This is a genomic window from Chryseobacterium pennae (assembly GCF_003385515.1).
GTDB lineage: Bacteria > Bacteroidota > Bacteroidia > Flavobacteriales > Weeksellaceae > Chryseobacterium > Chryseobacterium pennae.
This window is the reverse complement of record NZ_QNVT01000002.1, coordinates 1-57671: the sequence shown is the minus strand read 5'-3', so window position 1 is coordinate 57671 and position 57671 is coordinate 1. Positions and strand designations below refer to the sequence as shown.

49 protein-coding genes and 1 pseudogene (1 of these 50 running past the window's edge) are annotated in these 57671 nt (G+C 36.9%); 39 read left to right on the top strand and 11 right to left on the bottom strand.

Translation table 11 applies throughout. The features are described 5' to 3' along the window. The 14 genes from DRF65_RS02790 to DRF65_RS02725 form a co-directional block, all read left to right on the top strand. Positions 1 to 451, top strand: the 3' portion of a protein-coding gene (locus DRF65_RS02790; protein WP_115968739.1) for a polysaccharide deacetylase family protein. The gene continues 326 nt to the left of window position 1, outside the view; 451 of the gene's 777 nt are visible here — the last part of the coding sequence; its start codon lies off the left edge, out of view; its stop codon occupies positions 449 to 451. Continuing rightward, positions 448 to 1545 carry a glycosyltransferase family 4 protein gene (locus DRF65_RS02785; protein ID WP_115968738.1) on the top strand — a complete coding sequence of 366 codons (1098 nt, stop codon included), beginning with the start codon at positions 448 to 450 and terminating at the stop codon, positions 1543 to 1545. The genes DRF65_RS02790 and DRF65_RS02785 overlap by 4 nt, the downstream gene beginning before the upstream one ends. A 249-nt stretch (positions 1546 to 1794) precedes the next feature. Then, complete coding sequence (gene hisG / locus DRF65_RS02780) at positions 1795 to 2652, top strand: ATP phosphoribosyltransferase (protein ID WP_115968737.1); 858 nt, start codon at positions 1795 to 1797, stop codon at positions 2650 to 2652. 159 nt (positions 2653 to 2811) lie between these two features. Continuing rightward, positions 2812 to 4086, top strand: a complete 1275-nt coding sequence (gene hisD, locus DRF65_RS02775) for a histidinol dehydrogenase (protein WP_115968736.1) — start codon at positions 2812 to 2814, stop codon at positions 4084 to 4086. 4 nt (positions 4087 to 4090) lie between these two features. Further along, entirely contained in the window at positions 4091 to 5116 is a 1026-nt protein-coding gene (hisC, locus tag DRF65_RS02770; RefSeq protein ID WP_115968735.1) for a histidinol-phosphate transaminase, read from the top strand. A gap of 2 nt (positions 5117 to 5118) precedes the next feature. Further along, positions 5119 to 6213: a bifunctional histidinol-phosphatase/imidazoleglycerol-phosphate dehydratase HisB gene (gene hisB / locus DRF65_RS02765; RefSeq protein WP_115968734.1), complete on the top strand. Its 1095-nt coding sequence runs from the start codon at positions 5119 to 5121 to the stop codon at positions 6211 to 6213. Between the two features lie 65 nt (positions 6214 to 6278). After that, positions 6279 to 6860 (top strand): imidazole glycerol phosphate synthase subunit HisH, encoded by a 582-nt coding sequence (gene hisH, locus DRF65_RS02760; RefSeq protein ID WP_115968733.1) that lies wholly within the window; start codon positions 6279 to 6281, stop codon positions 6858 to 6860. After that, positions 6860 to 7582, top strand: a complete 723-nt coding sequence (gene hisA / locus DRF65_RS02755) for a 1-(5-phosphoribosyl)-5-[(5-phosphoribosylamino)methylideneamino]imidazole-4-carboxamide isomerase (protein ID WP_115968732.1) — start codon at positions 6860 to 6862, stop codon at positions 7580 to 7582. The genes hisH and hisA overlap by 1 nt, the downstream gene beginning before the upstream one ends. Beyond that, positions 7575 to 8327 carry an imidazole glycerol phosphate synthase subunit HisF gene (hisF, locus tag DRF65_RS02750; RefSeq protein WP_115968731.1) on the top strand — a complete coding sequence of 251 codons (753 nt, stop codon included), beginning with the start codon at positions 7575 to 7577 and terminating at the stop codon, positions 8325 to 8327. The genes hisA and hisF overlap by 8 nt, the downstream gene beginning before the upstream one ends. Continuing rightward, complete coding sequence (gene hisIE / locus DRF65_RS02745; protein WP_115968730.1) at positions 8324 to 8911, top strand: bifunctional phosphoribosyl-AMP cyclohydrolase/phosphoribosyl-ATP diphosphatase HisIE; 588 nt, start codon at positions 8324 to 8326, stop codon at positions 8909 to 8911. Before hisF ends, hisIE begins: the two co-directional genes overlap by 4 nt. 219 nt (positions 8912 to 9130) lie before the next feature. Further along, on the top strand, positions 9131 to 10750 hold the full coding sequence (locus DRF65_RS02740) for a T9SS type A sorting domain-containing protein (RefSeq protein WP_115968729.1): 1620 nt from the start codon (positions 9131 to 9133) through the stop codon (positions 10748 to 10750). A 13-nt stretch (positions 10751 to 10763) separates the two neighbouring features. Continuing rightward, a complete protein-coding gene (locus DRF65_RS02735; RefSeq protein ID WP_123947262.1) occupies positions 10764 to 14024 on the top strand; it encodes a hypothetical protein in 3261 nt (1086 codons plus the stop codon). Positions 14025 to 14029: 5 nt separating this feature from the next. Further along, the gene (locus DRF65_RS02730) at positions 14030 to 17413 is read left to right on the top strand and encodes a DUF6443 domain-containing protein (RefSeq protein ID WP_115968727.1); all 3384 of its coding nucleotides are present in this window, start codon (positions 14030 to 14032) and stop codon (positions 17411 to 17413) included. A 3-nt stretch (positions 17414 to 17416) separates the two neighbouring features. Next, positions 17417 to 17821 carry a hypothetical protein gene (locus DRF65_RS02725; protein WP_115968726.1) on the top strand — a complete coding sequence of 135 codons (405 nt, stop codon included), beginning with the start codon at positions 17417 to 17419 and terminating at the stop codon, positions 17819 to 17821. A gap of 164 nt (positions 17822 to 17985) precedes the next feature. Here the strand turns inward: DRF65_RS02725 and DRF65_RS02720 are convergent, their stop codons facing one another. Further along, a complete protein-coding gene (locus DRF65_RS02720) occupies positions 17986 to 18978 on the bottom strand; it encodes an RHS repeat protein (protein ID WP_123947261.1) in 993 nt (330 codons plus the stop codon). A 125-nt stretch (positions 18979 to 19103) separates the two neighbouring features. Continuing rightward, positions 19104 to 21380: a catalase/peroxidase HPI gene (gene katG, locus DRF65_RS02715; protein WP_115968724.1), complete on the bottom strand. Its 2277-nt coding sequence runs from the start codon at positions 21378 to 21380 to the stop codon at positions 19104 to 19106. A 470-nt stretch (positions 21381 to 21850) separates the two neighbouring features. On the opposite strand from katG, the gene DRF65_RS02710 reads away from it, so the two are divergent. Both DRF65_RS02710 and DRF65_RS02705 read left to right on the top strand, forming a co-directional pair. Further along, positions 21851 to 22318, top strand: coding sequence for a heme-binding domain-containing protein (locus DRF65_RS02710; RefSeq protein ID WP_115968723.1), 468 nt, complete (start codon positions 21851 to 21853; stop codon positions 22316 to 22318). 5 nt (positions 22319 to 22323) lie between these two features. Further along, on the top strand, positions 22324 to 22734 hold the full coding sequence (locus DRF65_RS02705) for a thiol-disulfide oxidoreductase DCC family protein (protein WP_115969156.1): 411 nt from the start codon (positions 22324 to 22326) through the stop codon (positions 22732 to 22734). A 126-nt stretch (positions 22735 to 22860) separates the two neighbouring features. Here DRF65_RS02705 and DRF65_RS02700 read toward each other — a convergent pair whose 3' ends face one another. Next, a complete protein-coding gene (locus DRF65_RS02700; RefSeq protein WP_115968722.1) occupies positions 22861 to 24300 on the bottom strand; it encodes an alpha-amylase in 1440 nt (479 codons plus the stop codon). Between the two features lie 187 nt (positions 24301 to 24487). Here DRF65_RS02700 and DRF65_RS02695 point away from each other — a divergent pair, with 187 nt between their 5' ends. Together DRF65_RS02695 and murA are read left to right on the top strand one after the other, a co-directional pair. Then, positions 24488 to 25195 (top strand): DUF4290 domain-containing protein, encoded by a 708-nt coding sequence (locus DRF65_RS02695; RefSeq protein ID WP_115968721.1) that lies wholly within the window; start codon positions 24488 to 24490, stop codon positions 25193 to 25195. Beyond that, complete coding sequence (gene murA, locus DRF65_RS02690) at positions 25195 to 26502, top strand: UDP-N-acetylglucosamine 1-carboxyvinyltransferase (protein WP_115968720.1); 1308 nt, start codon at positions 25195 to 25197, stop codon at positions 26500 to 26502. Before DRF65_RS02695 ends, murA begins: the two co-directional genes overlap by 1 nt. 277 nt (positions 26503 to 26779) lie before the next feature. Here murA and DRF65_RS02685 read toward each other — a convergent pair whose 3' ends face one another. Together DRF65_RS02685 and DRF65_RS02680 are read right to left on the bottom strand one after the other, a co-directional pair. Then, positions 26780 to 27091, bottom strand: a complete 312-nt coding sequence (locus DRF65_RS02685) for an NIL domain-containing protein (protein WP_115968719.1) — start codon at positions 27089 to 27091, stop codon at positions 26780 to 26782. A gap of 290 nt (positions 27092 to 27381) precedes the next feature. After that, complete coding sequence (locus DRF65_RS02680) at positions 27382 to 28038, bottom strand: YiiX/YebB-like N1pC/P60 family cysteine hydrolase (RefSeq protein WP_115968718.1); 657 nt, start codon at positions 28036 to 28038, stop codon at positions 27382 to 27384. Positions 28039 to 28152: 114 nt separating this feature from the next. Between DRF65_RS02680 and DRF65_RS02675 the strand changes: the two genes are divergently transcribed. Further along, positions 28153 to 28851: a response regulator transcription factor gene (locus DRF65_RS02675; RefSeq protein WP_115968717.1), complete on the top strand. Its 699-nt coding sequence runs from the start codon at positions 28153 to 28155 to the stop codon at positions 28849 to 28851. 10 nt (positions 28852 to 28861) lie between these two features. Continuing rightward, positions 28862 to 30229 carry a sensor histidine kinase gene (locus DRF65_RS02670; protein ID WP_115968716.1) on the top strand — a complete coding sequence of 456 codons (1368 nt, stop codon included), beginning with the start codon at positions 28862 to 28864 and terminating at the stop codon, positions 30227 to 30229. 245 nt (positions 30230 to 30474) lie between these two features. Here DRF65_RS02670 and DRF65_RS02665 read toward each other — a convergent pair whose 3' ends face one another. Continuing rightward, a complete protein-coding gene (locus DRF65_RS02665) occupies positions 30475 to 31320 on the bottom strand; it encodes an EamA family transporter (RefSeq protein ID WP_115968715.1) in 846 nt (281 codons plus the stop codon). Between the two features lie 440 nt (positions 31321 to 31760). Here DRF65_RS02665 and DRF65_RS02660 point away from each other — a divergent pair, with 440 nt between their 5' ends. The 4 genes from DRF65_RS02660 to DRF65_RS02645 are packed head-to-tail and all read left to right on the top strand — an operon-like array spanning position 31761 to position 37728. Then, positions 31761 to 32240 (top strand): MgtC/SapB family protein, encoded by a 480-nt coding sequence (locus tag DRF65_RS02660; RefSeq protein ID WP_115968714.1) that lies wholly within the window; start codon positions 31761 to 31763, stop codon positions 32238 to 32240. 4 nt (positions 32241 to 32244) lie between these two features. After that, the gene (locus tag DRF65_RS02655) at positions 32245 to 33342 is read left to right on the top strand and encodes an efflux RND transporter periplasmic adaptor subunit (protein WP_115968713.1); all 1098 of its coding nucleotides are present in this window, start codon (positions 32245 to 32247) and stop codon (positions 33340 to 33342) included. Between the two features lie 41 nt (positions 33343 to 33383). Then, the gene (locus DRF65_RS02650) at positions 33384 to 36479 is read left to right on the top strand and encodes an efflux RND transporter permease subunit (RefSeq protein WP_115968712.1); all 3096 of its coding nucleotides are present in this window, start codon (positions 33384 to 33386) and stop codon (positions 36477 to 36479) included. Then, complete coding sequence (locus tag DRF65_RS02645; RefSeq protein ID WP_115968710.1) at positions 36469 to 37728, top strand: TolC family protein; 1260 nt, start codon at positions 36469 to 36471, stop codon at positions 37726 to 37728. The genes DRF65_RS02650 and DRF65_RS02645 overlap by 11 nt, the downstream gene beginning before the upstream one ends. A 218-nt stretch (positions 37729 to 37946) precedes the next feature. On the opposite strand, the gene DRF65_RS02640 is transcribed toward DRF65_RS02645, so the two are convergent. Then, positions 37947 to 38402 (bottom strand): DUF1801 domain-containing protein, encoded by a 456-nt coding sequence (locus tag DRF65_RS02640; RefSeq protein ID WP_115968709.1) that lies wholly within the window; start codon positions 38400 to 38402, stop codon positions 37947 to 37949. A gap of 217 nt (positions 38403 to 38619) precedes the next feature. Beyond that, complete coding sequence (locus DRF65_RS02635; RefSeq protein ID WP_165852160.1) at positions 38620 to 40413, bottom strand: T9SS type A sorting domain-containing protein; 1794 nt, start codon at positions 40411 to 40413, stop codon at positions 38620 to 38622. A 213-nt stretch (positions 40414 to 40626) separates the two neighbouring features. On the opposite strand from DRF65_RS02635, the gene DRF65_RS02630 reads away from it, so the two are divergent. From DRF65_RS02630 to proC, 5 genes are all read left to right on the top strand, one after another. After that, on the top strand, positions 40627 to 41832 hold the full coding sequence (locus DRF65_RS02630; protein ID WP_115968705.1) for a pyridoxal phosphate-dependent aminotransferase: 1206 nt from the start codon (positions 40627 to 40629) through the stop codon (positions 41830 to 41832). A gap of 9 nt (positions 41833 to 41841) precedes the next feature. After that, positions 41842 to 42327, top strand: coding sequence for a hypothetical protein (locus DRF65_RS02625; protein ID WP_115968704.1), 486 nt, complete (start codon positions 41842 to 41844; stop codon positions 42325 to 42327). 3 nt (positions 42328 to 42330) lie between these two features. Next, positions 42331 to 43344, top strand: coding sequence for a UDP-N-acetylmuramate dehydrogenase (murB, locus tag DRF65_RS02620; protein ID WP_115968702.1), 1014 nt, complete (start codon positions 42331 to 42333; stop codon positions 43342 to 43344). Positions 43345 to 43645: 301 nt separating this feature from the next. Then, positions 43646 to 45592, top strand: coding sequence for a T9SS type A sorting domain-containing protein (locus tag DRF65_RS02615; protein ID WP_115968700.1), 1947 nt, complete (start codon positions 43646 to 43648; stop codon positions 45590 to 45592). Between the two features lie 122 nt (positions 45593 to 45714). Next, positions 45715 to 46518 carry a pyrroline-5-carboxylate reductase gene (gene proC, locus DRF65_RS02610; protein ID WP_115968698.1) on the top strand — a complete coding sequence of 268 codons (804 nt, stop codon included), beginning with the start codon at positions 45715 to 45717 and terminating at the stop codon, positions 46516 to 46518. Here proC and DRF65_RS02605 read toward each other — a convergent pair. Then, positions 46508 to 46921, bottom strand: coding sequence for a VanZ family protein (locus tag DRF65_RS02605; RefSeq protein ID WP_115968696.1), 414 nt, complete (start codon positions 46919 to 46921; stop codon positions 46508 to 46510). The two genes, proC and DRF65_RS02605, sit on opposite strands and share 11 nt — an antisense overlap. Positions 46922 to 46976: 55 nt before the next feature. Between DRF65_RS02605 and lnt the strand changes: the two genes are divergently transcribed. Next, positions 46977 to 48611, top strand: coding sequence for an apolipoprotein N-acyltransferase (gene lnt, locus DRF65_RS02600; RefSeq protein ID WP_115968694.1), 1635 nt, complete (start codon positions 46977 to 46979; stop codon positions 48609 to 48611). Positions 48612 to 48917: 306 nt separating this feature from the next. Here lnt and DRF65_RS02595 read toward each other — a convergent pair whose 3' ends face one another. Beyond that, on the bottom strand, positions 48918 to 50630 hold the full coding sequence (locus DRF65_RS02595) for a T9SS type A sorting domain-containing protein (protein WP_228438477.1): 1713 nt from the start codon (positions 50628 to 50630) through the stop codon (positions 48918 to 48920). 244 nt (positions 50631 to 50874) lie between these two features. On the opposite strand from DRF65_RS02595, the gene rpmB reads away from it, so the two are divergent. The 6 genes from rpmB (at position 50875) to DRF65_RS02565 (ending at position 53342) form a co-directional block, all read left to right on the top strand. Next, positions 50875 to 51117 (top strand): 50S ribosomal protein L28, encoded by a 243-nt coding sequence (gene rpmB, locus DRF65_RS02590; protein ID WP_002976757.1) that lies wholly within the window; start codon positions 50875 to 50877, stop codon positions 51115 to 51117. A 6-nt stretch (positions 51118 to 51123) separates the two neighbouring features. Next, positions 51124 to 51306: a 50S ribosomal protein L33 gene (gene rpmG / locus DRF65_RS02585; RefSeq protein WP_027373683.1), complete on the top strand. Its 183-nt coding sequence runs from the start codon at positions 51124 to 51126 to the stop codon at positions 51304 to 51306. 20 nt (positions 51307 to 51326) lie between these two features. Beyond that, positions 51327 to 51479: a DUF4295 domain-containing protein gene (locus tag DRF65_RS02580; protein WP_115968692.1), complete on the top strand. Its 153-nt coding sequence runs from the start codon at positions 51327 to 51329 to the stop codon at positions 51477 to 51479. Positions 51480 to 51568: 89 nt separating this feature from the next. Then, entirely contained in the window at positions 51569 to 52039 is a 471-nt protein-coding gene (locus DRF65_RS02575) for a RidA family protein (protein ID WP_115968691.1), read from the top strand. Between the two features lie 15 nt (positions 52040 to 52054). Continuing rightward, positions 52055 to 53008: a signal recognition particle-docking protein FtsY gene (ftsY, locus tag DRF65_RS02570; RefSeq protein ID WP_115968689.1), complete on the top strand. Its 954-nt coding sequence runs from the start codon at positions 52055 to 52057 to the stop codon at positions 53006 to 53008. A gap of 73 nt (positions 53009 to 53081) precedes the next feature. Then, a complete protein-coding gene (locus DRF65_RS02565; protein ID WP_115968688.1) occupies positions 53082 to 53342 on the top strand; it encodes a GlsB/YeaQ/YmgE family stress response membrane protein in 261 nt (86 codons plus the stop codon). Between the two features lie 73 nt (positions 53343 to 53415). Here the strand turns inward: DRF65_RS02565 and sppA are convergent, their stop codons facing one another. Continuing rightward, the gene (gene sppA, locus DRF65_RS02560) at positions 53416 to 55173 is read right to left on the bottom strand and encodes a signal peptide peptidase SppA (protein WP_115968686.1); all 1758 of its coding nucleotides are present in this window, start codon (positions 55171 to 55173) and stop codon (positions 53416 to 53418) included. A gap of 21 nt (positions 55174 to 55194) precedes the next feature. Between sppA and folK the strand changes: the two genes are divergently transcribed. From folK to DRF65_RS02545, 3 genes and pseudogenes are all read left to right on the top strand, one after another. Continuing rightward, positions 55195 to 55611: a 2-amino-4-hydroxy-6-hydroxymethyldihydropteridine diphosphokinase gene (gene folK, locus DRF65_RS02555; protein WP_115968685.1), complete on the top strand. Its 417-nt coding sequence runs from the start codon at positions 55195 to 55197 to the stop codon at positions 55609 to 55611. Between the two features lie 17 nt (positions 55612 to 55628). Continuing rightward, positions 55629 to 56753 (top strand): OmpA family protein, encoded by a 1125-nt coding sequence (locus DRF65_RS02550; RefSeq protein WP_115968683.1) that lies wholly within the window; start codon positions 55629 to 55631, stop codon positions 56751 to 56753. Between the two features lie 45 nt (positions 56754 to 56798). Next, positions 56799 to 57671 (top strand): annotated as a pseudogene (locus DRF65_RS02545) (OmpA family protein); the annotation flags it as partial.

The following is a 57671-nucleotide window of genomic DNA, read 5'->3' as shown; positions in this document are numbered from 1 at the left end:
GCCGAGAATGATGCCGGTAGATGAAAAAGAAGTGGAGAAGGCAGGATATTCATACAATTCATCCGTTAATCCTACGTTTTTACCCGGAAGGTATAATAATCTTAAAGTATCAAGAACTTACTTCAAAGAAGGAAATGTAATGCAGGTTCCTGCATCTGTATCGCCTAATTTCAGAATTCCTTTATTCTGGCTAAGCTTTCACAACTTTCCTTTAGCTTTCTATAAAAAGTTAGCTGCTGATGTTTTGAAAAAAGATAACTATCTGAATATTTACTTCCATCCGTGGGAGTTTTCATCTATTAAGGATGAAGCATTTAAACTGCCTGGCTTTACCGTGAAAAATTCCGGACAGGATATGGTGGAAAGATTTGATACCTTTGTAGCATGGCTTAAAGAAAAAGGCCATACTTTTGGTACTTTTCAGGAATTTCAAAAACAGATACACGCATGAAAATTGCTTTTGACGCAAAACGTTTTTTCCATAACACCTCCGGACTGGGCAATTATTCAAGAGATCTGGTAAGGATTCTTTCACAATATGAGCCGGATAATGAATATCTGTTGCTCAACAAAAATAAATCTGAACGGGGAAAGGATATTCTTGGCCGCCCTAATGTTAAGTTTGTGGAAACCTCAAAAGGAAACTTTTCACGTCAGCTTAAAATGGGAAAAGATGCCCAGAAACTAGGAGCAGATATTTACCATGGTCTATCCGGTGAATTACCTTTGAAATGGGATCAGAAACCTATTAAAAAAATCGTTACCATCCATGATCTGATCTTTGTGAGATATCCGCAGTATTACTCCTTTTTTGACCGTAAAATCCACTTTTGGAAGTTTAAAAAGGCTGCTGAAATGGCAGATAAGATCATTGCAATTTCAGAACAGACCAAAAGAGATATTATTGAGTTTTTAAAAGTTCCTGAAAGCAAGATTGAAGTCATTTATCAGGGCTGTCATAAAGCGTTTAAAGAACAACAGTCTTCCGAACAGATTCAAGCAGCCAAAGATAAATTTAATCTTCCGGAAAGGTTTATTCTGAATGTAGGAACCATTGAAGACCGCAAGAACCTTCTGAATGTTGTAAAAGCGATCAGAGATACAGAAATTCCCTTGGTAGTCGTAGGAAAGAAGACCAAATATTATCAGAAAATAGAAAGCTTTCTGAAGAAAAACAAAATGGAAAAGCAAGTGCATTTTCTGGAAGGAGTTTCTATGGATGAATTGGCTGTAATCTACAAACTTGCTAATATTTTTGTATATCCAAGTTTCTTTGAAGGCTTCGGAATTCCTGTGATAGAGGCGCTTTTTTCAAAAACAGTAGTGGTAACAAGCAATACAAGCTGTCTTCCGGAAGCAGGGGGGAAAGATTCCGTCTATATTGATCCTAAAAATGATCTTGATATCAAGGCCAAGATAAAATTTTTGTGGGAAAATGAATCCGAAAGAAAACGCCGTGAGGAAAAGGGTTTTGAGTTTGTTCAGAAGTTCAATGATGAGCCCATTGCAAAAGCTCTGATGAATCTTTATCAAAAAATTATCTGAAAAAACTTTGCATTTTAAAAATAAATCCTACATTTGCATCATAATTCAATACAATGAAACCAATAATTTTAGCATTACATCATTATTATCATCATCTCTGTTAGGCGGAATTGATTGATATATGTTTGTGCTAAAATCAAAAATATTAAAAAAACCGTCTGAGTAAGTAGACGGTTTTTTTGTTTCCTGAATTCTCTTCAGAAATTTCAACAGATCAGCTTTTATTTACTCGGACTCAAAAAAGACGAAATGAGTAAATTAAAAATTGCGATTCAGAAAAGTGGCCGTTTATATGAAGAATCCCTGCAGCTTCTCAAAGACTGTGGAATTTTTGTCAACAACGGAAAAGATCAGCTTAAAGTTTCAGTAGAGAGCTTCCCGATGGAAATCATGTATCTCCGGAATTCAGATATTCCTCAATACCTGGAAGATGGAGTGGTGGATGTTGCCATCGTGGGCGAAAATCTTTTAATTGAAAAACAGAAAAAGATTCAGATTGTTGAGAAACTGGGTTTTTCAAAATGCCGTGTTTCCATTGCGGTTCCCAAAGAAATTGAAACTGATGATCCGGCTTACTTTCAAGGCAGAAAAATAGCCACTTCTTATCCTAACACCCTTAAGAACTTTTTAGAAACAAAAGGAATCACATCAGATATTCACGTGATTTCCGGTTCTGTAGAAATTGCTCCAAACATTGGGCTTGCAGACGGAATCTGTGATATTGTAAGCTCCGGAAGTACCTTATTCAAAAACGGATTGAGGGAAACCGTTACTTTATTGAAATCAGAAGCTGTTTTGGCTCAAACACCACAGCTGTCATCCGAAAAAGCTGCTATTCTCAATAAATTTCTTTTCAGAATTCAAGCCGTTTTAAAAGCAAAGAATTCAAAATACATCCTGATGAATGTTCCCAATGATAAGATCCAAAAGGTAGCAGATGTACTTCCGGTACTGAAAAGCCCTACTGTAATTCCATTGGCTGAAGAAGGCTGGAGCAGTATTCATTCTGTGATTGATCAGGAAAGATTCTGGGAAGTTATTGATGAACTGAAAGAAAACGGTGCTCAGGATATTCTCATCATTCCTATTGATAAAATGGTCATGTAAAGCACAAAGTAATGAACTGTTAAGAAAAGAAGAGAAAAGAAAAATTAAGATAAGTTAAGTTTGAAAATACCTTCAATTATCGTTTTAATCATTCTTAGCTCCTTAAAAAATCTTAAGTCAAAAAATAACAATCAATTTATACTAAGAAAAATAATACAGATGAAAATATATCGATATCCAACAAAAGAAACATGGGCAGATCTGGTACAGCGCCCCGTTTTTGAACGGGAAGAAATTAGCGGATTGATCTCAGAAATTTTTAATGAGGTTGAAAACAACGGAGATAAAGCTCTTATTGCATTTAATAAGAAATTTGATAAAGCAGAAACAAAAAGTATCTCTGTTCCTGAAAATGAGATTGATAATGCAGAAAATGAATTAAGCAACGAGTTGAAACTGGCTATTCAGGAGGCCAAAGAAAACATCTATAAATTTCACGTTTCACAAAATACTGAGGTTCAGAAGATTGAAACTACAAAAGGAGTGGTGTGCTGGAGAGAGAACCGGGCTGTAGAAAAGGTGGGGATTTATATTCCGGGAGGTACAGCACCCTTATTCTCAACCGTTTTGATGCTTGCAGTACCTGCTAATATTGCCGGGTGTAAAGAAATCATTCTTTGTACGCCACCAGATCAAAACGGAGCTGTTAATCCTGCTATTTTGTATGCTGCCAAAGTGTGCGGAATTTCAAAGATCTTTAAAACAGGAGGTGCTCAGGCAATTGCAGCAATGGCTTTGGGTACAGAAAGTATTCCAAAAGTATATAAAATTTTTGGTCCGGGAAATCAGTTTGTAGTAGCAGCAAAAGAATATGCCCAACGGTTTGGAGTAGCCATCGATATGCCAGCAGGGCCAAGTGAGGTGCTCGTGATAGCTGATGAGCAAGCCATCCCGGAATTCTGTGCAGCAGATTTGCTTTCACAGGCAGAACACGGTAGTGATAGTCAGGTTATCTTCCTTACGACAGACCTTAAAGTTTTTAATGAGACGGTTGGGTCCGTTGAACAGCAAATTAGGGACTTACCTAGAAATGAAATGGCAGGAAATGCACTTGAAAACAGCAGTTTTATAGTATTAAACAGTCTTGAAGATGCCATTGAGTTCAGCAATTTATATGCTCCGGAACACCTTATTCTGGCGATCAGGGAATTTGAAAAATATATTCCTTATATTCAGAATGCGGGATCTGTATTCCTTGGAAATTATTCCTGCGAAAGTGCCGGAGATTATGCCAGCGGAACCAATCACACCCTTCCAACCAATGCCTATGCAAAGAACTATAGTGGAGTATCTCTGGACAGCTTTGTAAAGAAAATTACCTTTCAGTATTTATCCAGGGAAGGTCTTCAGAATTTAGGAAAAGCAATAGAAGTAATGGCCGAGGCAGAAGGCCTTTTTGCCCACAAAAATGCAGTATCAATAAGATTAAAATAATAACATGAGCACAATAAGTATCAATACACTGGTAAGAGAAAATATTTTAAAACTAAAACCGTATATAAGTTTCAGAGATCATAATGAATTTAATACCCCAACATTTTTAGATGCTAATGAAAGCCCTTTCGGGGAATGGAACCGTTATCCGGATTCTACCCAGAAAAAGCTTAAAAACAGCTTAGCAGAACTTAAAACTCTTTCTCCTAGGCAGATCGCTATAGGAAACGGAAGTGACGAGCTGATTGATCTGATTATTAAAATTTTTTGTGAGCCTAAAAAAGATGCTATTCTGATGATGAATCCATCGTTTGCAATGTATGGTTTTTATGCCACTATTAATGAAAACAGGGTTTTACAACTGAATCTGGATGAGAACTTTGAGATTGTAAAAGATGACTTTTTAAAAATAGTACAACAAGAAGCTATCAAAGTTTTCTTTTTATGCTCGCCTAATAATCCAACCGGTAACAGTACTGAAGATATTGAATTTTACCTTCAGAATTTTAATGGTATTGTCGTTGTAGATGAAGCTTATATTGAGTTTTCCGGTAAAAAGTCAAGTTTGGAACTGTTGGGTCAGTATCCTAATCTTATTGTTCTTCAGACCTTTTCTAAAGCCTGGGGTATTGCAGGAGCAAGAGTAGGGGTTGCCTATGCTTCGGAAGAGATCATTCAGTTGGTCAATACAGTAAAAGCGCCTTACAATGTTAATGCATTGAGCCAGGAACTGATCCTGAAAGCACTTGAAAATGAAAATCAGTTAAAAGAAAATGTCCGTGATATTATCACAGAACGTGAATGGTTGCAGGATCAGTTTAACAATATTGAATGTATTACCAGAGTATTTCCAACAGATGCTAATTTCTTTCTGATCAAATTAAAAGATATAGAAAATGTTTATACACAAATGCTGGAGCAGGAAATATTGACCAGTAGGAGAGATCCTGCAATTCCCGGCTGTATCAGGATTAATATAGGCAACCGTCTGGAAAATGAAAAATTGATTAACCTTTTAAAAAACATATAAGGATGAAAAAAGTATTGTTTATCGATCGGGATGGTACCCTGATTATAGAACCCCCCATTGATTTTCAGGTTGATTCATTGGAAAAACTGGAATTCTATCCCGGTGTTTTCCGGAACCTTGCAAAAATTGCCAATGAACTGGATTATGAATTGGTGATGGTGACCAATCAGGACGGGCTGGGTACAGAAAGTTTTCCTCTGGATACCTTTACTCAGCCTCATGAAAAAATGATGAAGGCTTTTAAGAATGAAGGAATTATTTTCAGTGATATTCTTATTGATAAAAGTTTTGAACACGAAAATCTGCCCACCCGCAAACCAGGAACAGGAATGCTTGGAAAATACATCTATGGTGATTACGATCTGAAAAATTCCTATGTAATTGGTGATCGAATAACGGATATTCAACTTGCTAATAATTTGGGTTCTAAATCTATTTTCTTAAACCAAAACTTTAATAATGAAGCAGATTTGGTGACAACAGAATGGAGTGAGATTTACCAGTTCTTAAAGTCTGGAATGAGAAGAGCCAAAGTCTATAGAAAGACCAATGAAACGGAAATAGAAATTGAAGTGAATATCGACGGAAATGGAAAATCTGAAATTTCAACAGGGCTTCATTTCTTTGATCACATGCTGGACCAGATCGCAAGGCATGGTAATATGGATCTTCGCATCCAAGTAAACGGAGATCTTCAGGTGGATGAGCATCACACGGTTGAAGATACGGGAATAGTGCTGGGAGAAGCCATTTTAAAAGCCTTAGGAAAGAAAAAAGGAATCGAAAGATATGGTTTTCTGCTCCCTATGGATGATTGTCTTTCGCAGGTAGCTATTGATTTTGGGGGTAGGCCATGGCTGGTATGGGATGCTGAATTTAAAAGAGAAAAAATAGGGGATGTTCCCACAGAAATGTTCTTTCACTTTTTTAAATCTTTTACAGATTCTTCAAGAACCAATTTAAATATTAAAGCAGAAGGAGAGAATGAGCACCACAAGATAGAATCAATTTTCAAAGCTTTTGCTAAAGCTGTGAAAATGGCAGTCAACCAATCTGATAGTAACTATAATTTACCTTCAACCAAAGGAAGTTTATAAATACATAAAAGATTGAATTTAATTTAAAATCTACTGTCAATGTTAGTAAACTATTGTAAAAACTTATGATCGCAATAATAAAATATAACGGAGGCAATGTAAGCTCCGTACAGAATGCTTTAAACAGGCTAAATATCAGCTCAGTCATTACAGATGATCATGAGCAGATCATGAAGGCAGATAAGGTGATTTTTCCTGGTGTAGGCGAGGCTTCATCTACCATGAAACTTTTGAAAGAAAAAGGACTTGATAAGCTTATTCCTATATTGAAACAGCCTGTTTTGGGAATATGCCTGGGAATGCAGCTGATGTGTAAAGGAAATGAAGAAGGAAATACCGAAGGAATGGGGATTTTCGATATCAAAGTAAAAAGGTTTCCTCCTTTGGAACTTGTTCCTCATATGGGCTGGAATACTGTTTCGGGAGGTAATTCTTCATTATTTTCAGGAATTACCCCGGAAAATAATGTTTATTTTGTTCACAGCTACTACTGCGAGTTATCAGAATTCACCACTTCTGTGTGTGATTATATCCTTCCATTCAGTGCTTCTTTACAGAAAGATAATTTTTATGCAACACAGTTTCACCCTGAAAAATCAGGAAGCGTAGGCAGCCGGATACTCAACAACTTTATAAATTTATTATGATGAAAATTATTCCGGCTATCGATATTATTGATGGAAAATGCGTGCGTCTGTCCAAAGGAGATTACAGCACAAAGAAAATATACAATGAGAACCCTGTAGAAGTGGCCAGGGAATTTGAAGACTTTGGGATTCAGTTTCTTCATCTGGTGGATCTTGATGGGGCGAAGTCTAAACATATTGTAAATCAGAAAGTACTGGAAGAGATCGCAAAATGTACTTCGTTGCAGATTGATTTTGGAGGTGGATTAAAAAGCTTACAGGACATTGAAACAGCCTTTGATTCCGGTGCCAAACAAATCACATTAGGAAGTATTGCCGTACAGGATCCTGAGTTTTGTCTTACGATCATTGAAAAATATGGTCCTGAAAAAATTATTCTGGGCGCCGATTGTGATAACAGGAAAATCAAGACCTCCGGTTGGCAGGAAGAAAGCGATGAAGATATTATAGATTTTATTCTCGATTATCAGAAAAAGGGAATGCAAAGCACAATATGCACCGATATTTCAAAGGATGGAATGCTGGAAGGGCCTTCAACAGGTCTCTATATTGAAATTTTATATAAAACCTCATTACAGCTGATTGCCAGTGGTGGTATTTCGGGGATTAAAGATGTCTATAAAATGAAAGATATCGGATGTGCAGGAACCATTATCGGTAAGGCTATTTATGAAGGAAAAATAAGTCTCCAACAACTTCAAAATTTTATTGAAAATGCTTAAAAAAAGAATTATTCCATGTCTGGATATTAAAGATGGAAGTACAGTGAAGGGAATCAATTTTGAGGATCTTAAAAATGCCGGAGATCCGGTGGAACTTGCCAAAAAATATGAACTGGAAGGGGCTGATGAGCTTGTTTTTCTTGATATTACGGCGACCATTGAAAACAGAAAAACATTTGTGGAATTGGTAGGAAAGATCGCCAAAGAGCTGAGTATTCCCTTTACCGTTGGGGGTGGAATTGCCTCTGTGGAAGATGTAAGAAAGCTTTTGGAGGCCGGAGCAGATAAGATCAGTATCAATTCCTCTGCGGTAAAAGATCCAAAACTGATTGCTGAGCTGGCTAATGAATTTGGAAGCCAGTGTGTAGTAGTTGCAATCGATACTAAAAGAGTCAACCAAACAGATCTTGTTCACATTAAAGGCGGAAGAGAAGCTACAGAACTGGGCACTGTAGAATGGGCCAAGAGAGCAGAAGCATTAGGGGCCGGTGAAATTCTTTTAACCTCTATGGATGGTGACGGAACTAAAAATGGTTTTGATCTTAGCATCACAAAGCAGGTTTCAGAACAGATAACAATCCCTGTAATAGCTTCCGGTGGTGCGGGAACAGTCAATGACTTTGTTAAAGTTTTTAATGAAACTAAGGCTACGGGAGCATTGGCAGCCAGTATATTCCACTTTAATGAAATAGGGATTCAGGAGTTAAAACAACAGTTAAAAATTCAAAAAATAAAAGTACGATGAATATTAATTTTAAAAAAGATAATGGCCTTGTTCCGGTAGTAGTCCAGGATGACCGGACACTGCAGGTGCTGATGTTGGGATATATGAATGAGGAGGCTTTTGAGAAAACAAAAAAAGAAAAAGTGGTTACATTCTTCAGCCGTTCCAAAAACAGACTGTGGACAAAAGGAGAGGAGTCCGGTAATTTTTTAACAGTGAAGAGTATAGCTATAGATTGTGATCAGGATACGATACTGATTAAAGCCGTTCCCACTAATGTGGTATGCCACACAGGAAATTTCAGTTGTTTTGGTGATAAGGATGCAAAAGGTTTTTTATACGAGTTGGAAGAGACGATATCTCAAAGGATTGACGGTAAAGTTGATGGATCTTATACCTATTCACTTTATCAGAGAGGAATGAATAAAATGGCTCAAAAAGTAGGTGAAGAAGCGGTAGAGCTAGTTATTGAAGCTAAGGATGATAATGAATTGCTCTTTAAAAATGAAGCAGCTGATCTTTTATATCATTTACTGATTTTATTAAAAGCAAAAGGATTTTCCCTGGAAGAAATTGAAGAAGTTCTTCAAGGCAGGAATCAATAAAACCTTCAGAATTTCTGAAGGTTTTTTTATGAAAATAAAACACGACAGGTTCTGTCGTCGTGCTGTGGTAGATTTGTATAATTAGAATAAAGTATGAAAATTAACCTGATATTATAAATACTTTGTATTAAATCATGTCAACGTGATATTTTTGTGTTAAAAAAAGTTAAATTTGCGAAAATTTGAAAACTAATCATTAAACTCAAAAACAACACGGGAATGAAAAAGATTTATCTCAGTGCATGTACTGTATGCACAATTCTTGGCGTATCTGCCCAGAATGTTCTCTGGCAAAAAGATGTCAAGTCCTCTACTCAGGATTTCCTTAGCCAGGTCACTACCACTATTGATCAGCAGTATCTTATCACAGGAAGCTCTATACAAAGCGACAAACAGCAAACTTCAGGAAGTAAACAGAACAACGGCTATGATTTTCATCTGGTTAAACTCAATCAGCAAGGAGATAAAGCCTGGGAAAAGTATTTCTCAGGAAACAATCACGATTATTTATCTGCAGCAGTCAGCACTCAGGAGGGAGGATTTCTTTTAGCAGGAACCTCATACTCCGGAAAAGGACTGGATAAGAAAGAAGATTCCAAAGGCGGTTCAGATATCTGGCTGATCCGAATCAATGAATCCGGAGATGAATTATGGCAGAAAACGCTCGGTACTGCTTCCGATGAAGAAGCTAAAGCAGTCATTCAAAGTGCAGATTTAGGCTTTTTCGTTGCCGGAAACGTACAAAACTCTTCCCAAGGGTATGGCTCCAAAGATGTCTGGATCACCAGACTCGACAAAGGCGGAAAAGAACTCTCTCAATTGATAGTAGGTGGAAAAGGTTTGGATGAAGTAGAGAAAATGATTCCTACAAAAGATGGTGGAGCCTTATTGGGAATTTATTCAAGGAGCTCCGAGGTGAAAAATTTCGGGGTAAAAAATCCTGAGAGTCAATCTTCAGGTGAAAGATCTGTCAGTTCAACAGCCATTAGCCAGACGCCAAAAGTCAGCAGCAACTTTGGTGAAGGCGACTACTGGATCATCAAACTGGATAAAAACGGAAAAGTAGAATGGGAAAAGAACTATGGTGGAAAAGGAGATGACCATATCAGAACCCTGTCTTTAACCTCAAATGGCTATATCATTGGTGGGGAATCCAGATCCGAAAGATCAGGAAACAAGACTGTTGGAATTGAAGAAGGAACCGATCTGTGGCTGATTTCTTTAAATGAAAAAGGTGATGAACAGTGGCAGAAATCCTACAATTTCAAAAACCGTGATATTCTGATGGGAGCAAGCGTAATCCATTCAGGAGACGACAAATCCTCGAAAGGAATTCTGTTAGGTGGTTACACCCAGGCAGAAGGAAGAATAGAAAAAGATGATGAGACCTTCTGGATGATCTACCTGGATGGTAATGGAAACGAACAGTGGCGAAAACATGTAAGCGGAGAATCCAGACAGAAAGAAGAGAGACTTTCAGATTTGAAACTCAACAGAGACGGTTCTATTATTTTAGCAGGAACCAGTGCCAAAGAATTAGGGAAAGAAAACTGGAAGATTGTAAAACTTGGTGATAAACAGGTAAATGACCTGATTGAAAAGTATGATATCAAGATCTATCCCAATCCTGTATCTGATTATGCTTATATAGAAATAGGTTTTGATTTTAAAGAGGCTGATATTGTGCTCTATGATATGAGCGGAAGACAGCTTCAAAATTTGAAAACAAAGAACAATGTGACTAAGATTAATACCCAGGCTTTGGTGCAGGGAGCTTATCTGGTTACCATAAAAACGGATACTAATAAAACAGCGAATGCAAAGCTGATTAAGAAATAAAAAACTAAAAATCATGAAGAAAATATATGTGTCAATAAGCATGCTTCTGGTATTTCAATTATACAGTGGGCAGGCATCACCCGAGCCCAATAACAATTACGGACTCCCTAGAATAGTGGCTCCATCACAGGAGACATTTGCCAGCAGCAGGATCAGCTTTGAACAGTCTTCCAATGGTGATTTTACCCATCAGGTTCCTGTTTATACCCAGCTCCGTACTCCCATATCCTTAAACTACTCCAGTGGAGTGAGGGCAGATGATATCGGAACCAGTACAGGAATGTCGTGGATGCTGACAGCTCCAGGCGTTATATCAAGGGTTGTAAAAGATGAAACAGACGAAAACAACACAAACTGGAAACCTGAAACGGTAAATGAAACTGCCAATCTCGCCCAAATAAGAGAAGCCGCAAGAACAGGCAACGAAATGGATACCGAATACGATTGGTTTAACTTTTCAATTGCCAATGGGTTGTCCGGAAGTTTCTATATTAACAATACCTTACAGGTTTTTACCGAATCCAAGGATAAAGTCAAAATTGAGATCACTGATCTGAATCTACCTGTTTTTGGTTACGGAAAACTGTTCCGTTTTAAACTGACGGACAAAACCGGAACGGAGTATTATTTCGGGGGAGCGGTAGAAAATATTGAAAGGTCTACCACCCAGAGTGCAGGACCTGACCGTAAGGCCATCACGGGCTGGTATTTATATAAAATCATCGGCCCTGACAAACGGGAAACCAATTTTACCTACATTACAGAACCCCTTACTTATTATTCCTCTTTGAATGCGGGTTTTAGTTTACTTGGCAAATGCCCGAGTGCCTCATCCGGCTCTCAGTATACATATAATGATATCGTTAAAAGCAAAGTTATCCAGCAGTCCTACAAGCCGAGACTTACCCTTATCTCAGAAGATGACAAGAATGTTTCTTTCATTTATGGAAAAGCGAGAAATGATTTGTTTAACAGCAATGCTGAAAACAATCTTCTGACTTCCATTGAGGTAAAAAACGGGAATTTGCTTATTGAAAAATTTAACCTTGAATATCAGGATGTCACATCGTCCGCAGCAGCTACTTATTACGGGATTCCTTCCAACGAAACATCTACACGAAACAGACATTTTTTAAAATCATTAAAAAACGTGACCAGGAATACCAGTACGGATTTCAGCTATTACAGCCCTGAAAAACTTCCTGCAAGGTTTAGCCTGGATACGGATTATTTTGGATATCCCAATAATAAGAGTAATTCTTCTCCTTTTCCTGCTCCTCGTCCTACCAACAATTTTGGTATTTTTCAAAGTTTTGGTGCTTATATGCCTTTAACGATCCTTTCTGCTAATAAAGAGGTAGAGCCATCATGGGCTTCCATTGGTAACTTAAAACAGATTACCCATCCTACCAAAGGGATTTCTGAGATTTTTTATGATCCCAATTCAAGCGCTGGAGCCACCACGAAAGAAGTGATGGAATTAGGAGGTGTGGAAGCCCTGTATACTCCCTGTGATCCATCACATAATTTTCCTACCGGGACATTTACTTTTGTTTCTAACGGAACGGATATTCATTACTTTGCAGCGGCAGGTCCTTATCCGGCACAAGGATGTTACGAGCCGGAGCCTAAGCTAGTCAAACATACTTTGACTATTACGGATGAAACAACAGGAACGAATGTACGTACTGCTGCCGGCAATGGTACTAAAGAATTAGATTCTGACGCCCCAGGTTCTTCTGCTATAGCTACTGTAGCCGGACATACTTATAAAGCGACATATACGGTTAAAGGAGTCGCCGCCTCATCTGGCGTTGCTTCAATTTACTATAATGCCCATAACGTTACCACCTATGAACCGGTATATTTTGGAGGAAGCAGGGTTTCGTCTATTAAAGAATCTGATATAGAGGGAGATAGCTATACCCGGAAGTTTTATTATAATTCCCTGGCTAATATTAGCAGTCCCAAAACTTCAGTGGCAGACTTTAACCTGAACTATATAGGTGCAAAGGCGGGCGAAACTTCAATACCTTGTACGTCAGGATCCAATAATTTTCCATCCGTAGAAATAGTGAATATTTATACAGGCAGTCAGAATAATTTACTCCCAAATTTCAACCATAGAAAAAATAAGGTTACCTATACTGATATTACAGAAGTTATAGAAAACAAAAGTGCCATAGAGAGAAAGTTTAGCTATATTCCCAATGCAGAGTACAATATTGGAAGATGGCCAGCTATTTATAATATCCCAGGTACTAATTCCGGAGAAGAAAAATCTTATTTACTGCTGGAGGAGAACAGGTATCAATATGAAAATGTGGCTTTTAAGAAGCAGCTTGTTAAGACGTACAAATATGAATACAGCCAGCTGAAAAGCCTTAAAAGCTATGTCTTTAAAGAAAATTTCACCTATAATCCGAATCCTAATGAAGACCAACTACTCAATATATCGTACGGTTCTTATGAAAATTATTACGGGTTTTATAATCCCACGGAAGTAAAAACTACGGAATCTCTGCCTGACGGTTCTGCCATGACCAGCACCAGCTTCAGTAGTTACGGGAATCCTAATCATCACCAGGTAACCTCTTCAAAAACGGTCTATGCTGATGGCTCTGCTCATGAAACCACGTACCAGTATGCCCATGAAAAAGGAAACCAGAAGTTGATCAATGCTAATATGATAGGTGTTCCGCTGGAAACTGCTGTAACTAAAATACAAAATGGGAATAGTCCTTCCGGAAAAATCATCTCCAAAATGGAAACCCGTTATGATGATTCTGCAACTTTATTTCCTACATCTGTCATTTCTACCGGACTTCAGGGTAATACAACTACCGAAGTTATATATGATCAATATGATTCCAAAGGGAATATCCAGCAGTATACTACAAAAGATGGTATTCCTACTGTTATTATCTGGGGATATAATAAGACTCAGCCCATTGCGGAGATAAAAGGTGCAAAATTAACAGATATACTACAGTCACTTATTAATTTGATTGTCAATGCTTCCAATACAGATGAGCTGGCCGAAATCAATAATGATGAAACAGTACTCTTAAAAGCATTGAGAAGTTTTAGAGAGAGGCTTCCAGAATATCAGATCTCTACATATACTTATGACCCGCTTGTAGGAATTAGAAGCATTACTCCGCCGTCGGGGATTACAGAATTCTATTATTATGATTCTGCTAACCGCCTTGACAAGGTAATAGATGCCAATGGAAAGATCCTGAAGGAAATGAAATACAACTATAAAAACTAAAACCGATGAAAAAAATAATAATCCCCATAAGCATGCTGCTGATTACCCATTCAGTGTATGCCCAGCTTACCCCGCTCCCTAATACGGAGAATTACATACAGACCAAAACCTATCTGGATTATAATGGATCTGTTCCTACAAAATCTTCTGAAACAGTAGGATATTTCGATGGCTTGGGAAGAGCCAAGCAGGTAGTGAATGTAAAAGCTTCCCCATTAGGAAGAGATGTAGTCACTCACATCGAATATGATCAGTTTGGAAGACAGACAAAAGATTACCTTCCTGTCCCACAATCAGGAACTCAGAATGGTGCCATTATTACCAATCCTTTATCCAATGCAACCCAACCTGGGATTTATGGGTCAGAAAAGATCTATTCAGAAAAGATGCTGGAAAAATCACCTTTGGACAGAATCATGCAGCAGATTCAGCCCGGTAACGACTGGGCCAATAAACCTGTAGGATTTTCATACGAAGCCAATATGGCTAATGAAGTATATCAGTATACCACGAAAACAACCTGGGAGAACGGAGCTACCAAAAGCGAGCTTATTCTGGCTTCAGCTACTTCCTTCTATGCTCCCGGAACCTTGTATAAAAATGGAGTCACTGATGAAGACGGGAACCTGACGGTGGAATTCAAAAATGGAAGGGGTCAGACCCTGATGGTGAGAAAGATCATTACCAATGCATATATAGACACTTATTATGTGTATAATGAATATGACCAGTTGGCTTTTGTTATTTCCCCCAATGTGGCAAACCAACCAATTACGGAAACATTACTGAATGATCTCTGCTACCAATACCGCTATGATGGCAGAAACCGTCTGGTTGAAAAGAAATTACCCGGCAAAGGCTGGGAATTGATGGTGTATGATAAAGCAGACAGGTTGATTTTGACACAGGACGCTGTAATGGGATCCAAAGGTAAATGGCTTCTCACCAAGTATGATATTTTTGGAAGAGTGATCTATACAGGAGTACTAGTATCAACAGCCAAAAGAGCAGTATTACAGGATCTTATTAAAGACCTGGTCATTACCGAACCTCGCAGTACCCAGGGATTTATCAGAAATGGGATGACGATTTACTATGTCAATAATTATTTCATGGTGGATACAGAAAGTATTCTAAGTGTCAATTATTACGATACTTATCCTGAATATACCTTTAATCCGCCATTTCCTTCCACCATTCAGGGAGTACCTACTTTAACTGAGAATCTTCACGAAGGAAGAAGTACCAAAGGGCTTCCTGTGATGAGCCTGGTAAAGAATATAGAAAATGACAACTGGACCAAAAACTACACCTATTATGACACCAAAGCAAGAGCTATTGGAACTTATTCTATCAATCATTTAGGGGGTTATACCCAAACAGAATCCAAGCTGGATTTTGCCGGAGTAGCTCAAAATGTTGTTACCAGACATAAAAGATTAGCAACCGATACAGAAACAGTGATCACAGAAAACTTTGAGTATGATCACCAGAACAGGCTGCTTGTCCACAAACATCAGGTAGGTGGAAATCCTGTGGAAATCCTCACCCAGAATACATACAATGAACTTTCCCAGCTTGAATCTAAAAAGGTGGGTGGAATTTCTGTAGGAACTTCACTCCAGCAGATTGATTATAAATACAATATCAGAGGCTGGATGACTAAAATTAATGATCCTGCTAACCTGAATGGGAAACTGTTTGGGTATGAAATAAAATACACTAATCCAGTTAATCCACTCTATGCCACTGCAAGATACAACGGTAATATCGCAGAAATAGACTGGAATACCTCCAACGATAATGTATTGAGAAGATATACCTATGATTACTATGCAGATAATAAACTGAAGTTCGGACATTATTCCGAACCCTGGGCAACAGCACCTCAAAACAGTTTTTACAGTGAGTATATTATTTATGACCTGAACGGAAATATCAGCCAGTTATACCGTAATGCTAAGAACTCCACTACTGGAGTGGCAATGCAGATTGATGATCTTACCTATAGTTATGCCGGAAACAGGCTTTTGAATGTAAAGGATAATGCTCAAAATAATTTAGGATATGTAGGAGGAGGCAATACCATCTCCTATGATGATAATGGGAATATGACAAGCCATATTGATAAGGATATCACTACAATTAACTATAATTACCTGAACTTACCGACCGAAGTAAATTATATTGACCCCAATACCAAACTACAATTCTTATTTAGAGCAGACGGTACAAAACTGAAAAAGACTTACAATTACTTTAATTTACGAGCAGGGAAAGTTATTACTGCCAATACAGAATATTTGGATGGATTTCAATATACAGAAGCAAGCTTGAAATTTGTTCCTACTTCAGAAGGTTATTTTAATTTTGAAAATAATAAGTATATTTACAATTACGCAGATCATTTAGGAAATGTACGATTGAGTTATTTCAAAAATGGTACGGGAATAGAAGTTCTTGAGGAGAATAATTATTATCCTTTTGGGTTGAAACACGAAGGGTATAATATATTAGGAGGTAATCCAAACTATAATTACAAGTACAATGGTAAGGAGCTGCAGGAGACCGGGATGTATGATTATGGGGCTAGAATGTATATGCCTGATATTGGAAGATGGGGCGTGGTGGATCCGCTGGCGGAGAAAATGACGAGACATAGTCCTTATAATTATGCTTTTAACAATCCAATCAGATTCATTGATCCAGATGGAAGACAAAATAAAGATGTAATTATTACTGGAGGTGCAGCAGATGCTGCGTTAAAAGAATTGCAAAAATCGGTTTCTTCTGAACTTACTCTAAGTAAAGATAGTAATGGTAAAGTTTCCTATAAACAAAATAATCTCAGTAAAAAACTATCTGGAGATGCTCAGCAATTAGCTAATGCAATTGATGACCATTCTGTGAAAGTAAACGTAAAGGCTGAAAATACAAATACAACTGAAGCAGGACTTTTATATGTTGGAGGTACTTTTTCTGGAAATAAGACGAGTTATCAATTAAGTAAAGACGGTAATTCTATTAGTGCTATAACAGAAACAAAACAAGAGGTAAATCCTACTGTTTTAGGGGCGATGAGTGATTATTTTGGAAAACCTGGCGCAGATATGCTACATGAAGTAACCGAATCATATCAAGGAGCTTTAATTTCCAGAAAATTTGGAATAAATGCAGGGGTTGCTACTCAAGCTGAAAATGATAATCCTTTTAGTATATATAATGCAGCTCATAATTCTGCAACTCCGCAAACAGATGCATATGATGTTAGATATTTTGATAAAAACGGAAAAGCCTCTAATATTTTATACAAAAGCGGTAAGGCTGAATTTTTTGTGACTGACCCAAGTGGTGTTAAGAAACCTAAAGTTGTTCAAACCTATCCTTAATTTATGAAAAAGATAATATTTACTTTAGCATCATTATTCATTATATATTCTTGTGGAATAAAGCCAAAGATTAGTGAAGGGTATAATTATAAAGTTATTAAAATTGACTCTATTGAAAATACATATTTGATATATGCAGAAAAAATAGATGCCAGTATAAAAAATACTGCAATAATAAAAATTGTATCAGCAAAGACTAAAACAAACTGTAAAAGAAAAGATTTGATTATTGTAGATAAGAATTATAAATTCAATCTTATTTCTCTGTATCCTAAAAATTTGGTATCACACAATCTTAGAGGTATTACTTATAATGGTACATTAATTCCTTTTGACAGAGAGTATAATGTTAAAAAAGATTTATTTATAACTGATAATATAAATGGGCTTTGTTATAAAGAAAAATAAAAATTCGCTCATTTGAGTCAAGTTTTCATTTACATAATGTTTTGTAATTTAGTTCGTTTTAGGAAAGCCCTGCTCCCGCAAGATTTTATCGTGTGGCAGATAAAAATAAAACCACCGCAAAATTGCGGTGGTTTTTATATTTCATTAAGGACATTTAATTTCCCTTAGTAATAGACAATTTTTCTATCTGTTACTGAAATTTTATCACCGTTCAATGTAAAGCGCTTCATCTGAATCCAATTATGCTGTGAATCGTATGTATATTCATATTTAACAGATACTCTCTCATCTATTTTTCCATTTTCAATGACTGTTAGTTCTGTAATATTTCCATATTCATCAAATGTTTTCTTTAACTCAGAAAAAATACTTTCTTTATCATTCACAACCTGCTGATAGATCGCATTTCCTTTCTTATCATACTTCCATTTCCGAACTATTGGATAAAGTCCGGTTTCTTCCTGCATAATCAGGTTATTGTTACTGTCATAGCTGTAAGTAGTTTCAGTTTCCCCTTCAGGCAGGTTATTAGATGTCTTTTCACTTATCAGATTTCCGTTCTTATATTGTTTGATCCATTGGGTAGTCTGTTTAGGTTTTGACTTTTCATAAGACGAATAACTCAAAACAGCATCATTCATTTCTTTGATATCGTTAATATATTCCCGTCTTCTAATGGTATCTTCGTTATTTTTAGTCTTTGAGAATTCAATTTTTTTATCACTAATAACGATTCCTTTTTTGTTAAGGGTCAACCTATTTACTGACTTTTTCTTATCACTTTCTTCAAACCCTACTGTTTTAACGGCATTTCCCATTGCATCATAATAATATTGGTATCTTCTCCCAAATTCATTGTTTTGAAGATAAGCGGTTTCTTCCGTCAAATTTCCGTTCTCATCAAATTTATAAATAGTTTTTGTCACCGAATGTTCCATATCAGCATGGAGAATAGACTGTTGGTATCCTGTAACCTCAATCGATTTCACCCTGCCCTGTATCTGCAGTGTTTTATAGTTTTTCTGAAGTATCGGAACCTTTACTTTAGAAGCAGACACCATTGGAAGATCCTCTTGTTCTTTAGCCTGATTTTGATTCTTTTTTTGACAGGAAATCAGCATGAGTACAGATAATGATAGTAGTAAAATTTGTTTCATTGAATTTTTAGTTTTTCTCAGGAACGAAGTATTATTGCCAGTTTCCACAAATTTCGGTATTTCTTTGGTAATAAAAAAGACAGCCATTACTGCTGTCTTTTACTATTTTTATTTAAAATGCTTATTTAAGCCAGATCAAACCTATCCAGATTCATCACCTTCGTCCAGGCAGAAATAAAATCATTGATAAATTTACCTTGTGCATCAGCACTTCCATACACTTCTGAAATCGCTCTTAGTTCAGAGTTCGATCCGAAAACAAGATCGGCACGGGTAGCCGTCCATTTTGGCTGACCTGTTTTACGGTCTGTTCCCATATATACTTCTTTATCGTCTGACATTGCTTTCCACTGCGTTCCCATATCCAGAAGATTCACAAAGAAATCATTGGTAAGAACTCCCGGACGGCTGGTAAATACACCATTTTTTGAACCGTCAAAATTAGTATCCAAAGCTCGCATTCCTCCCACCAATACGGTTAATTCCGGAGCAGTAAGCGTTAACAACTGAGCTTTATCAATTAATAAGGATTCTGTAGAAACCGTGAATTTTGTTTTCAGATAATTACGGAATCCATCCGCTGCAGGTTCAAGATATCCCATAGATTCTATATCAGTCTGCGCTTGAGAAGCATCCATTCTTCCTGGTGCAAAAGGAACTTTCACATCGTGTCCTGCGTTTTTTGCAGCAGCTTCAACAGCTCCACTTCCTCCTAAAACAATTAAATCCGCTAAAGATATTTTCTTACTTCCATTTTGAGCATTAAATTCATTTTGAATTCCTTCCAATACTCCCAATACCTTTTGTAATTGAGCCGGATTATTGACTGCCCAGTTTCTTTGAGGCTCTAATCTTACTCTTGCACCATTCGCTCCTCCCCTCTTATCACTTCCTCTGAAAGTAGAAGCAGAAGCCCAAGCTGTTGAAACTAATTCAGAAATACTCAATCCTGAATTCAGAACTTTTGCTTTAAGAGATTCTACATCAGCATCATTTACCAATTCATGATCTACTTCCGGAATAGGATCCTGCCAGATCAGTTCTTCCTGAGGAACATCCGGTCCCAGATAACGGGCACGTGGTCCCATATCTCTGTGCGTTAATTTAAACCACGCCCTTGCAAATGCATCTGCAAATGCATCTGGATTTTCATAAAAATGTCTTGAAATTTTTTCGTAAACAGGATCTAATCTTAAAGAAAGATCCGTGGTAAGCATTGTTGGTCTATGCTTTTTGTTAGGATCAAATGCATCAGGAATAATCTCTGCACCAGCCTTCGCTACCCATTGGTGAGCTCCAGCAGGGCTTTTGGTCAGTTCCCATTCATTTTCAAATAAGTTTTTAAAGAAATAATTACTCCATTGAGTCGGAGTCTCAGTCCAGGTCACTTCCAGACCACTGGAAATAGCATCTCTTCCGCTTCCTGATTTATAACTGCTTGACCATCCTAATCCCTGCTGTTCAATCCCTGCTCCTTCCGGTTCTTTACCCACATGATCTGCAGGGCCCGCACCGTGAGTTTTTCCAAAAGTATGTCCACCTGCAATTAAAGCAACTGTTTCCTCATCATCCATTGCCATACGTCCAAAAGTATCTCTGATATCTTTAGCCGCTGCAATCGGATCAGGATTTCCGTCCGGACCTTCAGGATTTACATAGATTAATCCCATTTGTACTGCTGCCAGTGGATTTTCAAGGTTTCTGGAGTGAATATCTCCATCTGCATTATCATCGGTAGGAAGAACCGCTACATGTCCTTCTACAGCTCCTTCGGATCCGTGAGCATAACGGATGTCACCACCCAGCCATGTCTTTTCTGATCCCCAATATACATCTGCATCCGGTTCCCATACATCTGCTCTTCCTCCTGCAAAACCAAAAGTTTTGAATCCCATAGATTCAAGGGCAACATTTCCTGTAAGAATTAAAAGGTCTGCCCAAGATATATTTCTCCCATATTTCTGTTTGATGGGCCATAATAGTCTTCTTGCCTTATCAAGGCTTACGTTATCCGGCCAGCTGTTCAGTGGGGCAAAACGCTGTTGTCCTGCTCCGGCTCCACCTCTTCCATCTCCTACACGGTATGTTCCGGCACTGTGCCAGGCCATACGGATGAATAACGGTCCGTAGTGACCAAAATCTGCAGGCCACCAATCCTGGGAGTCAGTCATTAAAGTGTGAAGATCTCTTTTCACAGCCTCAAGGTCAAGACTTTTAAATGCTTCTGCGTAATCAAAGTCCTGATCCATAGGATTAGACAGTGATGAGTGTGAGCGCAGAAGATCTACTCTTAACTGATCCGGCCACCAATCTTTGTTTTGAGTTCCCTCACCTGCTACATTCTGCTTCATTGTTCCGTTATGAAACGGGCATTTACTGATGTCATTCAAATCTTTTTCCATTGTCGTTTATTTATTTTTTTATATTGATTAATACAGTTTAAGTAACTTCATTGTTGTAAGGTCATGACAAACTTACAACGTTCATTCAATAAATACAATCTATTAATAATTATCTCAATGATAGTTAAAAACTATAAAGAAACATTCCCGACAGCATCCGAGCTAAAGACACAATTGTGGTATTAAGTTAGTCATTTTTTAAATCCATTCAACTCCTTCTACTCTATTTAGAATAACTCAATGTAAGGAGGAGGAGATGGAAGCGGGAGGCTGGAAGATGGAAGTTTATTGCAGACGGGAAAACAATTTAGGACAATTGTATCGCTTACAATATTCCCTCATCTCATATAAAAAAAGAATATTTCCTCTCCGTTCTCTAGTGCCTCCAGCTTCCTTCTCCCTGCTTCCAGCCTCAAAACATTCCCATTAAAAAAATTACCTATCTTTATAATCCACAAACATAAATCCCTATGAAAAAAGTAGCAGTCATTCTCCTTGTCGCCTTTATTTTCATTCAGTTTTTTCCTATTGATAAAACCAATCCGCGTCCTACACCCGGCATGGACTTTTTGAAAATAAAAAATACTCCTGAAAAAGTAGCTAAGATTATCAGGACATCATGCTATGACTGTCATTCCAATGAAACTAAATATCCGTGGTATGCTGATATTTCACCCACTTCATGGTTTGTGAAAAATCATATTAATGAAGGCAGAAAACATCTTAATTTTTCTACCTTTGCAGTATATGAACCTCAAAGACAGCTTCGTAAACTGGAGGAATGTATAGAGATGGTTGAGAAAAAAGAAATGCCGCTTGAATCCTATTATCTAGGACATCAGGATGCAAAACTGACCGATGAACAGCGGGCAGAACTTATTCAATATTTCAAACAGGCCAAAGAAGACACAGAAAGAAGGATCATGTTTAATAAATAAAAGTGGTGGAAAACTGGGAAGGCAAACATATTGTATTTTTTGACGGAGATTGTGGAGTCTGCAATTTCTGGGTACAGTGGATTCTGGAAAGAGATAAAAAAGACCAATTTATGTTTGCCTCACTTCAATCCGAATTCGGACAACAGTTTTTATCTGAAAGAGGTCTGGATACAAAGGTTTTCAACACATTATACCTTTGGAAACCCAAACAATATTACTTCATAAAATCGAGAGCCATCCTTCAAATTGCCAATATATTAGGCGGAATTTACAAACTTTCAGCTATTGGTAAAATCTTACCTGCCTTTCTGAGCGATAAAGCTTATGATGTGGTTTCAAGAAACAGAATGAAACTGGCTAATCAGAAATGTTACCTTCCGGATCAGCATCAGAAGAAAAAGTTTATTCAGGTGTAATTTCCCACAGATTTTACGGATTTACACAGCTACTTGGGTTATAAAAATCTGCGTTATCGGCAAAATCTGCGAGAAATATATGTATTATTATTTATTAAAATATAAGTTTCGATCGCCCCTCATTACTCATAAATTAAGCGACCACACAGAGTAACTATTCGGCGGACATTGAATTTTCACCCGCTTATCTCCCTGCGTTGTCGGATACCAGCTTGAATTTCCAGTAAAATCTTTGATCTGCTGATTACTCCAATTCGTATCGATCCATCTTTCCTGCCAGCTTGATGAGGTATTGATATAAACCACCAGTCCCGGATTTCCGTTGTAACCGTTACGTCTTGCAATATATTCATCATTGTCCGTGTATAAAATAGAAGTGGTTCCTGTAGCTTTATTATTGTGAATCCAGATCAGACTATTCAGTCTTTCCTTATTCAGCCATTCTTCATAGTCTCTGTAAAAAATGGTCGGATAGCCTTCATGGGTTAAAATGTAAGCATAGGCCGGCATTTTATTGTAAATAATATCGGTATCATGATTGGCAACAAAAGTTACTGCTTTGTACGGATTTCTTTTCCACATCATATCATCGTTCAATACATTCAGATTTCCGTTGTCAAAGGCTTCATCCATTTTATAATAGGCAGCAAAATCAAATACGGAACTGTTCGCATTATTCGCCCACCATTCTAACGTATTTACATTGGAATCCCATAATTCGCCTACAGAGAAACCTCCTACTTTAGAATTCCAGGTATTCACTACCCAGGGACCGAATCCTTTTACATAATCGAATCTCCAGCCATCAAATTTCATTACATTTTTATAATATTTTGCAACAGAATCATCTCTTCCCCACAACCAGTCCTGTACATGTGGATTGGCATGACAAAGGTCCGGGAATCCGCCAAAAGCCCCTTCATCATTATTTCCGTAAGCATTTTTATAAAAGTCATTGTAATTTCTTTGAAACTTTCCGGAAGCAACTCCTGAGAAATTAGTCCAGGTATTGGTCCCGGTAAACGGATTGGCTTCAGATTGCCCGCCACTGTTATGATTGATCACAATATCAGCATAAACCTGCATATTTTCTGCATGAGCTTTTGTAATCAATGCTTCAAGTTCCGTTCTTGATCCGAACCGGGTTTCTGTACTTCCGTTCTGATTAAAATTTCCAAAATCATAATAGTCAGTAGGATCATACCCCATAGAATAGGCACCGTTTTGAGCTTTTGAAGCCGGAGGAAGCCATACGGCACCAATTCCGGCATCAGACCATGCCGTTAATTTGTCTTTAACCGTATTCCACCAATTTCCACCATCAGGAACATCCCAATAGAACCCCTGCATCAGTACACTGCCTCCCGGGCCTGCTACAAACTTTGCCTGTGCCGATCCGGATACAGCTCCTGTACTGAAAGGTCTTCCATCATGGTGGGTGACATTTACTATTTTATTATGTACTTCTTCCTTCTTCAGGGAGTCTGTACTTAATTCATCGTTATTCTGGCATGAGCCAACAAGCGCTAAAGCCAATAGAGAAAGAAGAAATTGTGTTTTTTTCATTGGAATATTTAATTATCAAACTATTAACTAATTTACATTTTTATTAAAAACAAATTCAAAATAAGGAGAAATATTTTTATTTTAAATAATAATTCAAAGAGAATCATCTTTAAAATTTTCATTAAAAAATCATAAATTTTCAAGATTCTCGAAACAATTTTTCTTTTAATCCATATATTTGCATACTATGGAATACAATACCCAAAAAACTCAGCTTCATATGCCGGAATATGGCAGAATTATACAACAGTTGGTTGAGCGCTGCAAAGAACTTCCTACCAAAGAGGAAAGGAACGAAATGGCTATGGCAATCATCGATTTTATGGGTCAGAGAAACCCACAACTGCGTGACGAGGAAAATTATAAACATAAACTTTGGGACCATCTTTTTATTCTTGCTAATCATGATCTGGATGTAGAATCCCCTTATCCGTTCCCTACTATGGAACAATTGGCAGAAAAACCTAAAAGAATGGAATATCCAAAACTTCAAGGTGACTTTAAGTTTTACGGAAAAAGTATTCTTCAATTGATAGAAAAAGCAATAGAACTGGAACAGGGTGATGAAAAAGAAGCCCTTATTGAAGTAATTGCCAACAATATGAAGAAGTCTTATAATGTCTATAATAAAGAACATGTGACGGATGATGTAATTTTCCGCCACCTGAAAGAACTGTCTGAAAACAGGTTGGATCTTACCGGAATAGATTCTCTTGAAAAAAGTAAAATCTACTACACCAGTAATAACAACAACCGAAATAATAACAATAACAACCGAAACAGCAACAACAACAACAACAACAACAACAACAGCAACAGCAACAATAATAAAAATAATAATAATAACCAGCCTAATAAAAGGAGGCATAATAACAATTATAAAAACAGAAAATAATGAGTGGAACATTTCAGATAAGAGGAGGGAAAAGACTGCAGGGTGAAATAACTCCACAAGGAGCCAAAAATGAGGCTCTACAAATTCTGTGTGCAGTACTGCTGACTGACGAGGAAGTAAGGATTAAAAATATTCCGGATATCCACGATGTCAACAGACTGATTGAAATTCTGGGAGACTTCGGTGTAAAGGTTATTAAAAACGGACATGGAGATTACACCTTCAAAGCTGATAAAGTAAACTTCGACTATATAAAGTCCAATGAATTTAAAAAAGACGGCGCCAAATTACGTGGATCCATCATGCTGATGGGACCGATGCTTGCCCGTTACGGAGAAGCTTATATGCCAACTCCGGGAGGAGACAAGATCGGAAGAAGAAGATTGGATACTCACTTCCAGGGGCTGGTTGAACTTGGGGCTGAATTTCATTATGATGAGGAGGAATATTTCTATTCTTTAAAAGCGAAAGAGCTTAGAGGGAAATTCATCTTATTAGAAGAGGCTTCTGTAACCGGTACTGCTAATATTGTGATGGCTGCCGCTTTAGCAAAAGGAAAAACAAGAATTTATAACGCTGCCTGCGAACCTTATCTTCAGCAATTATGTAAAATGCTGAACAGGATGGGAGCTAATATTTCAGGGATCGGTTCTAACCTTCTTACCATTGAAGGGGTAGAATATTTAAAGGGTACCGAACATACGATGCTTCCGGACATGGTAGAAATCGGATCATGGATTGGCCTTGCTGCCATGACTAAATCTGAAATCACCATCAAAAATGTAAACTGGAATCAATTGGGAGTGATTCCTAATACATTCAGAAAACTGGGAATTCAGCTTGAGCAAAGTGGTGATGATATTTACATTCCTGCTCAGGAGCATTATAAAATTCAAAAATTTATTGACGGATCTATCCTTACGATCTCTGATGCACCATGGCCGGGATTCACTCCTGACTTACTCTCTATTATTCTGGTAGTAGCAACTCAGGCAAAAGGAAGTATTCTGGTTCATCAGAAAATGTTTGAATCCAGATTATTCTTTGTGGATAAATTAATCGACATGGGAGCTCAGATCATTTTATGTGATCCGCACAGAGCAACTGTAATCGGATTAAACCAGGAAGCTCCGTTAAGAGGAACAACCATGGTTTCCCCGGATATCAGAGCCGGAAATGCCCTTCTTATTGCAGCCCTTTCTGCAGAAGGAAAATCTATTATCCACAACATCGAGCAAATCGACAGAGGATATGAGAACATCGATGGAAGACTGAAAGCAATTGGTGCTGATATCGAGAGAATCTAAACTTATTTTTATTACTATAGAGCGTTCAGAGAGATCTGAACGCTTTTTTTAATCACCCCGTCAAAAATTCAAAGAATTTTTGGCACCCCGGGAATGTTCACACCTTCAATTGGAACTATTGTCAAAATTGAAAGGATTCTCTAAAATCTACTGACTTTTATTTTATTTTTTTCATGGTAAAATATCTGCATAATCTATTTGGCTGCAAGATCATAAAAAGAAAAAGTGCCCGGTAAAAACCTGACACTTTGAGTAATTAAAACTATATGAATCTCCCCTAAGAATACTTCCGGCAGAGATACTCCACCGTCGTATTCAAAAGTTTATTTTTATTCAGATAGACTTCCAGTTTCTGATAATCCTCTGAATTGACATTAATATATAATTGTACCGAACCAAAACTATTTCCGTTCACATATTCCACATTTGCTGACAACACTCTATGACAGATCCCCATTTGATTATAGATGGTATTCATTAAATGCTCAAATTTCATTTTGCCATTCAACTCAATTTCCAATAATAATTCTTTTTTAGGCAGGTTCAGTTTATTTTGAAAAACCTGCAGACTAGGGTTAGGTGTAATCATTGCTAAATATTTTTTAATTAAACATTCTCAGATCATATTTTGTTCTGCATTTAAATCTGTCACAAAAGTATAAAAAAATATTAGTCTACCAAATAAGTAGACTAATATTTTTTTAAATTTAACATTTAATAAAATAAGTCAGGAAGTTTGAAGCTGGAGGATGGAAGTCACTGTATTTAAAAAATCAATACAAGTAAATCTATTCATTTTAAAGTCAATTTGTTAGTTTTGAATTTCATAAAATATTTGTTCAATAATAACTTCCAACCTCCCTCTTCCTGCTTCCAGCTTCAAAGATCTCCAACTCTTTCTAACTTTTCTGATCCGGCCAATCCATTGGGATTACAACCAGGCTCTCCTTCAGGAACCTTCAGTTTTTTCTTAGTGTAAAATTCTTCCCAGAATGTATTGATTTTTCCTGTCTTCGGATCCATGAACGTCATAGGTTCTAATTTAAAAATATGATCATCCCGAAAAGCTCTTTCTATAAAATCTGAACAGTAATAAGAATTTTCATCCAAAATATAATTGAAATTATAAGGCTTCCCCAGCATAGAATGTGCATGCTCAATAGCCACAGAAATTGATTTCTGATATTCAGCCTTGAGACGGTATACCACAATATTTTGCTGATCTTTTTTCTGATCCTTCACAAAATCATTTAAACTTTGCTTTTGTGAACCGCCTTTTGGAGCTGCATGCAGAACAAACAATTTCTTTCCTTCTTTTTCGAGAATGCCGATATGATCAAAGGAAGCTATCTTCTGCTTTTGGGTAACATTATTAATGGCCCCTGAAAGCCCGCTTTCTTTTGCTGTTACAAAAAGCAAATCTCCGTTTTGAAGCTGGCTTGTTCCGGGATAGGAATTACATTGCACTAACAGCAAGATTAAAAGAGATAGAAGTCCGCCAGCAATTCCTTTTTTTATTTTTTTATTGAAAATCATTTTAATTTCCGGTATTCTGATTGTTATTTACGTCAAAATTACAAAATAGAAATCATTACATTTGTGGAACAGACCGAGTAACTTTCATAGTAACCAAACCCTTTTGCTACTTTTATGCCTCATATTTTACTTGTTGAAGATGATAAAAGACTTTCCCGCCTTATTGGAAGAGGACTTCTTGAAGAGGATATGGATGTAAGCTTTGCCTATGATGGTGAAAAGGCTACAGAACTGGCTTCTACTCAGGATTTCAATCTCATCATTACGGATATTATTGTGCCTTTGAAAAATGGTCTGGATTTTTGCAAGGAAATAAAAAATCTAAAACCACAGATTCCAGTCATTATGCTGACTGCATTGGGAACTACAGATGATAAGCTGGAAGGTTTTGATTCCGGGGCAGATGATTACCTTACCAAACCTTTTGAAATGCGCGAACTGATTGCAAGAGTTAAAGTTTTAATGAAAAGATTCTCGATGCACACTCCCACAGAACAGCTTTTAAGGTATGAAAATATTGAAATGGATCTCAAATTGAAGTCCATAAGCAGAAACGGCATCGCTATCAAACTTACCCCTAAAGAATTTAACCTTATGAAATACATGCTGGAAAATCCGGAAAGGGTCCTTTCCCGCTCAGAGATCGCTGAAAATGTATGGGAAACTCATTTTGATACAGGAACCAATTTTATTGATGTCTACATCAACTATATCCGGAAAAAAATTGACAGGGATTTTGAACATAAACTGATTCATACCAAAGCAGGTATGGGCTTTATTTTAAAAAAAGGATACGAAGAACACCAGCAATAAGAGCTAAGAAATGAAAATCAGGACCCGGCTTACCCTACTCTTTACCATTGTCACAGCCATGCTGATGATATTTTATGGTATTGCAGTATATTATTCTTCTAGTGAAGCCAGAGAAATTTCATTTTATGCCCAGCTCAACAACGAAGCAGTGGCAAAAGCCAATCTTTTCTTTCAAAGTACATTGAGCGAAAAGGAAATGCACCGGGTTTACAAGAATAACACAAAAACTATTAATGAAGTTCAGGTGGCTATCTATGATCCGGAATTCAATCTGGTATATCATGATGATTCAAAGGTAGATTTTGTTAAGGAGGATCCAAAAATGCTTTCCAATATTTTTAAAAAGAAGGAAATCAGTTTTTTCATTGGTGATCTTCAAGCCATAGGAACAGTTTACTCTCATAATGGAAAGGAATATCTGGTAACTGCTGCCGGGTACGATCAATATGGTTACAAATCTATCAATCATCTTCTTACCATCAGTATCATTGCTTTTATCAGTATTTTAATTTTGGTGTATCTGGCAGGAATATTTCTTTCAAAAAAAGCGCTGAATCCCCTCAGTGAAATGGTGAGCCAGATTAAAAATATTACCGCAGGCAAATTACAGCTTCGATTAAAAACTACTAGTGAAAAAGACGAACTGAATGAACTTGCTCAAAATTTTAACGGAATGCTTGAACGCCTGGAAAATTCGTTTGATGCTCAAAAACATTTTGTTTCCAATATTTCACATGAACTTCGTACTCCTCTATCCGCAATTATTACAGAATTGGAGTTCTCTTCTGAAAAGGAACAAACCCGGGAGGAATATCAGCAAACTATTCAATATGCACTGGATGATGCCCGTAATATGGTGAAGTTATCCAACAGCCTGATGGATCTTGCCAAAGCAAGCTATGATCCTAATGAAATCAGTTTTTCAGAAGTCCGATTGGATGAAATTTTACTGGAATCTTATTCGAAAATAATAAAGGAAAATCAAGAATACAAAGTTTCTTTGAATATTAACAGTACAATAGAAGAACATCAACTTGTTATACAGGGAAATGAATATTTATTGCAGGTTGCCTTTAATAACCTTATCGATAATGCCTGTAAATATTCTCCGGTTCATACCTGTATGATTGATGTTAAACCAAACAATGAAAAGCTTATCATCAGTTTTATCAATACAGGAATTGCCATTTTACAGAAAGACTTACTTCATATTTTTGAACCTTTTTACAGAAGTGATACCTCCAGACATGAAAAAGGATACGGAATCGGGCTTTTCTTAACGGAGAAAATTATTCATCTGCACCATGCAATCATCAAAGTAGCCTCTGAAAATAATGAAACTGTTTTTACAGTGATATTTGATATTGAAACGGTTTAGATTTTTTACGTGGCAAATATTCTTTAACCACAAATCGAAGATTCGACGAAGTCAAAAGACACAAAAATTATAAACACTTAAGGGATTTTAAGTGACAAGCGGCATATATAATAAGTACACATAAGTTTATAAAATCTCTGATTTTCTTTTTATACCAACCTTGAAATGAAGCACACTGCTTCATTCAAGTTTACTTGAAACTTAACTTTCCTTAAAGCCCTAAGGCTTCTTAATGGTTTAAAAAATTATTCATGAGAAATTTTGCTGAAGATAGTAGTTCCAATACTTGCTGCAATTACACATCCAATAGAAATCCATTGTAAAAAAGAGAGTTCTTCTGCAAGAAATACTAATCCGGAAAGAGCTGCAAATGCGGGTTCCAGGCTCATCAGAATACTGAAAGTTTTTGCCGGAAGCTTTTTTAAAGCCATCATCTCCAGAGAAAACGGTAAGGCACTCGACAGAATTGCGACTCCCAATCCTTTTACAAAAATAGTTGGTGTAATATTGAAAACAGCCCCATCCCAAATCGTAAATGGAATAATTACCAAACTGGCAAATAACATCCCGGTGGTTACGGCATCTTTTCCATCCATTATTTTAGAAACTTTTCCGCCCATTACAATATAGAGCGCCCAGAATATCCCTGCCAGAAAAGCTAATCCAAGACCTAGTAAATCAATATGATCGCTCTTCCATGGCACAATAAGCAATATTCCCACACAGGCCAATAGCGCCCAAACTACATCCAATAGTTTACGGGATAATGCCAACGCAAGAAATAAAGGTCCGGCAAACTCAACAGTTACAGCCAGACCCAAAGGAATCCTCTGGATAGCAATATAAAAAATAAGATTCATGGCTGCCAATCCCACTCCATACATTGCACAATACTTCCATTTTTGTGGGGTAAACTGTAAAAATTTGGGACGATTGATAATGGTAAGTATAATAGCAGAAAGTACAATCCTTAAAGTAACGGTTCCAATAGCTCCGATTGCCGGGAAAAGCTGCTTGGCAATTGATGCTCCACCCTGTACACAGATAATGGCTAGCAATGTAGCAGGAATCGCTAAGTTTGAATTTTTCATTTCTAAAATTTATAATTTATTAAAGACAACCATGGTTTGAAACCGGAAGATAAAGCAAGCTTTATTCTGTAATAATTAATATTATTATACCACAAAGCTAGATTTTTGCCAAATGTATTGAAATTTCAGCTTAAAAAATGGTTACAGATTATGACTTTAATTCTCATCTGTAACCATTAATAAATCTATGCATAGTATCAAATCATACTATCAAGTATATATTTTTTTACTAAAAAGTCTCATCACCATTTTTTCTAATACAATTCTAATAGCATTCTAAAGCTTTTCTAACGGCTAAAAAAAACCAGCCTTACTACTTTTGCACTGTAAAAAATAAAGCACATGGACGCAGATCCCTACAGTAATTATCAATCTTAAAAGCTTTAGTTGTACTCACTTTTCCCGTACAGCTTTCAAGCTTTATAAAAAAAGGAAAAGTTATGAATACATTTGAATTTACCCTTCGCTTATTAACTGCATTCTGTTTAGGCGCCGGCATAGGCTTCGAAAGACAGTGGCGTAAAAAAAATGCAGGCCTTCGCACCAATACTTTAGTTTGTATAGGCTCCGCAGCATTCGTCTTAATCGCCATCAGAATCGGAGGTGATGCAGCCGGAAGAATCACCTCTTATATTGTTAGCGGGATCGGATTCCTTGGTGGCGGTGTTATTATGAAAGACGGCCTTACCGTTCGGGGGTTAAATACTGCCGCTACTTTATGGTGTTCCGCTGCAATAGGAGCATTATGTGCGCTGGGATACCCTAAAGAAGCACTCATTACCGTCTTTTTCATTGTTTCCACAAATATATTTCTACGACCCACTTTATCTACTCAAAAGGAAGCCAGAAGTAAGAAACTGGCTATTAAGAAAAAGAGCAGTACAAAACCCAAAATCAGCAACAGTACCCAATTTTATTAAGATCATGAAAAGAATCACCTTAAGCGTTATTACCCTTTTTGCAGTCTCCTGCAAGGACAATGCACCTCAACAAGCCTCAGAACAGGAAATCACTCTGAAAGACAATCAGGTTACCATTCCTGAAAACAACCCTGTTTTAAAGAAAATTAAAACCATCACCGTCAGTGATCAGGAATACAATCATGACATTACTTCTGTAGGAACCATAGAAGCTATTCCTAACAATTACGCCGAAATAGCCAGTCCTTTTTCAGGAAGAATTACAAAGGCATTTGTCAATATTGGACAAAAGGTAAATGCCGGAAGCCCTCTTTTTGAAGTCCTTTCCTCTGGCTATCTGGATATACAGAAAGAATATTCCGATGCTTTGAATGAAGCTGGGTTGGCCGAAAAAAAATACAAACGTCAGCAGGATCTTGTAAAACATGGTGTGGGAATACAAAAGGAACTTGAAGAATCTGAAACTGAGTTTAGGAATAAAAAGATCTCCTTATCAAATGCATCTACTGCATTAAAGATTTACAACAGCCAAGGTAAGGGTTCCGGAGGTTTAATTGTAAGAGCCCCTATTGCCGGAGAAGTTATTTCCAACAAAATAGTCACCGGACAGTATCTCCGTGAAGATGCAGACCCTGTAATGGTTGTTGCTGAACTTTCCAAAGTCTGGATCTCCGGAGAAGTGAAAGAAAAAGATCTTCGGTTCATTAAAAACGGAGATCAGGTAGCTGTAAAAGTCAATACTTATCCGGACAGGGCCATTACCGGAAAAGTATATCATATCAATGATTGGGTAGATGAAGCAACAAGAAGTATTAAGGTTTTAATACAATGTGATAATCCTGACAGAACATTAAAACCCGGCATGTTTGCTACCATTACCTACTCCACCGATTCTGAAAACACAATTATTATCCCAACCTCTTCGCTGATGCAAAAAGACGACAATCAATATGTCTGGATTAAAAGAGGAAAAAACCAATTTGTGAAACGCAATGTAACCACTGCTGAAGCTTCTGAAAAAACAGTAAAGATTACTTCAGGACTTACATCCGGAGATGAGATCATGACGACAGGAGGAATTTATCTGCTGGATGTAAAATAAATGTAAAATGAGGAAACTGAAGTTTCCCATAAAGTTAGATTATGAAAAAGTTATTAACAGTTTCCATACAGAAAAAATGGCTTATACTGGCCCTCTTTATATTATTAGGATTTTTTGGATACTATTCCTGGACTAAACTTTCCGTTGAAGCTTATCCGGACATTGCAGATACCACTTCACAGGTTGTCACCCAGGTACAGGGACTCGCAGCTGAAGAAGTAGAACAGCAAATCACTATTCCGCTGGAAAGAGCCCTTAACGGAATTCCGGGAATGCATGTTATGCGAAGCAAAAGTACTTTTGGACTTTCCATGATTACCATTGTATTCGATGACGGAATTGATGATTATTGGGCAAGACAGCGTATTCAGGAAAGGCTGGCTGAGGTTTCACTGCCTTATGGTGCCCAGCCGGGATTGGATCCACTGACTTCGCCTGTGGGAGAAATCTATCGCTATGTTATTGAAAGTGATAATCACAGTTTAAGAGAACTTACTGATCTTCAGAATTTCGTAATCATTCCGAGAATAAAACAGGTTTCAGGAATTGCGGATGTAACCAATTTTGGAGGAATAACCACTCAGTTTCAGATAGAATTAGATCCCAACAAACTGGAGCAATATGGTCTTTCTCTTTCGGAAATCATTGAAACCATCAGTAAAAATAATGCCAGTGCAGGGGGAAGTATGCTTCCCCGTGGAGATCTGGCCTATGTAGTCCGTGGGATCGGATTGATTAAAAATCTTGATGACCTTGGAAAGACCGTTGTAAAAACAGAAAAAGGAGTTCCTGTCTTTTTAAATGATATCGGAACATTAAAATACGGAAATCTGGAACGCAAAGGAATTCTCGGTTTTACCGACCGAAACAGAAACTACAATGAAAGTGTAGGTGGAATCGTCTTGTTATTGAAAGGACAAAATCCGTCACAGGTGTTAACAGGTGTCCACGAAGCAGTGGATGAACTCAACAAAAATATTCTTCCGGCTGGAGTAAAAATCCATACCTATCTGGATAGAACGGACCTGGTAAAGACTACTCTTACTACAGTTTCCCATACTTTAACGGAAGGAATTGTATTGGTGATTATTATATTAATTGTATTCCTTGGAAGCTGGCGGGGTGCTCTTCTTACAGCGATTACCATTCCTTTTTCACTTCTTATTGCTTTTATTTTAATGCATTTCACCAATATTCCTGCCAATCTTCTATCATTAGGAGCCATAGATTTCGGAATTATTGTAGATGGTTCCATCGTAATGCTGGAAGCTATTTTAAGACAAAGAGAAGACCATCCAGAAAAGGAACTGGACGAAAAAACAATCATTCAAAAGGCCTCTGAAATTGCGAAACCGATATTCTTTTCAGGAATTATCATCATTACGGCTTATCTGCCTTTATTCGCTTTTGAAAGAGTGGAAAAAAAACTATTTACTCCCATGGCATTTACTGTAGGATATGCATTATTAGGTGCATTAGCCGTTGCTTTATTACTGATTCCCGGATTGGCTTATATGATTTACAGAAAGCCCCGAAAGCTCTATCATAACCGATGGCTTGAAAAAGTAAGTAACGCTTATGGAAAAGGAATAGATAAAATCATGTCTGCTCCGAAAAAGATCTTTATTCCTGCAGGAATCGTATTGCTTGGTGCCGGAATTCTCTCCTACAGCGTAGGGAAAGATTTCTTACCTGAACTTGATGAAGGTTCTATCTGGCTTCAGGTACAGCTTCCACCTGGAATTTCCTTGAAAAAAGCTCAAGAAATGAGTGATTCTCTCCGTCTGAGAACAATGAAACACTCAGAAGTTACTTACATTATGGTTCAGGCAGGCCGTAATGATGATGGCACAGATCCATGGACAGCTTCTCACTTTGAAGTATCTGTAGGAATAAAACCCTACAAGGAATGGACATCAGGAAAAACAAAAGCAGACCTCATCAGAGAACTGGCAGAAGATTATAAAGAAATGCCGGGCTTTACCGTAGGTTTTTCCCAACCAATGATTGATGGTGTTATGGATAAAATATCAGGAGCGCACAGTGAACTGGTGGTAAAAATATATGGTGATGACTTCGCTGGAACCCGACAGGTGGCAGAAAATATTCTTTCCCTCTTAAAAACCGTTCCCGGCTCCGCAGATCTTGCCATTGATCAGGAACCTCCTCTTCCTCAATTGCAGATTGTGGCTGACAGAAATAAAATTGCCCAATATGGTTTGAATGTTTCTGATGTTACTGATCTTATTGAAACAGCCCTTGGAGGAAAAGCCGTCTCCCAAATTTTCATTGGCAACAAAGTATATGATATATCCTGCCGCTATGTGGAAAACAGCCGTAATACTCCTGAAAAAATCGGAAATCTGATGCTGGCTTCTTCATCAGGAGCAAAAATTCCGCTTTCACAGATTGCCTCGGTAAAACTGAGTACCGGAGAAAGTACCATTACAAGAGAAATGAACAAAAGACATCTTACTGTAAAACTGAACCTTCGGGGACGTGATCTTACTTCATTTCTCAACGAAGCACAAAAGAGCATTGAAAAGAACATTCGCTACGATCATGAAAAATATCAGATCAAATGGGGTGGGCAGTTTGAAAACAAAAACAGAGCCTATTCAAGGCTGGCGGTTATTGTACCATTAGCATTAGCAGTGATGTTCCTATTGTTGTATGGTGCATTTGGAACATTCAGACAGGCATTGATCTTAATGAGTATTATTCCGCTTGCTTTATTTGGAGGAATGCTTGCCTTGAATATCAGGGGAATGTCACTCAACGTTTCTTCTGCTGTAGGTTTCATTGCTTTATTCGGAGTGGCTATTCAGAATGGAGTGATTATGGTTTCTCATATCAATACCCTAAGAAAAAGTGGAATTCCGCTTAAAGCATCCGTTATTCAGGGAGCGAAGGACCGTTTCAGGCCTGTACTGATGACCGCTTCCGTAGCCATCATAGGATTATTACCCGCTTCTCTGGCAACAGGAATCGGATCAGATGTACAAAGACCTTTGGCTACTGTGATTGTATATGGATTAATGTTTTCCACATTCCTTACCCTATTTGTACTTCCTGCCATTTATTATTTAGCTGAATATCGCTTTGACAAACAAAATACAACCTCTCATGAAATTTAATTTTTTAATCATATTATTCTGTACCGTTACCGGCATATTCATCAAGGCCCAAACAGAACAAGAGCCTATCTATTTTAATGAATATCTGAAATATGTAAAGGATAAAAACCTTGGCCTAGCCGCACAGAAATATAATGTCAGCATGGCTGAAGCCTCTATCCTCACCGCAGGAATTTTCCCGGACCCTCAGATTGAAATGGAAACCTCCAACAATGGGGTATCTAAAGATATGGGATATACCGTAGGAGGAGCTGTCAGCTGGACCCTTGAACTGGGTGGCAAAAGAAAAGCCAGAATAGAAATGGCAAAGAATGAAGCTGAATATTCCAGGTTACAGCTACAGGATTATGTAAGAAATCTGTTTGCTGATGCTACTTTAGGATACATTGAAGCATTAAAAGCAAAGGCATTACTGAATGTGCAGAAAGAATCCTATCAGAGCATGCTTACATTAGCAAAATCCGACAGTATCCGATACAGATTGGGTGATATTTCCAAAGTGACATCACAACAGACCCGACTGGAAGCTTCTTCTTTATTGAATGAAGTTTATCAGCTTGAAGGAGCCCAACAGCAATCCGTCACAGCTCTATCCGATTTTATAGGAAGTGACTGTACCGGGAAAGATGTAAGTGGAAATCTTAATACATTCAACAGAAACTTCATATTGAATGACCTTATCACACAAGCTTTTAATGAAAGGGCAGACCTTCTGGCTTCAAAACAAAATATTAATACTGCTGCAAGCCGTGTTAAACTTGAAAAAGCCAACCGTGTCATAGATTTAGGATTAAGTGCCGGTGCCGGACATAATACTGTTGCCAATAATGAAATTGCACCCTCTCCTGCTGTTAATACGGTAAAATTTGGAATCAGTGTTCCTTTGAAATTTTCCAATCACCGGAATGCTGATTTAAAAATTGCAGAAATAGGCTATTCACAGGCAGAAACGGAATACAGACAGATTGAAAACAATATCCGAATGGAAGTTACTCAGGCTTATCAGCAATATACTTCTGTACAAAAGCAACTCCAGCAGTTTGACAATGGAATATTAAAAGAAGCGGAAAACATACTGAAAGGCATTACTTACAGTTATCAGCGGGGAGAAAGCTCTATTTTAGAAGTTCTCAATGCCCAAAGGACATTTAATGAGCTTCGTCAGAATTATTTCCAGCTTTTAGCAGAAAACGCTTCCGCTTTAATAGAACTTGAGCGCAAAACCGGAATCTGGGATATTGAGTTCTAAAAGAAAGGAAGTTAGAAGCTGGAAGAAGGAAGTTTATACTCGCTGAAAAATAACTGAAAGCCATTAATTAGCCTTTTAAACCTTGAAATATTTTTAATAATAAACGATAAACTATCAAAGACACAACGGGAACTTCCAGCATCCCGCTTCTCGCTTTCTGCTTAAAAAAAGCATCCATATTAAAAAAGCCCTGAAAACTATATGATTCAGGGCTTTTATTATTTCTTATACTGAGATTCATAGATATTGATCCAGTCTTTCGCAGTCATTTTTTGGCTTAATTCTGCGATTAATTCAAAAGGGATGTCTTCCGGTTTTTTGAAACGTACGCAGGATTTTCCCATATCCAGTTTTTTTCTGGAATATTTAGGATATTCGGCTACAAACCAATCCAGAAGGTCCGGTCTGGAATATAATCCCATATGATACAAGGCAATGAAATTCTTTTGTGAAGCCAGGTTAATAAATGGTAAAGGTGTACCAGGTGTACAATGATAGCCCGCAGGATAGGTTTCCAGTGGAACCACCCAACCTAGCATTCCATAATTGGTAGCTTCTTCAAAACCTTTTGGCAGGTTGTTTTTGATAATATCAAAAAGTTTTTTAAACGGCTCCTGTCTTTCTTCCGGAATCTTTGAAAGATAGTCTTCCAGTGAGTTTGATATGATTTGCATTTTCAGTAAGTTTTAGAGGTTTAAATTAAGAAATATTATTGATTATTAGACTGGAAGAAGGAGGCTGGAAGTTACCATTCAACATATAATGGCTGAAAATACCATACATCAATATAATTTAGATTACATGATTTTAAGATTTTGAGGACTTTTTTACCTTAAAAAAAGCAGCAGTACAAAAATGTACTGCCGCCCAACTTTATTTACACTAAAAAAATTATTTCTTGATTGCTTTTACAGTAGAATGAGATCCATCCTTAAAGTGAAGAATCACAAAATACAGCCCCGAATTTAATTTGCTCAGATCAAGTTCTTTCGCAGAACCTTCCATTGTTTTCACAGTTCTTCCTGTAGTATCGGTTACAGTTATAGACTTAATATCTCTTGTATCTGATATATACAGAATATCTTTAAAAGGATTCGGATGAACGGATACTTTTTTCTCCTGACGGTTTACTTCCGAGGTACTTAGCTGAGCATTTTCAATGGTAAAATTCTTCACATAGAAATTATAATCCAGGTCTTCGTCTAGCGGTCCTGTACTTCCATAAAAAGCAAATATAGTATTTGCATTAGTAAAATTAGCCAGATCGAAGGTATATTCATTTGATGTGTTAGATGGAGAATTACTTGAATCCCAGGTTTGCAGAATTACCCATGTAGTTCCACCATCATTGGAAACCAGGAAATAAACAACATCATCACTGTCCATTGAAGAAGAAGCAGTACCTGAATAGGTAGTGATTCCATAATTAAATTTTACTTTATATCCTCCTGCTGACAGGTTAAAGGCTCCCGTTTTCAGCCACCCTGTTCTATCCGAAGAAAATAAATTCATATGTGCTGAAGGTCCATTAGCTGAATTATTTAAAAAACTACGTGATCCCCAATAAAAAGAACCTGTACCTGATGGCCCAGTAGCCGGATCTCCTCCTACTAAATTATTAGCCCAGCATAATCCCGGAAAACTACTAAAATTATTAGTATAGGCAGGCACTAACGCACCACACTGTGTTGTAAATGATTTAACAAGAGACCATGAACTTTTACTTGTTGCCGTACTGCAATTGGCTCTTACCCAGTAATAATAAACTGTACTTGGAGATAAGTTATTCAAAGTATAAGAGGTTCCTGTCACATTGGAATGATTAGGGTTGGCGTTACTCGCAGGTACGGTTGAACTTGTGCTATAATAAATATCATAACCCGTAGTCTGATTGCTCGCAGGCACTGTCCATGATATTTGCGCTGAATTTGAAGTTACTACTGTTGCTGCATCTGTAACAGGTGCCATACAATCTGAAAAAGCATCTGCAGAGAAAGCAAATATGTTAGGAATACCGGATCCTGAACTTTTGGTAACGGTAATACTCTGTATTGGCTTAGCCTGATTAGCTGCATCAATATTCAAAACAGATTGATACAGTCTTGGGTTGTTACTACTAGGATCTAAGATATTGTTATCCCTGTTAATTCTTCCAATTCCCTGAATGGCAAAATTAGAACCACTGTACCAGTCTGAAAGACTGACATTAGAGAATATTTGAGTTGTATTATCTGTGAAAGTCACTGTAGCACTTACGACTGATGTTCCACTACCACTTGTGGCAAGCATATACAGTTTAACAGCAGCTTTTGGAGTCGTAAATACCAAAGTTCCGCTCTCTCCACTTGAAGCTAGTTTTAAAGAGTTATTAGCACTTAAATCTCCCAATTGATAAGAAAGTCCGGGAGTAGAGGCTACAACTGAATTGATGATTCCATCTGCAGGAAGACCATACGTGAGAGGAGTACTGGTAGAGGTCAGTTTAAAATCTTTCGCCACAAAAGCAAAAGATACCCCGTCTACATCAGACGTTGTAGAAACGGATGCCGATCCTATTCCATTAGCAATTACATCAGCCGTAAATCCAGATGCAATAGGCATCGTTTGAAAATTTTGAGCCGTAATAGAGGCGGCTGAGAGAAGAGCAACTGCGGGAAGTACTCTAGAAAATAAACTTATTGTCATTTTTTTTATATTTAAATTGAAAATTAAGAAAAATATCAACATAAAAAACTTATTTTTAATAAATATTTAACAATTACATGAAATAAACTCAACATTCACATTAAAACCGTTAAAATAATCTACTCCGCAAGTGCATAATAAGCCGTTTCTTCCTGTTCTTAATTTTATTATTGGGAAATTAAATCCTATTTTTGTCATACAAATTTTTGAACAATGCCGAATATTTCAAACAGAGCACTGCATATGCCACCATCGCCGGTAAGAAAACTGGTTCCCTTTGCGTTACAAGCAAAACAAAAAGGAATAAAAGTATATCACCTTAATATCGGGCAGCCTGATATTGAAACTCCGGAAACAGCATTAAATGCTTTAAAAAACATCGATCTTAAAGTATTGGAATATGCACTTTCTGAAGGTAACCTGGATTACAGAAAAGCCCTTACAGAATATTATCATTCTTTAGGTTTTTCAGACCTTACCCCTGATAACTTTATTGTTACCAATGGAGGCTCTGAAGCACTAAACTTTGCCATTTCAACTTTGTGTGACGATGGAGATGAAGTAATCATCCCTGAGCCTTACTATGCTAACTATAATGGCTTCACCAGCACATTTGATGTGAATGTAGTCGCAGTTTCATCTACCATAGATACTGGTTTCGCCCTGCCTCCAATTGAAGAATTTGAAAAAAAGATCACCGAAAAAACAAGAGCAATCATCATTTGTAACCCAGGTAACCCTACAGGATATCTTTATACTCGTGAAGAACTTCAGAAACTTGCTGATATTGCTTTAAAATATGATATTGTAATCATCTCTGATGAGGTTTACAGAGAATATGTATATGACGGAAAACAACAGGTATCTATTCTTGATTTCCCTGAACTGAAAGAAAACTGCATCGTTATCGATTCAGAATCCAAGCGTTATTCTATGTGTGGAGTAAGAATCGGATGTATGGTAACCCGCTCTCAGAAAATCCGTAATGCAGCAATGCTTTTTGCACAGGCAAGACTAAGTCCTGTTCTTTTGGGACAGATTGCAGCAACTGCAGCTCACCAGAATGACGGAGCTTATATCAGAGCCGTAAGAGAAGAATATACTCACAGAAGAAATATTTTAGTAGATCTTTTAAATGCTATTCCAGGGGTCATCTGTCCTAAACCTAGAGGTGCATTCTACTGTGTTGCAGAACTTCCTGTAGATGATACTGAGAAATTTGCACAATGGCTGCTTGAATCCTACTCCCATAACAAGGAAACTATTATGGTAGCTCCTGCAGGAGGATTCTACAGTGATCCTGAATTAGGTAAAAAGCAGGTAAGAATTGCTTACGTACTAAAAGAAGAAGATCTTAAGAGAAGTGCTGAAATTCTGAAAAATGCTTTAAAGCAATACAGAGAAGAGTTTAGCCTATAAAATCATATCATGCCGACAACAAAAAATATATATCTGAAAATACTGTTTTCGATTTTTTTGCTGTCGGCATTTTTTTCCTGTGACCAGCAGAAATCAGAAAAATCTGCAATCAGTAAAAATCCGCGCGAAATTACCTTCATCGGACTATCCAATATAGGGGGAAGCAATGGATATTACAGAATCATAAAAGTCACTAAGGATTCAATCACTGCAGAAAAAGGAACCACCTCCAATAAAATGCATAAGGCATGGGCCTCGGCCATCAGTCCCGATACCTGGAAGCAACTCTCCTCATCCATCAGAGTTGAAGATCTTGATTATATAAAAAGTTCTCCAAGCCAACAATCGGTAGACAGAACAGATGAAGCTTTCCAGATCCGTACTCCGAAAAAAGCTCATATCTACATCAATTCATTTGTTGACACCATTCATTACAAACAGTTTCAACAACTTAAAGAACAACTAGACAAAATTCTTCCGAAAGAATACAAATAAAACATGCAAGAAAATTTTTCCTTACAGCCTTATAACACCTTTGGCGTTGCTGCCAAAGCAAAATACTTTGTTGAAAGTAACAACATCGAAGAATTAAAAGATGCCCTTACTTTTTCAAAAGAAAAATCTTTACCTCTTCTATTATTGGGAGGAGGAAGTAATATACTGTTGACAAAAGATTTTGATGGTCTTGCCATTCAACTTAACCTAAAAGGAATTTCAGAAGAAGATCTTAATGAAAACGAAATTCTGGTTACCGCGAAAGCAGGCGAAAACTGGCATGAATTTGTGATGTACTGTCTGAATAAAAATTACGGCGGATTGGAAAACCTTTCTTTAATTCCGGGGAATGTAGGAACTTCTCCTATGCAGAATATCGGAGCTTACGGAACGGAAATAAAGGACGTATTTGTAAACTGTCAGGTACTGGATCTTGAGAATCTTGAGCTTAAAAATTTCAATCTTGAAGAATGCAGATTTGGTTACAGAGACTCTATCTTCAAAAAGGAAGGAAAAGGAAGATATATTATTTTGGAAGTCACTTTTAAACTGACTAAAAAGGATCATCGCATCAAAACAGAATATGGAGCCATTACATCCGAACTTGAAAAAATGGGTATTGAAAACCCTTCTATTCAGGATGTATCCAAAGCAGTCATTACTATCAGGCAAAGTAAATTACCGGATCCTAAGATCATCGGAAATGCCGGAAGCTTTTTTAAAAATCCTACAATTCCTTTAGTTCAATTTGAAACGTTAAAAAGTAAATTTGACAATATTCAGGGATACCCTAATGGAAATGTGGTTAAAGTCCCTGCAGGATGGCTGATTGAACAATGCGGATGGAAAGGTAAGCAAATCGGAAATGTAGCTTCACACAAACTTCAATCTTTGGTTATCATTAATGCAACAGGTGATGCAACAGGTAAAGAGATTTTTGATTTCTCTACTGAAATTATCAATTCTGTAAAGGATAAATTTGGAATTGAACTTGAACGGGAAGTGAATATTATATAATACAGATATAAGGCAGTTATTTTTCAATAATTGCCTTTTTTTTATTCAATTTTAAAATTTAATCGTCATTTTCCACCATATATGTATTATGAATTTATTTCTCGTAATTTTAATAAATACATTTCTTTTCGCTATAAAATATATTTATTCTAAATAAAAATAATTACAATTTCATACTGTTTTATAATGATGAATCCTCAAAATCATGTAACAGCCGTTCAAGCTATAATTCTGAATTTTGCCTGATATTATAAGCATCAGAGAATCTGCTGTTTTCTAATAATCATAAAATTCAAGTTCAATGCAATGTAAATTATTGAAACTATTCTTTTTTGCAATAGTTTTTCTACAGGCATCTTTAATGAATGCCCAATCAGATGAAGTCCGTATAAGTAAAATTGAAGTAAATGGTCATGTTTATACCAACTCTTCCACGATCACTTTGAATAAAGGAGAGATAAATACACTTATTAAGGTAACTTACAGTATATCTAAAAACACACCGAGTTATCAACAAACCGGCCTCAACGTCAAACTTTTTGCTAAAATGGCTGCTGGAGCACCCTATCAGATTTTTGTGGACAGCCGGCTTTTCCCCTATATTTACCCTTCAGGTGAAACCTATGAATATACTGCAGTTATTCCCAATACCTCTGCCTTGATTGAAAGTAATAATTCAGGAAAGCTATTTATGGTCTATAGCTATGGAAATACCAATGCAACATCTAATACTTTTCCTGTCAATTTTGTAAAACCAGCCATTTCAAACAATATAATATCTGGTGGAGTGATCTCTGATTATCAAAAAGACGCTCCTCTTATTACAGGCAGTGAACCTAAAATACCATTCGGAAGTTACAAGTATTATTGGCAAAGGAAAAATCCAGGAGGAAATTGGTATAATATCAACTACGGAACCATTAATATAAGAGACTATACTCCACCAGCTTCTGAAAACAGATACAACTACAAATTAAGACGTGCAGTAGAGCCAACAAACCAAGGTTTAGAAACGAGTTATAGCAATGAAGTAGATGTGAGAATAAATATTGGGGAAAACAAAATTGTTGAAAGTATTACTGATAATGGTACGAATACAATAAGAACACTTACGGGAAGTACTCCGGTAGGAGGCACCAATTCGTTCACTTATCAGTGGCAGGAGCTAATAAATGGAAAATGGTTAGATATTCCTAATGAAAAAGATATTCACTACGCATCCCCAACAATTGCCATTGGAAAAATATACAGGCGTATTGCAAGAAGTTCCGGAGTCCCAGACAGTATAAGCAATTACATAGTAATAGATGAATTAAAGATATTCGGAAATCTCATTGTAGTAACTACTTTTGATATGAATAAATATATGCTTGAAGATCAAAAAGTAAGACCGGGTGGTATACCTGTATTTAATTCATTCAGTTCAAGAAGTGTAAATGATCTAAGAAGTGGAAGCAGGCAACCACTTTCTATTCAATGGCAGGTTAAAACAGAAGGAACTGACTGGACAGATATTCCAGGAGCAAATGACGCATCTTTTACCATAACCACTCCCATAACTCAAACATCGCAATACAGAAGAAAAGTCAGCTCCCAACATACCCCAGACAGTGAAAGTAATGTAATTTATATGCCTGTTTCAAACTACCCACCTGTCGAAAACAATAAAATCCATTTTGATACTAACAATGTTGATATCATTAGAGGCTCCACCCCTACAGGAGGAACAGGAAACTATGATTATGCATGGGCAGTAGACACCCATCCAGATGATTCTATTGGCGAATTTGTCAACTGGGATAATGGACCCGAAGTAGGAGCAGGTTCGTATATTAATGCCATGCCTATTACAAGTGACGAATACCATTTCACAAGATATGCTATTTCCGATGGAGTATGGTATAGATCCAATACCTTAATATATTCTCCAGAAAAAGGAATTATTCAGGGTAAAAAAGCTTCAGTTACTTTATTATCTAATAAAGAAATTGATAAGAAAACAGTAATTGCAGCAACCAATAATAATGAAATCTATTTCAACTTCAGAAATTATAATGGTACAAAAGCAGACATTTATCTTATCAACGTATCTGGTGGGCAACCTATAAAAGTAATGCAGACAGATATTAAAGATGACAATGCTACACAAACCTGTACATTCCCTGTTCAATATCTTCCAGGTATATACATTTACAAAATCGTATTTAATGATGGTTCTGCACAAACAGGAAAAATCATAAAAAAATAACTATTATCTAAACTATAAAAAAGCAGCCGTTTCTGACAGCTGCTTTTTTCGTTGAAAAACATATAGTTTTTAATAAAAAAAAACAATATTTTAGCATTACAATATTCATAAAAGCACCTTATATGAAAATAGCTATTTTGGGCGCCGGAAATATGGGACTGTCATTTTCAAAATCATTTTTGAAATATGAACTTATTAAACCGGAAAACCTTCACCTGATTACACGAAGCCAGACTAAAATCTCAAAAATAGCGGAAGAATTTCCCAAATCCAAAACTTCCACCTTTGACGAAGTCACAGAACTTGATGCCGATCTGATTATTATTGCCGTAAAACCACAGGATTTTCAAACGGTTGCTCAGAATTTCAGGTTTACATTAAAGGAAAATCAAATGGTTTTATCTATTATGGCCGGAATTAATATTGAGAAAATTCAAAAGTCACTGAAACATCCGCTGGTTGTAAGAGCAATGCCCAATTCCCCTACCCTTTTAGGAATGGGAATCACAGGCTATACTGCTGCAGACGGTATTTCTTTCAGTCAGCTTATCAACATCGAAAGATTACTGAACAGTACCGGAAGATCGGTTTATTTAGAAGAAGAAAATCTTCTGGATGGTGTTACGGCGCTTTCCGGAAGCGGACCTGCTTATTTCTATTATATTATTGATGCTATGATTAAAGCAGGAGTTGAGATGGGAATTGAAGAAAATCTGTCCAAATTATTTGTAAAACAAACCATGCTGGGAGCCTATCATCTCATTAATAATTCTGAGAAGAACCTTGATGAGCTTATCAAAGATGTGGCATCCAAAGGCGGAACTACAGAAGCTGCTTTAAAAACTTTTGAAGAAAACAGTTTCAAGGAAATTTTACAGCAAGGAATTTTAAATGCTGAAAAAAGAGCAAAAGAACTCAACAGCTAAGTCTTTTTTCAAGATATCTGCGAAATAACCACCCTAAATAAACCCCAAATGTATTGAGGAGAATATCGTCTACTTCAAATATTCCCATTCTTGTAAAATACTGAAGAGCTTCCACAATGGTAATAGCCGGAATAAAATTTAAAACGAGGGATTTAAGATCCATGAGCTTAGGGAAGACCCATCCCAGAAAACCAAAGGGAATAAACATCACAATATTTCCGATCACAATAATGACAATATCTTTCCAGCTCATAGCACCCTGAATAAATTTAATGGTAGAAAACACGGGTTCCACCGTAATCAGGTTATCTTCATACTGAAACCTTCCCATTCCGAGAAACATCAGGTAAAGCAGAAGCAGCGTGTAAGGAGCAATAACAATTTTATATATTTTCTTTAACATCGGATGCTAATATATTCATTTCAAAAACATTAAATTTGTATATTAAAATAATTTAATGAAATACGTTCTGCTAACACTTATTTCAGCAATGCTGCTGTCGGTCTCTTGGCCTACTTATGGAGTCCCGTTTTTTATATTTTTCGCCCTCGTTCCTCTTCTGATGATGGAACATGGAATTTCAAAATTTTCAGACTATAAAAGAAAAAGCTGGATTATCTTCGGACTGTCCTATCTTTGTTTTATCATCTGGAATATTGTCACCACAGGCTGGCTGTACGGTTCTAAGAATCCTGATGGAAGCCACTCTATGATGGCTGTTATCTTCCCTGTTCTGGTAAATTCACTTTTATATTCTTTGGTTTTTCAATGCTACCATTGGTATAAAAACGCCCAGGGAACCTACTGGGGATTAGGATTTTTGATTGCTATCTGGATGAGTTTTGAAAAATTTCATTTAGGATGGGAACTTACCTGGCCATGGCTGAATTTAGGAAATGTATTTTCAGATTATCCAAAACTGATTCAATGGTATGATACCTTAGGAGCTACCGGTGGAAGTTTCTGGATCTTATTAATCAACGTTCTTATTTTCTACACCATCAGAGCCTGGGAAGCAGGAAGAAAGAGAAAAGATCTGATTAAAAACTCGTCAATTATAGCCGCTTTAATCGCTATTCCGATGATCATTTCCATCATTAAATATAACAGCTTTAATGAAAAGCCATCCGGACAGGTGAATGTACTGATGCTTCAACCCGATCTTGATCCTTATGCTGAAAAATATTCCAAAGACAGTTTAACGATTGAACAGGATCTTTTGGCTTTGGCAGAAAAAAATTCAACCACAAAAATAGATTACTATATTGCTCCGGAAACGGCTCTTCCCGGCAGAGGCTCCATTTCTGAAACCGGTATTGAAAAGAGTTTGCTTTTAAACAATGTCAAAGAATTTTTATCTAAACATCCGGGATCTGTTTTTGCCACAGGAATCTCTTCCCACCGTTTATTTTTTGACCCTGCAACGCGCCCCAAAGAAGCCTATGAAATTAATCAGGGAGTTTGGGCAGCAAGTTACAACACTGCTATTCAGCTTGCTCCACAACAAAAGACCCAGGTCTATCACAAAGGAAAACTGGTTCCTGGCGTTGAGATCTTTCCTTATATGAATATTTTAAAACCTCTTTTAGGAGACGCCATGCTGAACTTAGGAGGAACAGTGGCTTCTTTAGGGACAGACAAAGAAAGAATGGCCTTTTCCAACCCTTACAATAAAGGTAAAATGGCACCCATTATCTGCTACGAAAGTATTTATGGAGAGTTTGTTACTGATTATGTAAAAAAGGGAGCTAACTTCCTGGGAATTATGACCAATGACTCATGGTGGGGCGTTACTGAAGGGCACAGACAGCTTTTATCCTATGCCAGACTGAGAGCCATTGAAACCAGAAGAGAAATTGCCCGTGCTGCCAACAGTGGAATTTCAGCGCACATTGATGCAAAAGGTGAAGTGGTAGCTGATACTTTCTATGGTGACCAAACCGCATTATTTGCAAAGATCAACCTTTACGAAGGAATGACATTCTACTCAAGAGCAGGAGATCTTCTTTCAAGATTTTCAATGTTCGCTTTAGGATTTTTATTATTCTATTATCTGATTAAAAGGTTTCAGGCAAAAATAAAGAAAGCATAGTGTTTAAATATCAATCATACTGATATTTATCCTTATACAATATAATCTGCATTATCTGCAAGATCTGGGAGCTATAAAGCTCTCGCTGATTAAGCTGATAACGCAGATTGTTTTTATTTAAAAACAAATACCACTAATTTCTACATCAATACCCACAAACATCTATGCAAATCTGTGAAATCCACGAGATCTGCGATAAACATTTAAAAACATTTCCTGAAACCAATCCTCCAGCAAATTGCCATAATAAAAAAAGAGAAGCCAGCTGGACGTCTGACTTCTCTCAAGATAGAATAAATGATTCAGTTATTTAATCGTAATTTTTTTGGTGGTTATTTCATTTTTTATCTTCAGTTTTAATAGATATACACCTTTAGGGAGATGAGAAACATCAATAGATTGGTCTCTGTTTAAAATCACATTCACCTTTCTTCCTTCCATTGAGTACATTTCAGCTTCTGAAATCTTCTCACCTTTAATATAAACTTTATCAGAAGTAGGGTTTGGATAAATAACAAAGTCTTTTTCACCATTTATCGTATTTTCTTTGGTTGACAATGTTCCTTGTGTAGAGACATCAGAATACACCTTTGAAGCATCAATTGATCTTACACTCCAGTATACATTCTGAACAGATGGATCAAGATCCAGGAACCATGAAGGTGTGGTGACGATATATTTAGCAATATCATGCCCATCCTGTGTAGATCCTACTTTAATTTCATATCGTAAAGCATTTGCCGGCGTTTTGTCATCCGTTGCTCCACTCCAAGTAAAATTGAATCGGTTGCCGTTTTTAGTCAGATTAAGCTGAGTAGGTGCAGTTGGTTTTGCATTCTGCTCTGTAGCATTATTTTTAAAAACCTTTGTGAGTGATGGAATATCAGGGTTAGCCCAATCAAATCCACTTAACAGGACATCCAGATGCTGATCATTATTAAAATCAAACAATTGTATCATTCCCGGACCTCCTAAGCTGTGTAAGCCTGTAACAGTTCCTTCATCAAATGACTGGCTTGTTGTGTTATATAAATAAGTCTTTACAACCGCATTATAATTGATATCTCCAGCAACAATAAAGTCATAATACCCGTCATTATTCAGATCTCCAACACTTATTGAAGCCTCAGAAACTTCTGATGGAATCTGCTGGGTTACCAGATTACCGGTTCCGTCATTCATCAGAACAGCAAAATAAACATCATCATTAGCATCCTTACCTATAACAACTACATCCTGATAACCGTCAGCATTAAAATCGGCTGTTTCGATTTTACCTGAAATCAGTGAATCAAGAGCCTGTGTATTCACCAATGTTCCGTTCTGATTCATATATACCTTGGAAACCGGATCACCATTAATATCTGACCCTATGATAATAAGATCCAAGAGATGATCATTATTAAGATCCACAACCTTAAAGCTTCCGTTCTGAGTTCCATCTGCCCAGTTTTCAATCAGATCAAATCCCTGTCCCGTATTCTTATAGAGATCCAGAGTATTCCTGAAACCTCCGCCGTGAGCATATTGAGTACCATTAATAGCATAGTCCTGTTTTCCGTCATGATTAAAATCAAAAACTTCCATAGATCCGTATATTTTCCCCGGGAGCTCTTCTTCTCTTGTAAAGCCTACTCCAGTGTTCTTAAAACGATAATGCTTGTAGTTTACAATATCCATATAACTCAATCCTGTGGAAATAATATCCATCAATCCATCATTATTATAATCAATGAATCTGATATCTCCCAAATGTGTTACATCTCCACCCAGGTCCGTGTAGGGCTGAAAAGTGGTTCCGGTATTTTGATACACTTCATTATAAGTAGCATCCGGATTCCCGTCTCCATCTGAATCTATGGCTCCATTGACTGCAATATCCAGAGTTCCGTTATTATCCACATCAGCAATATCGGAAGCAGAGAAATAAAAATTATTTATCCCGGTCTGAATCTCCGTAAAATTCTGTGCACATAGTCCCACAGGCAGCATAGACAATAGAATATAAATTCTCTTCATACTTGTTTTTATTTAGATTAATTAAAAACAAAGATAGGGTATTAATTTTCTCTGATTAAAAAAAGCCTGTATGAAATATATCAGCACTGATTTCCTGCGGTATCCCAGAAATTCGGGTATTTTAAAAAATCAATATTTATAATCAGTCACTTATTTAGCAAATATTTTCTAAAAGATTTGTCTATCTAAAAAATTCTTTGTTATTTTGCACTCTCAAATATTATACAAATAAGAACATCGAGATATGTCAAGAATTTGCCAAATAACAGGAAAGCGTGCAATGGTTGGTAACAACGTTTCTCACGCTAATAACAAAACGAAGCGTCGTTTTGAAATTAACTTATTAGAGAAGAAGTTTTACCTTCCGGAGCAAGATAAGCACGTTACACTGAAAGTATCAGCTCATGGATTGAGAGTGATTAACAAGATTGGAATCGAGGAAGCTATTGAAAGAGCTACTAGAAACGGATTGATTAAAAAGAATTAATAAATCATGGCAAAAAAAGGAAACAGAGTTCAAGTAATCCTTGAATGTACAGAGCACAAAGAAAGTGGTATGCCAGGAATGTCTAGATACATTTCTACAAAAAATAAAAAGAACACTACAGAGAGATTGGAATTGAAAAAATACAATCCTGTTCTTAAGAGATCTACCCTTCACAAAGAAATTAAGTAATTTTTAAATAATAACTTACCATGGCAAAGAAAGTAGTAGCAACCCTACAAAGCGGTCAATCTAAAAAAATGACTAAAGTGGTGAAAATGGTGAAGTCTCCTAAATCAGGGGCTTACGTTTTCGAAGAAAAAGTAATGAATGCTGATGAAGTAGATGGTTTTTTGAAAAAATAATCAATACTTTATTTACAATATAAAAAACTACTCATAATTTGGGTAGTTTTTTTGTTATCTTTGTTCACCAGATTATTAATCAGTGAAATATGACGAAGTTTCTTGTTCTGATAAGTACAGTTATTTTTCAACTTTCATTCAGTCAGAAAACGATGAACCCATTAGAATATAAAAGTTCTCCTGAAGTTTTCAGCATTCCGGGATTATCACAATCAGTAAGCATTGATTGCGGCACTTCCAAAATGATTTTATTATCTGGTCAGGTTCCGTTGGATTCAAAAGGAAATCTGGTGGGAAACAATGTAGAAGAACAGACTCAGCAGATTTTCAAAAACATTGAAAACATTCTGAAGGAGTATGGAGGTACAGGCAAAGACATTGTCAAGCTGGGTATTTTCCTTACAGACATATCAAAAACCCCATATTTCAGAAAAGTAAGGGATGAGTATATCAATATTCAAAACCCTCCTGTAAGCAACCTTGTAGAGGTAACCCAACTTTTCAGGAATGATGTACTGATAGAAGTGGAAGCCACAGCAGTGATTAAAAACAAAAGATAAGAATAAACTAAAACTATGAGTTGGTTTAAAAATATTTTCAAAAAAGAAGAAAAAGAAACTCTGGATAAAGGATTGGAAAAATCCAGCCAGGGGTTCTTTGAAAAAATGACGAAGGCCGTAGTTGGTAAAAGCAAAGTAGATGATGAAGTTCTGGATAATCTGGAGGAAATACTGATCGCATCTGATGTAGGCGCCTCTACAACCATCAAAATCATAGAAAGAATTGAAGAGCGTGTTGCCCGCGACAAATATGTTGGAGTAGGTGAACTGGATAATATTCTTCGTGAGGAAATTTCAGGACTATTGCTTGAAAACCCTCATGCTGGAACAGGAAATATTGATACTTCAAAAAAACCATATGTCATTATGGTGGTAGGTGTAAACGGGGTTGGAAAAACAACAACGATTGGAAAACTGGCTCACCAGTTCAAATCTGAAGGCAAAAAAGTAGTTCTTGGAGCAGCAGACACCTTTAGAGCGGCAGCCGTTGACCAGCTTATCATCTGGAGTGAAAGAGTGGGTGTTCCTATTGTAAAACAGGAAATGGGTTCCGATCCGGCTTCAGTAGCGTTTGATACAGTACAAAGTGCTGTAGCTCAAAATGCAGATGTTGTCATCATTGATACTGCAGGAAGACTTCATAATAAGATCAATCTTATGAATGAACTTTCCAAGATCAAAAGAGTAATGCAAAAGGTAATTCCTGATGCTCCGCATGAAATTCTATTAGTACTTGACGGTTCTACAGGACAAAATGCATTCGAGCAGGCAAAACAGTTTACAGCAGCTACTGAAGTGAATGCTTTAGCTGTAACAAAACTAGACGGAACAGCAAAAGGAGGGGTTGTTATCGGCATCTCAGATCAATTCCAGATTCCGGTGAAATATATAGGGGTAGGTGAAAAAATGCAGGATCTGCAACTTTTCAATGGTACGGAATTTGTAGACTCATTCTTCAAGAAAAGATGATTTTCATCATGTTTTCCCTTACATTTAGTAAACAAATCTATTTTAAATATTAATCATTAAAAAATTTGCAACTATGGGAATTATAACATGGATCTTATTCGGTCTTATTGCAGGTGCAATCGCTAAAATGATCATGCCCGGAACTCAGGGAGGAGGCTGGTTAATTACTATTATCCTAGGAATTATAGGCGCCTTTGTAGGAGGAGCTATAGGAGTTTACATTCTACACTGGGGAGATGTTACTTCATTCTGGAATCCGAGAAGCTGGATTCTCGCCATCGGAGGAGCTTTAATTGTCCTCTGGATTTACGGAATGGCCACGAAGAAAAGTTAATGTAACGCTGATAAAAAACAAAATCCCGGATCTGAATTTCAGATCCGGGATTTTTGTGTACAATATAATTTAGTTAGTTGTTGATTCTAATCTGATAAGGCATTTCCATTTTTACCTCAGACTGTAATTTTTTGTCTGTAATCTGCTGTAAAATCTCATAATTGGATTTCCCTATTTTACTTTTAATAATTCTTGCAGAAACATCTTCTTCATTAAGATCTTTGAAAATCTGTTCAAATGGAGTTATTCTCTTAGGATAAGACTCCACATAGTAAGACTTCACTCCTGCTTTCTGCGCTGCAAACTTTACAGCATCATTAAGAGTTCCCAATTCATCTACCAAACCGATCTCCTTAGCACGAACACCACTCCATACTCTACCACCACCTACATTGTCAATCTGCTCGAATGTTTTCTTTCTGTTCTGAGTCACGAAGTGTACAAATCTTTTATAAGTTCCCTCTACACTTTTCGTCATCATGTTTACTCCGTAAGGGGTTACTCCGTTTAATCCTGAATAGTACATTGAATTGGCATTGGTCGCAACAACGTCAGCACGGATTCCATTTTTGTTTGCGATATCTTTATAATAAGGCAATACTCCGAATACTCCGATAGAACCTGTAAGCGTATTAGGCTCAGAATAAATTTTATCGGCAGCCATCGCTACATAATAACCACCAGAAGCGGCATAATCTCCAAAAGAAACGATCAGTGGCTTTTTCTTTTTCAATTGTTGCAATTCAAATAAAATTTCGTCAGAAGCATTCGCACTTCCTCCCGGAGAATTGATTCTGAACACTACAGCTTTTACCTTATCATCCTCCTGAAGCTTTTTAATGTATTTAACATATTTTTCAGAATGAATATCGTTATACTCATCTCCATTATTAATAGAACCTGATGCATATAATACTGCTACCTTTTCCCCTGACTGATCTTCATCAGTAAAAGAACTTATATAGTTCGTTAAAGAAATCTTATTCAGCTTTTCTTTATCTTTTACATTTAATTTAGTTTTAAGCAAATCCTCATATTCTGACTTCTGGATAAGCTTATCTGCCAGTTTATATTTTAATCCCTGTTCAGGAATCATTCCATATAAACTGTCAACAACAGTTCTGAACTGAGCTGTATCTATTTTTCTAGAGGCAGCCATTTTATAGGAAGTATTTTTCCAAAGGTCATTCAGCAGGGTACTTAGCTGTTCTTTATTTTCTGGCGAAATATCATTTCTTAAAAACGGTTCTACCGCAGACTTAAACTTACCGTGACGGATTACTTCAATCCCGATACCATATTTATCCGCAAAATCTTTAAAGAATGTAACCTCAGTAGAAAGTCCTTTTAATTCAATCCCTCCGGCAGGATGAAGATAGTACTGATCAGCTACTGACCCAAGATAATAAGCAGACTGTGAAACTCCGTTTCCATAAGCGTATACAAATTTTCCGCTTTTTTTGAAATCTTCAATAGCATTTCTAAGATCATCAATTTGAGTTAGTCCTGCATTCAGGTCATCTGTCTCAATACTGATCCCTTTAATATTATCATCCGTTTTAGCTTTATTGATAGCTTCCAAAACATCATACAGAAGAACATTTTTATTCTGGTTGCCAAACCCAAAGAGATCCATTTGCTCTTCAGTAGGGCTGTCTATGATATTGGTCTTTAAATTAATTGTAAGAACCGAATTCTTTTTCACCGTCACAGACTTGTCACTTCCCATAGAACTAAACACAAGCATCATAATGAAAAAGATGAAAAATACAGCGCAAAGTATGATTATAGCTACTATATTTGCCAAAACATTTTTAAAGAAACTTCTCATAAATTCAATCAATTTTCTAATATGTCGCAGCAAAAGGTAGTTTTGTTACTAGGAAGTAACCTTGGAGAGCAAAAAAAAAATATCGAGACAGCTTTGCAAAAAATAAGTGATGCTGGGAATCACATTTCACAGACAAGCGAATTTTTAATGTCTGATCCTGTAGAATTTGCCAGTTCCAATATTTTTTGTAATATTGCAACAATAATATTCACGCATCTTTCACCAATTCAGCTGCTTGATTGTATTAAAAACATTGAGGCTGAAATGGGAAGAATTAATGATTCAAAAGTATCAGGAGGTTACACAGACAGGGTAATAGATATTGACATCATTAAGTATAATGAATTAAACTTTAAATCAGAAAGATTAGAAATCCCTCATAAAAAACATCTTTTTGAAAGGGATTTTTCAAGAGTGTTATTAAAAGATTTTATTTAAAACATAAAACATATTGTATGAAATTAGGTTTATTATTATTGGCTACAACCTTGCCAATTGCAGCTTTCGCTCAGAATAGCAGTACTACAGTAAACACTTCTACTGAGTATCCTAATACCTTTTCCTCAGGTTCCGCGAATGTACAGACGTTTGACAACAAGGCCAGACGTTTCAGAGACTGGTCGATTTCTGTTGGAGGAGGTTCTGCATTTATGGTTCATTCTGCACTGAAATCTCTCCGTTCAGATAAAACCAATTGGGGATATAATGCTTATATAAGCATTGACAAACAAATCTCTCACACTTTTGGTTTAAGCCTTATGTACACCAGAGGTGAGACTAAACAAACAGGTCAACTTCCAGGAGCACCTGGAGTAGCAGCTGGAGTAGCTACCGGAACCACTCAGTTTGACCAATTAGCAATAATGGGAGATATTAACTTTTCTAACCTATTAAGAAGAGTAGATAATCATTCCCCATACAGATGGGCTTTACATGGTTATGGAGGAATTGGACTTCAGGGGTACAGGACTTCTTTACATGACAATGACCGAAACAGATGGAGTGATAACCCTAAAAGGACTCCTTTATTTGTGAAACAAGATCTTGATATTAATTCGGTATTCTATCAGGCAGGGTTAGGATTAAAATATAACGTATCTCCACTTATTGATGTTGAAGCCAGAACAATGTATATCATTAGTGGTGAGCAGGCATTTGACGGAAGTGGATATAATAATTCCAGCTACGATCCTAAGGCTCCTACAGAATCTGGATATAGATATACAATACTTAACAACAGAAGATCTTACAATGCTTGGACAGTATCTTTAGGGGTATCTTTCAAATTAGGAAAACATCTTTCTCATTTAGCATGGCATGATCCGCTTCAGGAAGCTTATTATAAAACCAATGTTTTAGAAAATGCAACGACAGATCTTGTTGTTTGTGAAAAAGGAGATCAGGATAATGATGGAGTATGTGATGATTGGGATAGACAACTTGATACACCTGCTGGAGCGAGAGTAGATGGAGCAGGTGTTGCCTTAGATATGGATCTTGACGGTGTTATAGACTTATATGATAAGTGTGTAACAGTTCCTGGACCAGCTGAAAACAATGGATGCCCAATTAAAAAATAGAAAATCTAATAACCTGTTTTTCAAAAACAAAATAAATAATACACGATGAAATTAAGTTTAGCAATTGTTGCATTAGCATTGACGATCCCTACCGTCAGCTATGCACAGGATTCATCAGTAGCAACAGATGGAAAGTATCCTAATACTTTCTCTTCAGGTTCTGCCAATGTATCCCCATTTACCAACCAATCAAAAAGATTCAATGACTGGTCTATTTCAGTAGGAGCTGGAGTTCCATTGATGCAATCAGCAGATTTAACATCTATCAAAAACGGTAATGGTAAAAATCTTTTTGGATATTCAGCATATGTAAGTATAGATAAAGCGATTACTCATGCATTTGGGATCAACTTACAGTATGACAGAGGTGAAACAAGACAAGGATGGTTCAATACCAAAGATTCTGCCCCAGATGCAAGAGCTATAGGCGCAAGAACTCAGTATGATGCAATCTCAGTATTGGGAGATATTAACTTCTCTAATCTTTTGAGAAGAGTGGATAATCATTCCACTTACAGATGGGCTCTTCACGGATATGCTGGTGTAGGTACTATTGCTTACAAAGCATATCAGAAAGATGCTAATGGACAAAGATTGATGACTGAAGTAAAACCATTCAAACTGGGCTCAATGTTTATGCAGGCTGGTACTGGTTTGAAATTTAAGGTGAACAGAAGAGTTGATATTGAAGGAAGATTAATGTATGTAATGACAGGTGATGATACCTTTGATGGTGGAGGTGATCCATATAGTGAAGTTAATAGACGTTCTTCACAGGTTTCTGATAACTTCTTCAATGCAACTTTAGGTCTTTCTTTCAAATTAGGAAAACACGAATCTCACTTAATGTGGCATGATCCACTTCAGGAAATCTACTACAAGCTTGATGTCTTAGCTAACAAAAATCAGGATATCGAA

What these genes read in the sequence shown, in the direction of transcription:
- DRF65_RS02785 (WP_115968738.1), top strand. Translation starts at nt 448, where the DNA reads ATGAAAATTGCTTTTGACGCAAAACGTTTTTTCCATAACACCTCCGGA.
- DRF65_RS02650 (WP_115968712.1), top strand. Translation starts at nt 33,384, where the DNA reads ATGAAAAAGTTATTAACAGTTTCCATACAGAAAAAATGGCTTATACTG.
- DRF65_RS02710 (WP_115968723.1), top strand. Translation starts at nt 21,851, where the DNA reads ATGAAAAAAGTAGCAGTCATTCTCCTTGTCGCCTTTATTTTCATTCAG.
- DRF65_RS02725 (WP_115968726.1), top strand. Translation starts at nt 17,417, where the DNA reads ATGAAAAAGATAATATTTACTTTAGCATCATTATTCATTATATATTCT.
- hisD (WP_115968736.1), top strand. Translation starts at nt 2,812, where the DNA reads ATGAAAATATATCGATATCCAACAAAAGAAACATGGGCAGATCTGGTA.
- DRF65_RS02550 (WP_115968683.1), top strand. Translation starts at nt 55,629, where the DNA reads ATGAAATTAGGTTTATTATTATTGGCTACAACCTTGCCAATTGCAGCT.
- DRF65_RS02615 (WP_115968700.1), top strand. Translation starts at nt 43,646, where the DNA reads ATGCAATGTAAATTATTGAAACTATTCTTTTTTGCAATAGTTTTTCTA.
- DRF65_RS02640 (WP_115968709.1), bottom strand. Translation starts at nt 38,402, where the DNA reads ATGCAAATCATATCAAACTCACTGGAAGACTATCTTTCAAAGATTCCG.
- DRF65_RS02660 (WP_115968714.1), top strand. Translation starts at nt 31,761, where the DNA reads ATGAATACATTTGAATTTACCCTTCGCTTATTAACTGCATTCTGTTTA.
- folK (WP_115968685.1), top strand. Translation starts at nt 55,195, where the DNA reads ATGTCGCAGCAAAAGGTAGTTTTGTTACTAGGAAGTAACCTTGGAGAG.
- hisG (WP_115968737.1), top strand. Translation starts at nt 1,795, where the DNA reads ATGAGTAAATTAAAAATTGCGATTCAGAAAAGTGGCCGTTTATATGAA.
- hisIE (WP_115968730.1), top strand. Translation starts at nt 8,324, where the DNA reads ATGAATATTAATTTTAAAAAAGATAATGGCCTTGTTCCGGTAGTAGTC.
- DRF65_RS02730 (WP_115968727.1), top strand. Translation starts at nt 14,030, where the DNA reads ATGAAAAAAATAATAATCCCCATAAGCATGCTGCTGATTACCCATTCA.
- DRF65_RS02685 (WP_115968719.1), bottom strand. Translation starts at nt 27,091, where the DNA reads ATGATTACACCTAACCCTAGTCTGCAGGTTTTTCAAAATAAACTGAAC.
- hisB (WP_115968734.1), top strand. Translation starts at nt 5,119, where the DNA reads ATGAAAAAAGTATTGTTTATCGATCGGGATGGTACCCTGATTATAGAA.
- DRF65_RS02740 (WP_115968729.1), top strand. Translation starts at nt 9,131, where the DNA reads ATGAAAAAGATTTATCTCAGTGCATGTACTGTATGCACAATTCTTGGC.
- rpmB (WP_002976757.1), top strand. Translation starts at nt 50,875, where the DNA reads ATGTCAAGAATTTGCCAAATAACAGGAAAGCGTGCAATGGTTGGTAAC.
- DRF65_RS02630 (WP_115968705.1), top strand. Translation starts at nt 40,627, where the DNA reads ATGCCGAATATTTCAAACAGAGCACTGCATATGCCACCATCGCCGGTA.
- DRF65_RS02720 (WP_123947261.1), bottom strand. Translation starts at nt 18,978, where the DNA reads ATGAAACAAATTTTACTACTATCATTATCTGTACTCATGCTGATTTCC.
- hisF (WP_115968731.1), top strand. Translation starts at nt 7,575, where the DNA reads ATGCTTAAAAAAAGAATTATTCCATGTCTGGATATTAAAGATGGAAGT.
- DRF65_RS02595 (WP_228438477.1), bottom strand. Translation starts at nt 50,630, where the DNA reads ATGAAGAGAATTTATATTCTATTGTCTATGCTGCCTGTGGGACTATGT.
- lnt (WP_115968694.1), top strand. Translation starts at nt 46,977, where the DNA reads ATGAAATACGTTCTGCTAACACTTATTTCAGCAATGCTGCTGTCGGTC.
- DRF65_RS02655 (WP_115968713.1), top strand. Translation starts at nt 32,245, where the DNA reads ATGAAAAGAATCACCTTAAGCGTTATTACCCTTTTTGCAGTCTCCTGC.
- hisA (WP_115968732.1), top strand. Translation starts at nt 6,860, where the DNA reads ATGAAAATTATTCCGGCTATCGATATTATTGATGGAAAATGCGTGCGT.
- sppA (WP_115968686.1), bottom strand. Translation starts at nt 55,173, where the DNA reads ATGAGAAGTTTCTTTAAAAATGTTTTGGCAAATATAGTAGCTATAATC.
- hisH (WP_115968733.1), top strand. Translation starts at nt 6,279, where the DNA reads ATGATCGCAATAATAAAATATAACGGAGGCAATGTAAGCTCCGTACAG.
- ftsY (WP_115968689.1), top strand. Translation starts at nt 52,055, where the DNA reads ATGAGTTGGTTTAAAAATATTTTCAAAAAAGAAGAAAAAGAAACTCTG.
- DRF65_RS02675 (WP_115968717.1), top strand. Translation starts at nt 28,153, where the DNA reads ATGCCTCATATTTTACTTGTTGAAGATGATAAAAGACTTTCCCGCCTT.
- proC (WP_115968698.1), top strand. Translation starts at nt 45,715, where the DNA reads ATGAAAATAGCTATTTTGGGCGCCGGAAATATGGGACTGTCATTTTCA.
- DRF65_RS02605 (WP_115968696.1), bottom strand. Translation starts at nt 46,921, where the DNA reads ATGTTAAAGAAAATATATAAAATTGTTATTGCTCCTTACACGCTGCTT.
- DRF65_RS02645 (WP_115968710.1), top strand. Translation starts at nt 36,469, where the DNA reads ATGAAATTTAATTTTTTAATCATATTATTCTGTACCGTTACCGGCATA.
- DRF65_RS02580 (WP_115968692.1), top strand. Translation starts at nt 51,327, where the DNA reads ATGGCAAAGAAAGTAGTAGCAACCCTACAAAGCGGTCAATCTAAAAAA.
- DRF65_RS02735 (WP_123947262.1), top strand. Translation starts at nt 10,764, where the DNA reads ATGAAGAAAATATATGTGTCAATAAGCATGCTTCTGGTATTTCAATTA.
- DRF65_RS02670 (WP_115968716.1), top strand. Translation starts at nt 28,862, where the DNA reads ATGAAAATCAGGACCCGGCTTACCCTACTCTTTACCATTGTCACAGCC.
- DRF65_RS02575 (WP_115968691.1), top strand. Translation starts at nt 51,569, where the DNA reads ATGACGAAGTTTCTTGTTCTGATAAGTACAGTTATTTTTCAACTTTCA.
- DRF65_RS02565 (WP_115968688.1), top strand. Translation starts at nt 53,082, where the DNA reads ATGGGAATTATAACATGGATCTTATTCGGTCTTATTGCAGGTGCAATC.
- hisC (WP_115968735.1), top strand. Translation starts at nt 4,091, where the DNA reads ATGAGCACAATAAGTATCAATACACTGGTAAGAGAAAATATTTTAAAA.
- DRF65_RS02625 (WP_115968704.1), top strand. Translation starts at nt 41,842, where the DNA reads ATGCCGACAACAAAAAATATATATCTGAAAATACTGTTTTCGATTTTT.
- DRF65_RS02695 (WP_115968721.1), top strand. Translation starts at nt 24,488, where the DNA reads ATGGAATACAATACCCAAAAAACTCAGCTTCATATGCCGGAATATGGC.
- murB (WP_115968702.1), top strand. Translation starts at nt 42,331, where the DNA reads ATGCAAGAAAATTTTTCCTTACAGCCTTATAACACCTTTGGCGTTGCT.
- murA (WP_115968720.1), top strand. Translation starts at nt 25,195, where the DNA reads ATGAGTGGAACATTTCAGATAAGAGGAGGGAAAAGACTGCAGGGTGAA.
- rpmG (WP_027373683.1), top strand. Translation starts at nt 51,124, where the DNA reads ATGGCAAAAAAAGGAAACAGAGTTCAAGTAATCCTTGAATGTACAGAG.
- DRF65_RS02700 (WP_115968722.1), bottom strand. Translation starts at nt 24,300, where the DNA reads ATGAAAAAAACACAATTTCTTCTTTCTCTATTGGCTTTAGCGCTTGTT.
- DRF65_RS02635 (WP_165852160.1), bottom strand. Translation starts at nt 40,413, where the DNA reads ATGACAATAAGTTTATTTTCTAGAGTACTTCCCGCAGTTGCTCTTCTC.
- DRF65_RS02680 (WP_115968718.1), bottom strand. Translation starts at nt 28,038, where the DNA reads ATGATTTTCAATAAAAAAATAAAAAAAGGAATTGCTGGCGGACTTCTA.
- katG (WP_115968724.1), bottom strand. Translation starts at nt 21,380, where the DNA reads ATGGAAAAAGATTTGAATGACATCAGTAAATGCCCGTTTCATAACGGA.
- DRF65_RS02665 (WP_115968715.1), bottom strand. Translation starts at nt 31,320, where the DNA reads ATGAAAAATTCAAACTTAGCGATTCCTGCTACATTGCTAGCCATTATC.